Origin of the sequence: Kitasatospora sp. NPDC127121, assembly GCF_042677305.1 — a bacterium.
Classification (GTDB): domain Bacteria; phylum Actinomycetota; class Actinomycetes; order Streptomycetales; family Streptomycetaceae; genus Kitasatospora.
The window spans coordinates 1-57,405 of the sequence record NZ_JBHXTQ010000041.1 but is presented as its reverse complement, the minus strand read 5'-3'; the positions used below and the strand labels follow the sequence as shown (position 1 = coordinate 57,405).

46 protein-coding genes, 3 pseudogenes and 5 riboswitches (1 of these 54 only partly in view) are annotated in these 57,405 nt (G+C 73.0%); of the genes and pseudogenes, 27 read left to right on the top strand and 22 right to left on the bottom strand.

Annotation, left to right across the window (positions count from 1 at the left end):
• The 4 genes from ACFVHI_RS21105 to ACFVHI_RS21090 form a co-directional block, all read right to left on the bottom strand.
• A protein-coding gene (locus ACFVHI_RS21105; protein WP_380341564.1) for a cysteine synthase family protein crosses the window boundary here: on the bottom strand, positions 1-33 show its 5' portion. The gene continues 999 nt to the left of window position 1, outside the view; the window shows 33 of its 1,032 coding nt (coding positions 1-33); the start codon lies at positions 31-33; its stop codon lies off the left edge, out of view.
• Between the two features lie 38 nt (positions 34-71).
• Positions 72-1,415 carry a Y4yA family PLP-dependent enzyme gene (locus ACFVHI_RS21100; RefSeq protein WP_380341561.1) on the bottom strand — a complete coding sequence of 448 codons (1,344 nt, stop codon included), beginning with the start codon at positions 1,413-1,415 and terminating at the stop codon, positions 72-74.
• Positions 1,406-2,395: an ornithine cyclodeaminase family protein gene (locus ACFVHI_RS21095; RefSeq protein ID WP_380341558.1), complete on the bottom strand. Its 990-nt coding sequence runs from the start codon at positions 2,393-2,395 to the stop codon at positions 1,406-1,408. Before ACFVHI_RS21095 ends, ACFVHI_RS21100 begins: the two co-directional genes overlap by 10 nt.
• Positions 2,396-2,471: 76 nt before the next feature.
• A complete protein-coding gene (locus tag ACFVHI_RS21090; protein ID WP_380341555.1) occupies positions 2,472-3,452 on the bottom strand; it encodes a TauD/TfdA family dioxygenase in 981 nt (326 codons plus the stop codon).
• Between the two features lie 381 nt (positions 3,453-3,833).
• Between ACFVHI_RS21090 and ACFVHI_RS21085 the strand changes: the two genes are divergently transcribed.
• The 4 genes from ACFVHI_RS21085 to ACFVHI_RS21070 are packed head-to-tail and all read left to right on the top strand — an operon-like array spanning position 3,834 to position 8,720.
• Complete coding sequence (locus tag ACFVHI_RS21085; RefSeq protein WP_380341552.1) at positions 3,834-5,390, top strand: ABC transporter substrate-binding protein; 1,557 nt, start codon at positions 3,834-3,836, stop codon at positions 5,388-5,390.
• Positions 5,387-6,385 (top strand): ABC transporter permease, encoded by a 999-nt coding sequence (locus tag ACFVHI_RS21080; RefSeq protein WP_380341550.1) that lies wholly within the window; start codon positions 5,387-5,389, stop codon positions 6,383-6,385. The genes ACFVHI_RS21085 and ACFVHI_RS21080 overlap by 4 nt, the downstream gene beginning before the upstream one ends.
• A complete protein-coding gene (locus ACFVHI_RS21075; RefSeq protein ID WP_063352237.1) occupies positions 6,382-7,233 on the top strand; it encodes an ABC transporter permease in 852 nt (283 codons plus the stop codon). Before ACFVHI_RS21080 ends, ACFVHI_RS21075 begins: the two co-directional genes overlap by 4 nt.
• Complete coding sequence (locus ACFVHI_RS21070) at positions 7,230-8,720, top strand: ABC transporter ATP-binding protein (RefSeq protein ID WP_380341548.1); 1,491 nt, start codon at positions 7,230-7,232, stop codon at positions 8,718-8,720. Before ACFVHI_RS21075 ends, ACFVHI_RS21070 begins: the two co-directional genes overlap by 4 nt.
• Positions 8,721-8,723: 3 nt before the next feature.
• Here ACFVHI_RS21070 and ACFVHI_RS21065 read toward each other — a convergent pair whose 3' ends face one another.
• The 3 genes from ACFVHI_RS21065 to ACFVHI_RS21055 all read right to left on the bottom strand — a co-directional run bounded on the left by ACFVHI_RS21065 (position 8,724) and on the right by ACFVHI_RS21055 (position 10,862).
• Positions 8,724-9,266, bottom strand: a complete 543-nt coding sequence (locus ACFVHI_RS21065; RefSeq protein WP_380341545.1) for a MarR family winged helix-turn-helix transcriptional regulator — start codon at positions 9,264-9,266, stop codon at positions 8,724-8,726.
• A 199-nt stretch (positions 9,267-9,465) separates the two neighbouring features.
• Positions 9,466-10,413, bottom strand: coding sequence for a M48 family metalloprotease (locus tag ACFVHI_RS21060; protein ID WP_380341542.1), 948 nt, complete (start codon positions 10,411-10,413; stop codon positions 9,466-9,468).
• On the bottom strand, positions 10,404-10,862 hold the full coding sequence (locus tag ACFVHI_RS21055) for a BlaI/MecI/CopY family transcriptional regulator (RefSeq protein ID WP_380341539.1): 459 nt from the start codon (positions 10,860-10,862) through the stop codon (positions 10,404-10,406). The genes ACFVHI_RS21060 and ACFVHI_RS21055 overlap by 10 nt, the downstream gene beginning before the upstream one ends.
• Before the next feature lie 265 nt (positions 10,863-11,127).
• A riboswitch (cobalamin riboswitch) is annotated at positions 11,128-11,319 on the top strand.
• 214 nt (positions 11,320-11,533) lie between these two features.
• Between ACFVHI_RS21055 and ACFVHI_RS21050 the strand changes: the two genes are divergently transcribed.
• The 5 genes from ACFVHI_RS21050 to ACFVHI_RS21030 are packed head-to-tail and all read left to right on the top strand — an operon-like array spanning position 11,534 to position 16,955.
• The gene (locus ACFVHI_RS21050; RefSeq protein WP_380341536.1) at positions 11,534-13,033 is read left to right on the top strand and encodes a CoA-acylating methylmalonate-semialdehyde dehydrogenase; all 1,500 of its coding nucleotides are present in this window, start codon (positions 11,534-11,536) and stop codon (positions 13,031-13,033) included.
• A gap of 7 nt (positions 13,034-13,040) precedes the next feature.
• Complete coding sequence (locus tag ACFVHI_RS21045; RefSeq protein WP_380341533.1) at positions 13,041-14,180, top strand: acyl-CoA dehydrogenase family protein; 1,140 nt, start codon at positions 13,041-13,043, stop codon at positions 14,178-14,180.
• Positions 14,180-15,253, top strand: a complete 1,074-nt coding sequence (locus ACFVHI_RS21040; RefSeq protein ID WP_380341530.1) for an enoyl-CoA hydratase/isomerase family protein — start codon at positions 14,180-14,182, stop codon at positions 15,251-15,253. Before ACFVHI_RS21045 ends, ACFVHI_RS21040 begins: the two co-directional genes overlap by 1 nt.
• Positions 15,250-16,182, top strand: a complete 933-nt coding sequence (mmsB, locus tag ACFVHI_RS21035) for a 3-hydroxyisobutyrate dehydrogenase (RefSeq protein ID WP_380341527.1) — start codon at positions 15,250-15,252, stop codon at positions 16,180-16,182. Before ACFVHI_RS21040 ends, mmsB begins: the two co-directional genes overlap by 4 nt.
• Complete coding sequence (locus tag ACFVHI_RS21030; protein WP_380341524.1) at positions 16,179-16,955, top strand: enoyl-CoA hydratase; 777 nt, start codon at positions 16,179-16,181, stop codon at positions 16,953-16,955. The genes mmsB and ACFVHI_RS21030 overlap by 4 nt, the downstream gene beginning before the upstream one ends.
• A 57-nt stretch (positions 16,956-17,012) precedes the next feature.
• Here the strand turns inward: ACFVHI_RS21030 and ACFVHI_RS21025 are convergent, their stop codons facing one another.
• Positions 17,013-17,939 (bottom strand): NmrA family NAD(P)-binding protein, encoded by a 927-nt coding sequence (locus ACFVHI_RS21025; protein WP_380341521.1) that lies wholly within the window; start codon positions 17,937-17,939, stop codon positions 17,013-17,015.
• Positions 17,936-18,760: a polysaccharide deacetylase family protein gene (locus ACFVHI_RS21020; protein ID WP_380341518.1), complete on the bottom strand. Its 825-nt coding sequence runs from the start codon at positions 18,758-18,760 to the stop codon at positions 17,936-17,938. The genes ACFVHI_RS21025 and ACFVHI_RS21020 overlap by 4 nt, the downstream gene beginning before the upstream one ends.
• Positions 18,761-18,872: 112 nt before the next feature.
• Here ACFVHI_RS21020 and ACFVHI_RS21015 point away from each other — a divergent pair, with 112 nt between their 5' ends.
• The 3 genes from ACFVHI_RS21015 (at position 18,873) to ACFVHI_RS21005 (ending at position 21,153) form a co-directional block, all read left to right on the top strand.
• A complete protein-coding gene (locus ACFVHI_RS21015) occupies positions 18,873-19,223 on the top strand; it encodes a winged helix-turn-helix transcriptional regulator (protein ID WP_380341514.1) in 351 nt (116 codons plus the stop codon).
• A gap of 95 nt (positions 19,224-19,318) precedes the next feature.
• Positions 19,319-19,459: riboswitch (cobalamin riboswitch) on the top strand.
• Positions 19,460-19,558: 99 nt separating this feature from the next.
• Positions 19,559-20,632 carry a peptidase gene (locus tag ACFVHI_RS21010; protein ID WP_380341511.1) on the top strand — a complete coding sequence of 358 codons (1,074 nt, stop codon included), beginning with the start codon at positions 19,559-19,561 and terminating at the stop codon, positions 20,630-20,632.
• 41 nt (positions 20,633-20,673) lie between these two features.
• The gene (locus ACFVHI_RS21005; protein WP_380341508.1) at positions 20,674-21,153 is read left to right on the top strand and encodes a flagellar hook-length control protein FliK; all 480 of its coding nucleotides are present in this window, start codon (positions 20,674-20,676) and stop codon (positions 21,151-21,153) included.
• A 127-nt stretch (positions 21,154-21,280) separates the two neighbouring features.
• Here the strand turns inward: ACFVHI_RS21005 and ACFVHI_RS21000 are convergent, their stop codons facing one another.
• Together ACFVHI_RS21000 and ACFVHI_RS20995 are read right to left on the bottom strand one after the other, a co-directional pair.
• Positions 21,281-21,955 carry an SMI1/KNR4 family protein gene (locus ACFVHI_RS21000; RefSeq protein ID WP_380341506.1) on the bottom strand — a complete coding sequence of 225 codons (675 nt, stop codon included), beginning with the start codon at positions 21,953-21,955 and terminating at the stop codon, positions 21,281-21,283.
• Positions 21,956-22,116: 161 nt separating this feature from the next.
• Complete coding sequence (locus tag ACFVHI_RS20995) at positions 22,117-23,493, bottom strand: hypothetical protein (RefSeq protein WP_380341601.1); 1,377 nt, start codon at positions 23,491-23,493, stop codon at positions 22,117-22,119.
• 208 nt (positions 23,494-23,701) lie between these two features.
• Positions 23,702-23,778: riboswitch (cobalamin riboswitch) on the bottom strand.
• Positions 23,779-23,855: 77 nt separating this feature from the next.
• A riboswitch (cobalamin riboswitch) is annotated at positions 23,856-23,999 on the top strand.
• A 103-nt stretch (positions 24,000-24,102) separates the two neighbouring features.
• Between ACFVHI_RS20995 and ACFVHI_RS20990 the strand changes: the two genes are divergently transcribed.
• The 6 genes from ACFVHI_RS20990 (at position 24,103) to metE (ending at position 34,911) form a co-directional block, all read left to right on the top strand.
• Complete coding sequence (locus tag ACFVHI_RS20990; protein ID WP_380341503.1) at positions 24,103-27,102, top strand: prenyltransferase/squalene oxidase repeat-containing protein; 3,000 nt, start codon at positions 24,103-24,105, stop codon at positions 27,100-27,102.
• Positions 27,099-28,319: a hypothetical protein gene (locus tag ACFVHI_RS20985; protein WP_380341501.1), complete on the top strand. Its 1,221-nt coding sequence runs from the start codon at positions 27,099-27,101 to the stop codon at positions 28,317-28,319. Before ACFVHI_RS20990 ends, ACFVHI_RS20985 begins: the two co-directional genes overlap by 4 nt.
• 4 nt (positions 28,320-28,323) lie before the next feature.
• Positions 28,324-29,577, top strand: a complete 1,254-nt coding sequence (locus ACFVHI_RS20980; RefSeq protein ID WP_380341498.1) for a CbiQ family ECF transporter T component — start codon at positions 28,324-28,326, stop codon at positions 29,575-29,577.
• Positions 29,574-31,277: an ABC transporter ATP-binding protein gene (locus ACFVHI_RS20975; RefSeq protein ID WP_380341495.1), complete on the top strand. Its 1,704-nt coding sequence runs from the start codon at positions 29,574-29,576 to the stop codon at positions 31,275-31,277. Before ACFVHI_RS20980 ends, ACFVHI_RS20975 begins: the two co-directional genes overlap by 4 nt.
• A complete protein-coding gene (locus ACFVHI_RS20970; protein WP_380341492.1) occupies positions 31,274-32,179 on the top strand; it encodes an ECF transporter S component in 906 nt (301 codons plus the stop codon). Before ACFVHI_RS20975 ends, ACFVHI_RS20970 begins: the two co-directional genes overlap by 4 nt.
• Before the next feature lie 29 nt (positions 32,180-32,208).
• Positions 32,209-32,431: riboswitch (cobalamin riboswitch) on the top strand.
• 164 nt (positions 32,432-32,595) lie between these two features.
• Positions 32,596-34,911: a 5-methyltetrahydropteroyltriglutamate--homocysteine S-methyltransferase gene (gene metE / locus ACFVHI_RS20965; RefSeq protein ID WP_380341489.1), complete on the top strand. Its 2,316-nt coding sequence runs from the start codon at positions 32,596-32,598 to the stop codon at positions 34,909-34,911.
• An 89-nt stretch (positions 34,912-35,000) separates the two neighbouring features.
• Here metE and metF read toward each other — a convergent pair whose 3' ends face one another.
• Entirely contained in the window at positions 35,001-35,918 is a 918-nt protein-coding gene (metF, locus tag ACFVHI_RS20960) for a methylenetetrahydrofolate reductase [NAD(P)H] (RefSeq protein WP_380341486.1), read from the bottom strand.
• 114 nt (positions 35,919-36,032) lie between these two features.
• On the opposite strand from metF, the gene folP reads away from it, so the two are divergent.
• Positions 36,033-36,893, top strand: coding sequence for a dihydropteroate synthase (folP, locus tag ACFVHI_RS20955; RefSeq protein WP_380341484.1), 861 nt, complete (start codon positions 36,033-36,035; stop codon positions 36,891-36,893).
• Between the two features lie 17 nt (positions 36,894-36,910).
• Positions 36,911-37,027, top strand: a pseudogene (locus ACFVHI_RS20950) (helix-turn-helix domain-containing protein); the annotation flags it as partial.
• Between the two features lie 92 nt (positions 37,028-37,119).
• Here the strand turns inward: ACFVHI_RS20950 and tnpA are convergent.
• Complete coding sequence (tnpA, locus tag ACFVHI_RS20945) at positions 37,120-37,536, bottom strand: IS200/IS605 family transposase (protein WP_380341481.1); 417 nt, start codon at positions 37,534-37,536, stop codon at positions 37,120-37,122.
• A gap of 26 nt (positions 37,537-37,562) precedes the next feature.
• Between tnpA and ACFVHI_RS20940 the strand changes: the two genes are divergently transcribed.
• Together ACFVHI_RS20940 and ACFVHI_RS20935 are read left to right on the top strand one after the other, a co-directional pair.
• Complete coding sequence (locus tag ACFVHI_RS20940) at positions 37,563-38,801, top strand: RNA-guided endonuclease InsQ/TnpB family protein (protein ID WP_380341479.1); 1,239 nt, start codon at positions 37,563-37,565, stop codon at positions 38,799-38,801.
• 9 nt (positions 38,802-38,810) lie between these two features.
• Positions 38,811-39,125 (top strand): annotated as a pseudogene (locus ACFVHI_RS20935) (short-chain fatty acyl-CoA regulator family protein); the annotation flags it as partial.
• Here ACFVHI_RS20935 and ACFVHI_RS20930 read toward each other — a convergent pair.
• The 6 genes from ACFVHI_RS20930 to aceA form a co-directional block, all read right to left on the bottom strand.
• A complete protein-coding gene (locus tag ACFVHI_RS20930) occupies positions 39,071-40,219 on the bottom strand; it encodes a bifunctional 2-methylcitrate synthase/citrate synthase (RefSeq protein WP_380341476.1) in 1,149 nt (382 codons plus the stop codon). The pseudogene ACFVHI_RS20935 and the gene ACFVHI_RS20930 overlap by 55 nt on opposite strands.
• A 20-nt stretch (positions 40,220-40,239) precedes the next feature.
• Complete coding sequence (gene prpB, locus ACFVHI_RS20925) at positions 40,240-41,145, bottom strand: methylisocitrate lyase (RefSeq protein ID WP_380341473.1); 906 nt, start codon at positions 41,143-41,145, stop codon at positions 40,240-40,242.
• Positions 41,145-42,674, bottom strand: a complete 1,530-nt coding sequence (locus ACFVHI_RS20920) for an MmgE/PrpD family protein (protein ID WP_380341470.1) — start codon at positions 42,672-42,674, stop codon at positions 41,145-41,147. Before ACFVHI_RS20920 ends, prpB begins: the two co-directional genes overlap by 1 nt.
• A gap of 245 nt (positions 42,675-42,919) precedes the next feature.
• Positions 42,920-43,786: a 3-hydroxybutyryl-CoA dehydrogenase gene (locus tag ACFVHI_RS20915; protein WP_063352214.1), complete on the bottom strand. Its 867-nt coding sequence runs from the start codon at positions 43,784-43,786 to the stop codon at positions 42,920-42,922.
• Between the two features lie 25 nt (positions 43,787-43,811).
• Positions 43,812-45,422 carry a malate synthase A gene (aceB, locus tag ACFVHI_RS20910; RefSeq protein ID WP_380341467.1) on the bottom strand — a complete coding sequence of 537 codons (1,611 nt, stop codon included), beginning with the start codon at positions 45,420-45,422 and terminating at the stop codon, positions 43,812-43,814.
• Between the two features lie 110 nt (positions 45,423-45,532).
• Positions 45,533-46,828: an isocitrate lyase gene (aceA, locus tag ACFVHI_RS20905; protein ID WP_063352213.1), complete on the bottom strand. Its 1,296-nt coding sequence runs from the start codon at positions 46,826-46,828 to the stop codon at positions 45,533-45,535.
• 347 nt (positions 46,829-47,175) lie between these two features.
• Between aceA and ACFVHI_RS20900 the strand changes: the two genes are divergently transcribed.
• Positions 47,176-48,579: a short-chain fatty acyl-CoA regulator family protein gene (locus ACFVHI_RS20900; RefSeq protein ID WP_380341464.1), complete on the top strand. Its 1,404-nt coding sequence runs from the start codon at positions 47,176-47,178 to the stop codon at positions 48,577-48,579.
• Between the two features lie 291 nt (positions 48,580-48,870).
• Positions 48,871-50,730: an asparagine synthase (glutamine-hydrolyzing) gene (asnB, locus tag ACFVHI_RS20895; protein ID WP_380341461.1), complete on the top strand. Its 1,860-nt coding sequence runs from the start codon at positions 48,871-48,873 to the stop codon at positions 50,728-50,730.
• A 75-nt stretch (positions 50,731-50,805) separates the two neighbouring features.
• On the opposite strand, the gene ACFVHI_RS20890 is transcribed toward asnB, so the two are convergent.
• Positions 50,806-51,747, bottom strand: coding sequence for a nitrilase-related carbon-nitrogen hydrolase (locus tag ACFVHI_RS20890; protein ID WP_380341458.1), 942 nt, complete (start codon positions 51,745-51,747; stop codon positions 50,806-50,808).
• 179 nt (positions 51,748-51,926) lie between these two features.
• On the opposite strand from ACFVHI_RS20890, the gene ACFVHI_RS20885 reads away from it, so the two are divergent.
• Positions 51,927-52,928, top strand: a complete 1,002-nt coding sequence (locus ACFVHI_RS20885) for a LacI family DNA-binding transcriptional regulator (RefSeq protein WP_380341455.1) — start codon at positions 51,927-51,929, stop codon at positions 52,926-52,928.
• A gap of 58 nt (positions 52,929-52,986) precedes the next feature.
• Here ACFVHI_RS20885 and ACFVHI_RS20880 read toward each other — a convergent pair whose 3' ends face one another.
• Entirely contained in the window at positions 52,987-53,559 is a 573-nt protein-coding gene (locus ACFVHI_RS20880; RefSeq protein WP_063352208.1) for a hypothetical protein, read from the bottom strand.
• A 359-nt stretch (positions 53,560-53,918) separates the two neighbouring features.
• Positions 53,919-54,956, bottom strand: a complete 1,038-nt coding sequence (locus tag ACFVHI_RS20875) for a hypothetical protein (RefSeq protein WP_380341452.1) — start codon at positions 54,954-54,956, stop codon at positions 53,919-53,921.
• Positions 54,957-55,416: 460 nt separating this feature from the next.
• On the opposite strand from ACFVHI_RS20875, the gene ACFVHI_RS20870 reads away from it, so the two are divergent.
• Positions 55,417-56,709: a cytochrome P450 gene (locus ACFVHI_RS20870; protein WP_380341449.1), complete on the top strand. Its 1,293-nt coding sequence runs from the start codon at positions 55,417-55,419 to the stop codon at positions 56,707-56,709.
• Between the two features lie 36 nt (positions 56,710-56,745).
• Positions 56,746-57,405 (top strand): annotated as a pseudogene (locus ACFVHI_RS20865) (transposase); the annotation flags it as partial.

Genomic DNA, 57,405 nt, shown 5'->3' with positions numbered 1-57,405 from the left:
GACCACCGGGGGGCGGTGGAGGGCGTCGGTCATGGCGAGGGGTGCTTTCTCGGGAGCGGGGCGGTGTCGGGTCACAGGGCCGGGCGGCGGTCGAGACGCCAGCGCAGCCGGCCGTTCTCGTGGTGGATGACGACCTTGGCCGGCAGGGGGAGGTCGTGGAAGGGGGACTCGTTCGAGTCCATCTGGTAGCCGGCGGTGTTGGGATAGACGAGCAGGTCGCCGACCCGGGGGCGGCGGGGGAAGGCGATCTTGCGCCAGGTGAGCAGGTCGGAGTCGAGGCAGCTGGCCCCGCCCACGCACGCCCGGTACTCCGCGGCGTCCTGGTCGGGGTGCGGGGTGAGGAGCAGGGGGTCGGGCAGGTACTCGCTGTTGAACCACTGCTCGGACAGGCTCAGGCTGCTGCCGTCGACGGTGACGATCCCGTACCCGGGGCGGTCCTTGACGCCCTGGACGGCGAACACCGAGGAGCCGGCCCCGGCCAGCAGGGCGCGTCCGGGTTCCAGCAGCAGCATCACGCCCGCCTCCCGCAGCCGCCCGGCCAGCGGCTCACCCGTGCCGTGGGGGCGGGCGGAGAGGACGGCCCGCAGGGCGTCGGCCCCGGCGACGGGCGAGTGGTAGGGGTAGAAGTCGTCCGTGCTGAAGGACTTGCGGGCGTGGTAGTCGTCGGGGCCCTGTTCGGCGAGGAAGGCGTGCCAGGCCTCGGCGGGCACGTAGTCGACGGCGAAGCCGCCGCCGATGCTGATCCGGTCGGCCTGCAGCCCCAGGAGCCGTGCCTTGAGGCAGAGTTCGACGAGTTCTCCGGCGAGGTCGGCGCGGGGCTGCACGTCGTAGCCGGACAGGTGGAAGCTGAAGCCTTCCATCCGGACCCGCTCCTTCGCCGTGGCGCAGCGCAGCAGCGCGGTGTCGAGCTGGTCGTCGGTGAGGCCGAAGCGGCTCCCGGTTCGGGTGGGTGGGAAGCGGCGCAGCAGGATGCGGACGGGCCGGGGGACGTCCAGGTGCAGGATGCGGCTCAGTTCGTCGAGGGAGTCGACGGCTATCAGTGCGCCTTGGAGGGCCGCGACGCGCAGCAGCGGTTCGGCTTTGGCGGGCCCGGTGACGACGAGGTCCTCGCCGCGCACACCGTGGCCGAGGGCTTCGCGCAGCTCGCCGTGGCTGGCGACGTCCACGCCGGCTCCCGCGTGGGCGCAGCGTTCGACGAATGCGGCGGCCTTGTTGGCCTTCTTCGCGAAGTACACCGTGCCCTCCACCTCCGCTTCGTCGAGCGCGGCCCGGAAGGCTGCGAGGTTGGCGTCGAAGCGTTCGGGCAGCACGAAGTGGAACGGTCCGCCGAAGGCGTGGGAGAGGTCGTGCAGGAGGTCTCCGGCCGCGATCCTGTCGTGGAGGGGATCGGGGTGGGCGGGAAGGGTCAGCGCCACAGCGCGACCTCGGTGCCGAGGTTCTGGTCGGCGGCGAGCTGGGCGAAGCGGTGGCCCAGCGCGATGTCGGTGACGACCAGGCCGCTGTTGTAGGCGAAGATCCGCTGGCCGGGTGCGGTACGGGCCTGGGAGACGCCGGAGATGGCGGCGGGCAGCTCCAGGTCGACGGCGGGCAGGTTGCCGTCGGCGTCGGCCATGTCGGTGCCGGTGACGCGCATCTGGGCCTCGCTGGTGGCGATGATGCGGTCGGCTCGGTGCAGCGTGGACGGGGCGAGGCCGTGGCCGACGAGGATCGCGGTCGCGCCGGGCTTCAGCCAGTCGGCCTCGACGGCGGCGGAGGTGTGAGCGCCGGCGGTGGCGACGATGACGTCCGCGTCGTGCGCGGCGCGCTTGAGGTCGGTGACCAACTCCAGCTCGCGGCCGGGGAAGTGGCGTTCCAGCTCCTGGCGGACGGCGGCTATGCCGTCGGGGTGGGTGCCGGCCAGCAGCAGCCGTTCCAGCTTTGGCAGTGTGGTGAGCAGGAACGGCAGCGCGAGGCGGCCCTGCGTGCCCGTGCCGATCACCAGCGCCGTGGAGGCGTCGGGGGAGGCGCACTCGCGGGCCAGCAGGGCGGAGACGGCCGGGGTGCGGAGCGAGCCGATGCGCGAGCAGTCCATCATGGCGACCGGTAGGCCGGTGACGTCGTCGTAGACGGTCAGCGTCGTGTAGTAGTGCTGCTCCTCGCGGCCCTTGTCGAGGCCGTGCTTGTACGAGGTCTTGATGGCGACGACGTTGCGCGCCCCGTCGCGGCCGAGCATGGCGTAGGAGACGGAGTGTCCGTCGGCGGGCTTGACGGTGAGTTTGCGCGGGTTGTCGGACTGGCCCGCGGCCAGGGTGCGGTAGGCCTGTTCGACGGTGTCGACGACGTCGGTCAGGGTGATGTCCAGGCCGGCGAGGTCGCTGGTGGAGAGTACGCGCAGGGTGGTGTCGTCGCGGTCCACGGGGGTGCCCTTTCGGATGGGTGAGGTGGCATCTGGAAGGCGGTAAGTCGGTATGGCAGGAGAGCAGGAAGGCAGGTCAGGCGGTGAGCGCGGCCTGGCCGTAGCCGTGTTCGTCGTGTTCGGCGACCGGGCGGGTGGGGCGGCCCTCGACGCGCACGGAGGCGCGCTTGAGCCAGCGGTCGGTGCCGTCGTAGCGCGCCCGGAAGGGGACGCGGCCGTGGACGACGATGTCGTTGTCGACGACCAGCACGTCGCCCGGCTCCAGGCTCACTGCCACCGAGACGCGGGCGAGTTCGTCCTCCAGTCGCCGGTAGGCCGCGCGCCAGGTCTCGTCGGCGTCCTCGACCGGCGTGTAGGCGGGGTCGAAGCGCATGGTCAGGCCCTCGGGTGCCGAGAAGAGGGTGGGCACCGGTGCGGGTCGGCCGGCGAACTGCCGGGCCTGCTCGTAGGCGTCGTCGGGCAGGATCGGCACGATCGGACGCTTGAGCTGGGCGACGTCCTCGTCGGCGAGGTCGGTGAGGCGGATGCTGGCCGCGGTGGTGGCGATGTTGTCGTGGTTGCGCATGCAGCACAGCAGGAGCAGGTGGGCGCGGCCGGGGTGGAAGGCGTCCTCGGTGTGCGGGGTGAGCAGGACGGAGCTGGAGGCACCGGTCTGCTCGCTCTCGTGGCCGGGCGAGGGGACGATGTTGTGCACGAACCGGCCTTCCTGCTGGCCGTCCCAGGCGATCGGGGTCCCCATCAGCGTGGAGACGAGCAGCAGCACGACGTCCCACAGCGCGCCCGCGTCCCCGACGGTCGACCAGTGGCCGGGTGTCGGGCCCAGCTCCGTGTCGTCCGGGTGCAGTCCGCGCAGCACGAACAGGCCGTCGGCGGTGTCCACGGGCCGTAGTGCGTGCCGGAGTTCGCGGCTGAGCTGGGCGCACATCACGGGCAGGTCGGCCAGCAGGCGGGGACTGGTCGCGGAGCCGTGGAAGTCCAGCAGCTTGGCGGCGGTGGCGGTCAGTTCCGCGGTGGCGGCGGTGTCGAGACGGCGTACCGGGGCAGGGCAGGTGGGCACGGCGGGGCCTTCCGTGGGCAGGGGTGGGGAGAGGTGTTGCGGGCACGCGGCATCACCGCGCCGGTGCGGGACGGCGGGCGGGAGCAGCGCGTGAGGCTTGGGGTCCGGGTCGGCTCGGACGGCCGGACGACAGGAAACGTAACAACGACTTCGAGGTAAGGCAAGCCTTACCCGATCAGATGTCTACATTTACGTAGTCTCAGTTCGGGGTGGCGGCGCACCTGCCGCGCGGGGGCAACTCCGCTGCTCGGATTGCTGTTTGCGGCAGGGGGGCGCACGCCCGGTGGGCCGGTGCGCTCCGTCGGGCGGCTTGCGACCCGTCTCAAACTTAGGGTAGGTAAGCCTAAGCAAATCGAGCTCAACCCGAATCGAGGAACGAACGTGGGCGTCACCAGACGACAGCTGCTGTGGGCCGGTGCCGGTATCGGGGCGGCCGGCGCGCTCGCCGCCTGCGGCAGTGGCGCGGGCGGATCCAAGGACGCCGCGTCCGCGGGCGCGGTGTCCTCGCAGCCCCGCGCCGGGGGGACGCTGAAGGTCGGTGCTCTCGGCAAGGCCTCCGCGATCACCCGTGACCCGCACGGCACGCAGGCCAACGAGAGCGACTACCTGATCATCAGTCTGCTCTACGACACGCTGGCCGTTCCCGGATCCACCGCCAACACCGTCCCGCGCCTGGCCTCCTGGAAGCCGTCGGAGGACCTGAAGACCTGGCGCTTCACGATCGCCGACGGCGCGACGTTCCACGACGGCACCCCGGTCACCGCCGCCGACGTGGTCTGGTCGCTGCAGCGCCTGCGCAACACCCCGGCGGGCAAGAGCCGGCTGCCAGGCATCCAGCCCGAGGGCATCAGGGCCGAGGACGCGAAGACCGTCGTCCTGGTCTCCGACTACCCCAACGCGGATCTGCCGCTGCTGACCCGTCTGACCACCTTCGTCCTGAAGAAGGACACCAAGGACGACGCGATCGCCGGCGCCCCCGGCACCGGCCCGTTCAAGCTCGACTGGTACCGCGACGGCAACGCCCGGCTGGTGCGCAACGACAACTGGTACGGAGGCAAGGTGCTGCTCGACGCCGTCGAGGTGCGCCTGTTCGAGAGCCCGCAGGCCATGGCCAACGCCCTGCTCGCCGGGCAGATCGACCTCGCCTCCAACGTCGGCGCCGTCGCCGCCCGCACCGCCGAGGCCCGCAAGGACGTCCAGATCCTGCGCCGCCCCAACGACATGGCGATGCCCGTCGTCATGCGCACCGCCGACGGCCCGTTCGCCGACGCACGGGTGCGCGAGGCCCTGAAGCTGGCGGTCGACCGCGACGCCATGGTCAAGCAGGTCCTCTCCGGCTACGGCAGCGTCGCCAACGACATCCTCGGCACCGGCGACCCCGCCTTCGCCAAGGACATACCGCAGCGGGGGCGCGACCTCGCCAAGGCCAAGCAACTGCTCTCCGACGCCGGGTTCGACACCTCCCGGACCTACGACCTGATCACCACCGAGGACGTCTCCGGCCTCGCCGAATCCGCGACCCTGTTCGCCACCCAGGTCCGCGAGGCCGGCGTGAAGATCAACGTCGTGAAGCAGGACTCCAAGGTCTTCTGGGACGCCACCTGGCTCAAGGCGCCGCTCTACACGACGTACTGGGGCACCAACGACTCGGTCGTCTTCTTCGCCTCCAAGACGATGCTCTCCGACGCCGGCCAGAACGAGTCCGCCTTCAAGGACCCCGCATTCGACGAGGCCTACCGCACGGCCATGGGCACCGCCGACGCCGCCGCGCGCGACAAGCTGCTGTACCGGCTCCAGGAGATCGAGTTCGCCGAGTCCGGCTACCTGCTGTGGGGCATGGCCGACGGCATCGACCTCGCCGGAGCCGCCGTGCGCGACCTGCCCAGGCTTCCCGGCTACGGCCGCGTCCAGCTCGAGAAGACCTGGCTGGCGCGTTGACCACGCTTCAGCCGGCCGGCGCCCGCGCGCCGCAGGGCACCCCGGCCCGCATCCTCCCCGGTGCGGGCCGGGTCGCCCGGCAGGCGGCCCGGCGCCTGGCCCTGCTCGTCGTCCTGCTCGCCGGCGTCTTCGCCGCCGTCGAGCTGCTCCCGGGCGACGCCGCCGGCGCGACCGCCGAGCGCGGGGTCACCGCCGCCGACCTCGCCGCCCGCCGCAGCGCCCTCGGGCTCGACCGCCCGGTGGCCGAACGCTTCTGGGACTGGATGACCGGCCTGCCCACCGGCGACCTCGGCGTCACCGCGCGCGGCCAGCACGTCACCGACGTCCTCGCCGGCCCCTTCCCCAACACCCTGCTCCTGGGCACCCTCGCCCTCGCCCTGAGCACCATCGGCGCCCTCGCGCTGGGGAGCTGGGCCGCCCTGCGCCCCGGCGGACGCGCCGACCGCGCCATCGACGCCGCCTCCACCGCCGCGTTCGCCCTCCCGGAGTTCGTCGTCTCCGTCGCCCTCCTGCTCGTGCTGTCCCAGTGGACCGGCTGGCTGCCCGCCGTCACCCTCACCGGCCCCGACGGAGCCCCCGAGTCCTGGACCATGCTCGTCCTGCCGGTGCTCTCACTGGCCGTCCCCCAGATCGGCTGGAACACCCGCATCGTGCGCGGCGCGCTCGCCGACCAGGCCGCGCTGCCGCACGTCCAGGCCGCCGTCCTCGACGGCCTCGCGCGCCGACGCATCCTCAGCCACCACATGCTCCCCGGCGCCCTGTCCGCCATCGCCGTCGGCATCGCCACCTCCGCCGGCATGCTGCTGGGCGGCACCGTCGTCGTCGAGACCCTCTTCAACTACCCCGGCATCGGCGCCGTCCTGGCCGGGGCCATCGCCGACCGTGACACCCCGCTCGTCGCCGGAGTCGTGGCCGCGGCCGGCGCCGCCATCAGCCTGCTCCTGCTGCTGGCCGACCTCATCCGCACCACCGCCCTCGGAGAGGAGCGCCGATGACCGCCGATGCCCCGACCGCAGCGGCCCCCGCGCCCGCCACCCGGCGACGCAGGCACGTGCTCGTCCGCGCCGTCCCCGCGCTCCTGCTCGTCCTCCTCGCCCTCGCCGGACCGCTCCTCGCCCCTCACCCCATCGACACCCCCGTCACCTTCCCCTACGCCGAAGCCGGCGGCGACGCGCCGCTCGGCGGTGACCAGCTCGGCCGCGACGTCCTCAGCCGCCTGCTGACCGGCGGCGCACCCCTGATCGCCACAGCCGTGGCCATCGCCCTGGTCGTCACGGCGGCGGCCACCGTCCTCGGCATCCTCGCCGTCCTGCGGCCCCGGCTCGGCCGGTGGATCGAACGCGCCGCCGACCTGACGATCCTCCTGCCCTCCGTCCTCGCCATCATGCTCATCGCCCTGGCCTGGCCCGCCGGGGGACGCCTGGCCGTCGCAGCCGCCGCCACCCTCCTGGGCATTCCCTACGCCGTGCGCATCGTCGCCGCGGCAGCCGCCCCCATCGCCGCCACCGGCTACGTCGAGGCCGCGGCCGTCGGCGGCGAACGCCTGTGGCACCTGACGGTCCGCGAGGTGCTGCCCAACCTGCGCTCCACCCTCCTCGCCCTGTTCGGCCTGCGCTTCGTCGAAGGCGTCTACATCGTCTCGGTCGCCGCCTTCCTCCAGCTCGGCCCCCAACCCCCGGAAGCCGACTGGGCGTTGATGATCCGCGAGAACGCCGCCGGGATCACCCTCAACCCCTGGGCGGTCGGCGCGCCGTGCCTGGCCATCGGGCTGCTCGCCATCAGCGTCAACCTCGCCGCCGAAGCCCTCGCCCCCGCCCGGCCGACCCCGGAGACCCCGCTGTGAGTATCGCCGCCCCCGCCGCCCGCGCCACTGGCCTGTCCATCGCCCTCGCGGGTACGCCCCTGCTCACCGACGCCACTCTCGCCCTCACCCCGGGCCGGGTCACCGCCGTCACCGGCCCCTCCGGCGCCGGCAAGACCACCCTCCTGCGCGCCCTCGCCGGAGCCCTCCCGCCAGGCGCCCGCGTCACCACCGGCACCCTCGACGTCCTCGGCCACGACATCCTCGCCCTCCCGCCCGAGGACCTGCGCCGCCTTCGCCGCCACAAGCTCGCCTTCGTCGGCCAGGACCCGGGCTCAGACCTCAACCCGCGCATGCGCGTCGACCGCCTCCTGACCGAGACCGCCGCCGACCGCCGCCGAACCTCCGTACCCGACCTGCTGCGCGCCGTCCGCCTGCCGGTCGGCGAGCGCCTCGAACACCGCCGCCCCGCAGGCCTGTCCGGCGGTCAGCAGCGGCGTGTCGCCCTTGCCCGCGCCCTCGCCCGACGGCCCGAGATCCTCCTCCTCGACGAACCCACCGCCGGCCTCGACCCGGCCCTGCGCGACGACATCGCCGACCTGCTGCGCGAGATCGCCGACTCCGACGGCCTCGCCATCGCCCTCACCAGCCACGACCCGGACTTCGTCGCCCGCTGCGCCGACGACGTGCTGGCCCTGTGGCCCGACCGCCTTCCTGCGGCCCCGGCCCCGGCCCCGGCGGGGTCTGGGGCTGGGGTTGTGCCGGCAACGGCCGTGCAGGCCGCACGCGTTCGTACCAGGGCCGCCTCCGGAATGCCGCCCGTCGTGGAGGTGAAGGCGCTCAGCGCCGGCATCGGCACGGTCCGCACCCGCCACCGCGTCTTCGCCGCCGTCGACCTCGCCCTGATGCCCGGCACGCTGACCGGGATCACCGGCCCGTCCGGATGCGGCAAGAGCACGCTGCTGCGCACCCTGGCCGGCCTTCACCGGCCCGAGTCCGGCAGCGTCATCCTCCACGGCGAACACCTGGCCCCGTCCTACCGGCGCCGCAGCCGCGACCAGCGCCGCCGCATCCAGCTCGTCCCCCAGAACCCCCTCGGCGCCCTCAACCCGGCCCACACCGTCGGTGCCACCCTCACCCGGCCGCTGAAGCTGCACTTCGGCCTTCCCGCCGCCCGGTGCGAGGAGCGCGTCGCCGAACTGCTCACCGCCGTCGGCCTGCCCCCGCACTACGCGACCCGCCACCCCCACGAACTCTCCGGCGGCCAACGCCAGCGCGTCTCCCTCGCCCGCGCCCTGGCCGCCGAACCCGACGTCCTGCTCTGCGACGAGGTCACCTCCGCCCTCGACACCGACACCGCCGCCGCGCTCATGGACCTTCTCGACGACCTGCGCACCAGCCGGGGCCTGGCGGTGGTCCTCGTCAGCCACGACCTCCCCCTCGTCACGGGCCACGCCGACCACGTCCTGCCTCTCGCGGGCTCCCACTCCGCACCGCTCACCGCGCAGCAGCCCGCCGGCGTCCGCTGACTCCTACTCGGAGATCCACCGTCGGCGCTGCCCGCCGGTGAGCACCCAGCCGGGGCCCGAGGGCGGGGGTGTGCGGTGTCCCGCGCCGCGGGCGGCCGCCGTGCACACCCGCCGCAGCAGGGAGTTGAGTTCGGCGCGCTGGCCCTTCGTCAACGAGGCGAGCAGGTCGCCTTGGACGGCGGATGCGTCGTCGTGCAGCACGTCCAGCGCTGCCTGCCCGGCCGGGGTGATCGTCAGCACCTCCTGCCGCCCGCCGATCTGGACGACCATGGAGTGCACCAGGCCTGCCGACAGGAGGTCGTCCAGTGCCTGGGCGGAGTCGGCCCCGGTTGCGGCGGTTGCGGTTGCGGCGGCGTGCTCGGTGAGGTCGCGGCGCCCGTGCGGCCCCAGCTGGGCGAGTGCGGACAGCAGCGTCTGATGGGCCGGGCCCATTCCCCTCGCGTCGAGCCGGTCGGCCAGCAGCCGGTCGACCGCCCTGCCGGCCGTCGACAGGAGGTAGACGGTCTGTTCGAAGGGGCTCGTCGAGCCCGTCCTCCCGTCGTACACGCCAGGTCCCATCGTCCGGTGGCCGCCGTGTTCTCGGACCGGGGCCATGGTGGCGGCACCCGCGCGGGGACGCCGAGCCCGGAGGCCGGAGTGAACGCGGCCGCTGATCGCCGGCGGGCGGGCGGCTGCGCCAAGGCCCGCACGGGTAAGCCGAGCCTCACCATACCCGGACCCGCACGGTTGGTCTACATCGATGTCGTCAGACCGTGCCGTGGGCCCTCAGGGTCCGGGCCGCGTACTCGACGTACTCGTGCAGCCCGTAGGCCAAGGCCGCGCCGAGCAGGGCCGCGACCGTGACGGCGGCGACCAGGGCGACGGCGGCCCGCGCCCTGCGGCCGGTCGGGCGGGCGGGTGCGGGGCCCAGGAGGGCCTGGACGCGCTGGGGCACGGGGCCGGTGCTCACGGACAGCAGGGGCCCGGCGGTTCGGCGGGCGGACGGCGATCCGGCCAGGGCCGCCCGGGCGATGGCGGTCGCGGCGGTGCGCCGGTCGGCGACCGCGGCGGCGGCCTGCTCGTCGGCCCAGCGTTCCAGGTGGTAGTCGAGGTCGGCCCGCAGCCGGGCCAACGCCGGGTGTACGGCGGCGGCGAGGTCGACGGCGGCGGACAGCAGATGGTGGCGCCCGCGCAGGTGGGCGCGCTCGTGGGCGAGCAGCACCGCGCGCTCCGCCGGGCCCAGCGCGCTCAGCATGCCGGCCGAGACGACGACGCGGCCGGGGCGCCCCCGGTGGCCGGGCAGGGCGAAGGCCTCGGCGTCCTTGCCCGCGACCACGAGCAGGTCGCCGTCGCTCGTCGCATCAGCGGTCAGGCGCCAGGCACGGGCGAGGAGCACGCGGTGCCCGCGCCACCGCAGCGTCAGCCGTACGGCCTGGACGGCCAGCGCGGCCCCGGCAGCGCAGGACACCGGCACCACCGCCGGCCACCGGGCGACGACGCCGGACAGCGGCAGGTGCTCCAGGCCTGCCAGGAACGGGACGTGGAACAGCCCGGCGAGTGCCGCGACGGTACCGCCCGCCAGCAGGACGGCCGCGCCCGTGAGCGCGAGCGAGGCTTCGCGCGGAGGGAGCAGCAGGGCCAAGCGGCGTGCGGCGGGCGCCGCGGCCCAGGGGAGCAGCAGGGCCAGGGCGACGATCGTCAGGATCAGGCCCATGCGTCGTCCTCGGGCCCGGGCCTGCCGGAGTCCGCCGCGGTCGCGGCCCTGGCCCCGGTCTGGGCCTCGCTCTGGGCCTCGGTCTGGGCATCGAGGAGCAGGCGGCGCAGGACGTCCTCGTCGTCCTCGGACAGGGAGGAGACGAACCGCTTCAGCACGAGGTCGCGCTGGGGTTCCTTCTCCAACTCCCGGCGCATGCGCCCGGCCGCCAGTCCGGCGGCGTCCTCCACCGGGGCGTAGGCGAAGGACCGCGCGGGGCGGCTGCGGACCAGGGTCCCCTTCTCGTGCAGGCGCGTGAGGATCGTCGTCACGGTGGTGCGGGCCAGCCCGTGGTCCAGCGCCTCCTTGACCTGCTGGGCGGTCAGCGGCTCGCCGGCCGCCCACAACACCGCCAGCACGTCCGCGACCAGTTCCCCGTGCGGACGCCTGGCGTCCCGACCGACCCTCACATCGTTCTCCCTGTCCCGACACTCCCGGCAGGCACACTCCCGGCAGGCGCACCTCCGGCGCCGACAGCGGTCGGCGGCCGAGGCCTGCCCGCGCCGGTATGGCGAAGATGGGCCCGGCCTGTGTTGCTTAGGTGTGCCTCAGCTAACTTTACGGGCTCGTGGCCCCGCGCTGCCGGGTGCCTGATGGCGGACGCCGTCCGGTCACGTGCCGCTCGGCGCGGTGGAAAGCCGATGGCGCAACGCGCGTGCGGGCCTCTGGACTTACTAGGACGTCCAACTATATGGTCGACGGCAGGTCCGCGGTGTCAGGGAAGCCGGTGTGAGTCCGGCACGGTCCCGCCACTGTGACCGGGGAGTTCGTCCTCGCAGACGAAGGCCACTGGCAGCCAGCCGGGAAGGCCTGGGGGCGTGCGGTGATCCGGGAGTCAGGATACCGGCCGCGGGTGTTCCGTGTTTTCCACGAGGATGGAGACGACACGCATGACTCCGGGCTGCTCCCGCTCCACTGCCGCTCCTGGTCGTCCCGTGCCGACGGCCGCCGGGGCCCCGACGCCCTGACGTTCCGTTCCGCCGCCGCACGCCCGTGTCGCGGGGCGCACCACCGTGTGCCCGCCGACGGGCGGCGGCCTCCGATCCTCCTCCTCTCCCCACCTGTCGAGAGAAGGAACCCGATGGTCCGAGAACTGACCCACTTCGTCGCCGGCAAGCCCACCGCCGGCACCTCCGGTCGCTTCGGCGACGTGTACGACCCCAACACCGGCCGGGTGCAGGCCCGGGTGCCGCTGGCGAGCCGGGCCGAGGTCGAGGCGGTGATCGCCGACGCCGCGCAGGCCCAGCCCGCATGGGCCGCGTGGAACCCGCAGCGGCGCGCCCGCGTCCTGCTGCGCTTCCTCCAACTCGTCGAGCAGGAGAAGCAGGAGCTGGCCCGGCTGCTGTCCGCCGAGCACGGCAAGACCGTGGCCGACGCCCACGGGGACATCCAACGCGGCCTGGAGGTCGTGGAGTTCGCCGCCGGCATCCCGCACCTACTGAAGGGCGAGTTCAGCGACAACGCGGGCACCGGCATCGACGTGTACTCGATGCGCCAGCCGCTCGGCGTGGTCGCGGGCATCACGCCGTTCAACTTCCCCGCGATGATCCCGCTCTGGAAGGCCGCACCCGCCATCGCCTGCGGCAACGCCTTCGTCCTCAAGCCCTCGGAGCGCGACCCCTCGGTGCCGCTGCGCCTCGCCGAGCTGTTCCTGGAGGCCGGGCTGCCGCCGGGCGTGCTGAACGTGGTCAACGGCGGCAAGGAGGCCGTCGACACCCTGCTGGAGGACCCGCGGGTGCAGGCGGTCGGGTTCGTCGGCTCCACACCGATCGCCCAGTACGTGTACGCCACCGCCGCCGCGCACGGGAAGCGGGCGCAGTGCTTCGGCGGCGCCAAGAACCACCTGGTCGTGATGCCGGACGCCGACCTCGACCAGGCCGCGGACGCGCTGATCGGCGCCGGCTACGGCTCGGCCGGCGAGCGCTGCATGGCGATCTCGGTGGCCGTCCCGGTGGGGGAGGAGACCGCCGACGCCCTGGTGGCCAAACTGGTCGAGCGGATCGCCGCGCTGAAGGTCGGGCGCTCGGACGACCCGGCGGCGGACTTCGGCCCGCTGGTCGGCGCCGACGCGCTGGAGCGGGTCCGCGGCTACCTGGACCTCGGGGTCGAGGAGGGCGCCGAACTCGTCGTCGACGGGCGGGACTTCCGGCTGGAGGGGCACGAGGACGGCTACTTCCTCGGCGCCTCGCTGTTCGACCGCGTCACGCCGGACATGCGGATCTACCGGGAGGAGATCTTCGGCCCCGTCCTGACCGTGCTCCGCGCCGCCGACTACGAGGAGGCGCTGCGCCTGCCCGGCGAGCACGAGTTCGGCAACGGCGTGGCCATCTACACCCGGGACGGCGACACGGCGCGGGACTTCGCCCGCCGGGTGAACACCGGCATGGTCGGCGTCAACGTGCCGATCCCCGTGCCGGTCGCGTACCACACCTTCGGCGGCTGGAAGCGCTCCGGGTTCGGCGACCTCAACCAGCACGGGCCGGACTCGATCCGCTTCTACACCCGCACCCGGACCGTCACCTCGCGCTGGCCCTCCGGGGTCAAGGAGGGCGCGAGCTTCACCATCCCGACGATGGGCTGAGGGCGCCGTGCACGACCTCACAGAGGACCAGCTCGCCATCGCGGCGACCACCCGGGCCTTCGCCCACGAACACCTGGCGCCGAACGCGGTCGCGTGGGACCAGGCCAAGCACTTCCCGGTGGACGTGCTGCGCAAGGCGGCGGACGTCGGCCTGGCCGGTGTCTACGTCCGCGAGGAGTCCGGCGGCTCCGGACTCACCCGCGCCGACGGCGTGCTCGTGTTCGAGGCGCTGGCCACCGGCTGCCCGTCCATCGCCGCCTACCTGTCCATCCACAACATGGTCGCCTGGATGATCGACCGCTACGGCGACGACGCCCAGCGCGCCCGGTGGCTGCCGGGCCTCAGCGCCATGGCGACCCCCGCCAGCTACTGCCTCACCGAGCCCGGCGCGGGCTCGGACGCGGCGGCACTGACCACCCGAGCCCGCCGGGACGGCGACCACTGGGTCCTCGACGGCGTCAAGCAGTTCATCTCGGGCGCAGGGGCCTCCCGGGTCTACCTGGTGATGGCCCGCACCGGCGGACCGGGGGCCGGCGGGGTGTCCGCGTTCGTCGTCGAACGCGACGACGCCGGCGTCTCGTTCGGGCCCGACGAGAAGAAGATGGGCTGGAACGCCCAGCCCACCCGCCAGGTGCGGCTGGACGGCGTCCGGCTCCCGGCCGACCGCCTCCTCGGAGTCGAGGGCGAGGGCTTCCGGATCGCCATGAACGGGCTGAACGGAGGCCGGCTCGGCATCGCCGCCTGCTCCCTCGGCGGAGCGCAGGACGCCCTGGAGCGGGCCACCCGCTACCTGGCGGACCGCGAGGCGTTCGGCGCCCGGCTCCTGCACGCCCAGGCGCTGCAGTTCCGGCTCGCCGACATGGCCACGGAGCTGGAGGCGGCCAGGTCGCTGCTCTGGCGGGCCGCCTCGGCCCTGGACCGGGGGGACCCCAGAGCGCCGGAGCTGTGCGCGATGGCCAAGCGGCACGCCACCGACACCGGCTTCGAGGTCGCCAACCAGGCGCTCCAACTGCACGGCGGCTACGGCTACCTGGCCGAGTACGGCATCGAGAAGATCGTCCGCGACCTGCGGGTGCACCAGATCCTGGAAGGAACCAACGAGATCATGCGCGTCATCGTTGCCCGCGGCCTGACCGGGGCCGCGTGATGGCCGGGAACGACCTCGACGAGGTCCTGGTCCACCGCGAGGGCCGGGCCGGCCTGATCGTCCTCAACCGCCCCGCAGCCCTGAACGCCCTCACCCACGGCATGGTGCGAAGGATCTCCGAAGCCCTGGACGCGTGGGAGGAGGACGAGCGGGTCGAAACCGTGGTCATCACCGGCGCCGGTGAGCGGGCCTTCTGCGCCGGCGGCGACATCGTCGCCATCCACCGCGCCGCCACCGGCGCGGACCCGGGCGCCGTCGAGGAGTTCTGGCGCGACGAGTACCGCCTCAACGCCCGCATCGCCCGCTACCCCAAGCCCTACGTCGCGCTCATGAGCGGCATCGTGATGGGCGGCGGGGTCGGGGTCTCCGCCCACGGCAGCGTCCGGATCGTCACCGGGACCACACGCATCGCCATGCCCGAGGCCGGCATCGGCTTCGTCCCCGACGTCGGCGGCACCTACCTGCTCGCCCTCGCACCGGGAGAGCTGGGTACCCACCTCGCCCTGACCGCGGGTTCCGTCGGCGCCGGTGACGCGCTGCTCTGCGGCCTCGCCGACCACTTCGTCCCGGCCGAGCGGCTGCCCGCGCTGCTGGACGACCTGGCCGAACTCCCCGTGCACGACGCCCTCGAACGGAACGTCGGGCCCGCACCGGCCGGCGTGCTGGACGGCCGGCGGGCCTGGATCGACCACTGCTACGGGGCCGACACCGTGGAGGAGATCCTCGACCGCCTGCGGGACAGCGGCGAACCGGAGGCCAAGGAGGCCGCGGACCGGATCGCCGCCAACTCGCCCGCCGCCGTGAAGGCCACCCTCGCCGCCCTGCGCCGGGCCCGCACCCTCGGCCCGCTGGAGGCCGTCCTCGACCAGGAGTACCGGACCTCCTGCGCGGCGCTCTCCACGCCGGACCTGGCCGAGGGGATCCGCGCCCAGGTGATCGACAAGGACCGCTCCCCGCGGTGGAACCCGTCGACGCTGAGCGCCGTCGAGCCCGCCACGGTGGCCCGCTACTTCGCCCCGCTCGGCGACCGGGAACTCGGCCTGGCCCCCACCACACCCCTGGAGCGCTGGTGACCCACCGCAACGGATTCAACGGATTCAACGGATTCAACGGAGTCATCGGATTCATCGGACTCGGCAACATGGGCGGCCCGATGGCCGCCAACCTCGCCACGGCCGGACACACCGTGACCGGCTACGACCTGGCGCCGGAGGCGCTGCGGCGGGCGTCCCGGACGGAGAGCGGCGTCCGTCCGGCGCGGTCCGCGACCGAGGCGGTACGGGAGGCCGACGTCGTCATCAGCATGCTGCCGGCCGGCCGGCACGTGCTGGCCGCCTACGCGGACCTGCTGCCCGCCGCCCGCCCGGGAACGCTCTTCGTCGACTGCTCCACGATCGACGTCGCGGACGCCCGGGCGGCGCACGACCTCGCCGTGAACGCCGGGCACCGGGCCGTGGACGCGCCGGTCTCCGGCGGGGTGGTCGGCGCCACGGCCGCGAGCCTCACCTTCATGGTCGGAGCCGCCGAGCCGGACTTCGAGGCGGCCCGACCGGTGCTGGAGGCGATGGGCCGCAAGGTCGTGCACTGCGGACCCCCCGGTGCGGGGCAGGCCGCGAAGATCTGCAACAACATGATCCTGGGCATCTCGATGATCGCGGTCAGCGAGGCCTTCGTGCTCGGGGAGAGCCTCGGGCTCAGCCACCAGGCGCTCTACGACGTCGCCTCGACCGCCTCCGGCCAGTGCTGGGCGCTCACCACCAACTGCCCCGTCCCCGGGCCGGTGCCGGCCAGCCCGGCCAACCGCGACTACGCGGCCGGGTTCGCCGCCGCCCTGATGGCCAAGGACCTCGGCCTCGCCGCCGGGGCCGCCGAGGCCGCCGGCCTGCCCACCGAACTCGGACGCAGGGCGGCACAGCTGTACGCGGACTTCGCGCAGGCCGACGACGACGCCGGCCTGGACTTCTCGGCGATCATCACCACCCTGAGGGAGGACGGCAAGTGACCGGCTACGAGACGATCCTGGTCGAGCGCAAGGGCCGGGTGGGGCTGATCACGCTCGACCGGCCCAAGGCGCTCAACGCGCTCAACACCCTCCTGATGAACGAAGTCGTGCAGGCGGCAACGGAGTTCGACCGTGACCCGGAGATCGGCTGCCTGGTCATCACCGGCTCGGAGAAGGCGTTCGCGGCCGGCGCCGACATCAAGGAGATGCAGTCCCTCGACTTCGTCGACGCCTACCTCGGCGACTGGTTCGCCGCCTGGGACCGCTTCGCCGCGCTGCGCAAGCCCGTGGTGGCGGCGGTGGCGGGCTACGCGCTGGGCGGCGGCTGCGAGTTGGCGATGCTGTGCGACGTCCTGCTGGCGGCGGACACCGCGAAGTTCGGGCAGCCGGAGATCAAGCTCGGTGTCATCCCCGGCATCGGCGGCTCGCAGCGGCTGACCCGGGCGGTCGGCAAGGCGAAGGCGATGGAACTGTGCCTGACCGGCCGGATGATGGGCGCCGAGGAGGCCGAGCGGGCCGGCCTGGTCTCCCGGATCGTCCCGGCGGACCAGCTGCTGGCCGAGGCCCTGACGGTGGCCGAGACCGTCGCGGCGATGTCCACCCCGGCTGCGGTCATGCTCAAGGAGAGCGTCAACCGCTCGTACGAGACCACGCTCGCCGAGGGCGTGCGCTTCGAACGGCGCCTGTTCCACGCCACGTTCGCCACGGCGGACCAGAAGGAGGGTATGGCGGCCTTCGCCGAGAAGCGCCCGCCGGAGTTCCTCAACCGCTGACAGCCCGCCCGGTGCGCCGCCCCTCGCCCGGGGGGTGGCGCACCGGGAAGGTCCTGGTCATCCCGTCCATCCGGTGTAGTGCAGCCAGTCCTCGAAGGTCATCACGTCGGGGTGCAGGCGGCGCAGGAGGCCGATGTCCCGGTCTCGGGCGTAGAGGTCACGGTCGGCGAAGAACCGGAACATCGCCGCGTAGTCGTGGCTGAAGCCGGGGACGGCGGTGCGCAGGTCGTCGTGCGGCATCGGGAGGTAGGTGCTGGGGGTGTCCGTGACCTGGGCGAAGGTGGCGGCGATCTCGTCGCCGGTGAGGCTGTCGCCGATCACCGCGAGGTCGCGGGCGCCCCAGGACTGCCAGTTGTCGAACATGTGGCAGGCGAACCAGGCGATGTCGTCGAGGGCGACGAGCGGGTAGTGGGCGGCGCCGAGGGGGAGCCTGAAGACCAGGCCGCCCCTGCCGTCCGGCCGGGGGGCGAGTCGGTCCCGCAGGTTCTCGAAGTACGGCGCCGTGGTCAGCACCGAGACGTGGTCCGTGTACCAGCCGTCGGTCTCCTTGCGGAGCATCTCCTCCGACCGCATCAGGCCGATGTGGGCGGCGACGGCGGCCTTGCTGTCGAAATGCGGGACGGGGTGGCCGGTCAGGGACACCGCGCTGTCCAACGAGGACCAGATGAAGCGCTCCACGCCGGCCCGCTCGGCGGCGGCCAGCAAGTGCAGCCCCTGCCGGTACTCACCCACCGCGCTGCCCGTCGCGAAGAAGTCGGTGTTGGCGAACACGTGGTCCGCCTGCCCGATCAGGACCTCGAGCGCCGCCGGGTCGGAGCGGACCAGTCGCACGCGGTCGGGCGCGGTGGCGGCGAGTCCGGTGGCGCGGGCGGACTCCGGGTGGCGGGTGGGGACGGTGACGGTGGCGTCGGTGGTGGCCAGCAGGTGGCGGACCACGTGGCTGCCCATGGCTCCGGTGCCGCCGACGACGAGGACGTGGGTCATGGCGTTCCTCCCTGGTGTGTCAGGACGTGTTCGGCCAGCTGGGCGTGGGTGGCGACCCAGACGTCGCCGGACTCGCGGATGTGGTCGAGGACCTGGCCGACCATGCCCGCGAGGAGCGGTCGGCCTCCGACGTGGGCGTGGACGGTCAGGTGGAAGACGCCCGGGCCGGGGGCGGCGAGCAGCTGGTTCAGCAGCTCACGGTGAAGGTCGCGGTAGGCGTACGGGCCGGCCGCGGCGTCGCGGACGTCGGAGTGGTCGCTGTGCATGAGGGAGACCAGAGGACCGTGAACGGTGGACAGGACCTGCGGGAGGTCGTGGTCGCCGTGGTCCCCGGTCCAGCGGTAGCCGGCCTCGGCGAGCAGGTCGACCGTGTGCCGCGAACCGGTGGCGCGCGGGCTCATCCACCCCGCCGGGCGAACACCGGTGACCCGGCGAAGGATGTCGGTGCAGCGAAGGACGTTGGCCCGCTCGGCATCGACGTCGAGCAGCGCGGGCACCACGTCCTGGGCCCAGGAGTGTGCGGCGATCTCGTGACCCGCCTCGTGCACGGCCTCGACGGTCTCGGGGTGCCGCTCGGCCACCAGTCCACTGACGCCGACGGTGGCGGGCAGGTCACCCAGGACGTCGAGCAGCCGCCAGATGCCGGTGGTGACGCCGTAGTCCGCCCAGGAGGTGCTGTGTGTGTCGTCGATGCCGGACAGCGGCCACGCCGCGGCCATCGGCGCGTAGGCGGGCCAGTGCCCTGGTGACCACAGCTCCAGCGCGACGGTGACCAGTGCGACGACTTTCCGCCCGCCCGGCCATTCGGTCTCTGCCCTCATACGGCTCCCCTGCTCCCCTGATCGATGGCTCGATGGCTCGATGGCTTCCGCAGTGGACGCTAGTGAGGCGGTAGGTACCTCCGGGTTCCCGGCGGCGGGCTACCGTCGGGTCATGCGTGAGTACTCCGGCAGTGTCTTCCTCGCCGACTGCCCGGCTCGGCTGGCGATCGAGATCATCGCCGACAAGTGGGCGGTGGCCGTGCTGTTCGCGTTGAGCCGGGAACCGTGCAGACACGGCGAGCTGGTCGACCTGATCGGCGGCATCTCGCGGAAGGTGCTGACCCAGACGCTGCGCCGCCTGCAGGGGTACGGCCTGGTCGACCGCCACGCCGAGTCCGGGAAGGTCGAGTACGTGCTGACGGACCTGGGCCGGACGCTGGTGAAGCCGATCGCCGTGCTGACTCAGTGGGCTCACGAGCACGGCGCGGCCGTGATGGAATTCCAGGAGTCCCGAGCGGACTGAGCGCACTGACGGTGTCTCGGCCGGGAGGGGCGGGTCGCGAAGCCGGGTGTGGACCACCGTGATGTGACGTACGAACCCTTGACCGGATCTTTTCCGTATCGCCATGATGGGCCGTCAAGTTGTGACTCCGCCGCTGGGGGAAGTCCGGTTCGAATCCGGCGCTGACCCGCAACGGTAGGCCGCCGGCTCCACGCCGGCGGCGAGCCCGAGTACCCGGCGGCGGAGGTGTGTCGTCCCCTCCTCCCGTCGTGGTCTGCGGGCCGGAGCTCCGAGGGCTGCCCCGGCTGTGGCCGATGTCCTCCGGGCCCCTGCGTGCGGGCCCGGAAAGGCCCACCGTGTCCCTGGTCCGACGCCCCCTGCGCCTCTTCGCGATACCCGCGCTCGCCCTCGCCACCGTCCTCCCGGCGGCCGCTGCCGCCCAGGCCGCGCCTGCTGGCGCGACCTCGTCCTCGACGATCCGCCCCGACGCCGCCGCCGGCGGCTGGCTGGCCCGCCAGCTCGTCGACGGCGACCACTTCGAGTCCGTCTTCAACGGCACCGCCTACCCCGACCAGGGCCTGACCATCGACGCCGTGCTGGCCTTCGCCGCCTCGCACAGCTCCGACCAGGCCGCCACGAAGGCCACCGCCTGGCTGGCCAAGCCCGAGATCATCACCGGCTACCTCGGCGACGGCACCACCGAGGCCTACGCGGGCGCGACCGCCAAGCTGCTGCTCGCCGTCGAGGTGCGCGGCGGGAACCCGACGGCCTTCGGCGGCGTCGACCTGCCCGCCCGGCTGCGCTCCCTCCAGACCGCCGACGGCCGGTTCTCCGACCGCTCCCAGTGGGGCGACTACAGCAACGCCTTCGGCCAGTCCCTCGCCCTGATCGCCCTGCACCGCACGGCCGGCGGCGCCCCGGCGGCCGCCGTCGACTTCCTCGCCGACAGCCAGTGCGCGGACGGCGGTTACCCGGTCTCCTTCGGCCAGGCCACCTGCGCCAGCGACCCGGACGCCACCGCGCTCGCCGCCCAGGCCCTCGCCGCGACCGGCCGCACCGCCAAGGCCGACGCCGGGCTCGGCTGGCTGGCCGCCCACCAGAACGCCGACGGCGGCTTCTCCGCCGCCGGGGCCGCCGCGTCCAACGCCAACACCACCGGCCTCGCCACGCAGGCACTGCTCGCCGGCGGACGCTTCGGGGCCGGCCTCAAGGGCTGGAGCAGCCTGGTCAAGCTCCAGCAGGGCTGCGCCACGGACCCGGGCGTGCGCGGGGCGGTCGCCTACGACGCGACCGGCTTCAACCCGGCCACCGGCGCCCGGGCCACCGCGCAGGCCGTCCTCGGCCTGGCCGGCACCCCGCTGGCCACCCTCTCCGCCGCCGGTGCCCGCCCGGACGCGCCCGTGCCGGCCTGCCCGGCGACCACCCACTGACCACCCGCTGACCACCCGCTGACCCCGCGAGGAGAGCTCCGATGACTGACACCCTGGCGCCCGCGCGCCCGACCCGCCGCACCCTCGGCTCGATCGCCGCCGCCGCTGCCCTCACCGCCGGCCTGCTCGGCGCCTCCGCCGTCCAAGCCCCGCAGGCACAGGCCGCCGCCTGCGACGGCACCACCGGCGTCACCGTCGTGGTCGACTCCACCGCCGTCGGCGGCGGCATCCAGACCGGCTGCGCACCCGGCGATCCGGCCAGCGGCCTGGCCGCGCTGACCGGTGCCGGGTTCGCGTACACCTTCCACCCGCGCTACCCGGGCTTCGTCTGCACCATCAACGCCCTGCCGACGACCTGCACCAACCCCACCGGCAGCGCCTACTGGTCGTACTGGCACGCCCAGCACGGCGGCCCCTGGTCGTACAGCAACCTCGGCGCGGGCAGCTACAACCCGGCACCCGGCGACGTCGAGGGCTGGTCCTTCGGCGCCGGCGCCCAGCCGGGCGTCACCGCGCTCTGACCCCCGGCGGCACCCCGGTGCCCCGGCCCCTCCGGAAGGGGGGGCCGGGGCACCGGCGGTACGGCTGTTGCGTGATGTTCGGCGCCGCCGGGCGAGGGAAGGCGAATGCCAGGTCGGCGGATCACCGCTACCTGGTCCAGGGCATTTCCGTCGACCCGGTGGGCCGGTACCAGGTGATGCCCCACTCCGCGCCCCAGTCCTTGCCGGTCCAGTCGTAGGCGGGTGTCCAGAGCGGCCGGGCCGGTTGAGGTCCCCACTCCTCCGGGTCCGGGCGCACCAGCAACTCGTCCTCATGGGCGTAGCCGCCGGTGAGTACGGTCGCCACGAACTCCGCGAAGCCGCCGTCGAAACGGTCGAGCGCACCGTCGTCGACGCCACCGAAGTCGCAGAAGACGGCCACCGGCCACTGCTCCGGGTCCGGGCCGTCGGTCAGCCAGCAGCAGTAGTTGTGGTTGCTGTTCATGCCCCAGGGCAGCAGCCCGCCCGGGTCCGGGAACACAGGGGTGCGCTCCTGGTCCCAGAACTCGTCCTCGCCCTCGACCTGCCCCCGGAACTCGGTGTCGCTCTCGAAACGCCACCCCGCCAGGCCGCCCGGCGAACCGACTCCGTGGGAGCGCTCCGTCGGCGACCGCACACCCCACTCGCCGTTCAGGTTCACCGCACCGTACAGATCGACGAACGCCCGGTAGTCCGACGGCAGTTGGACCCCGAGCTCGGCCGGTGCCAGCTCCCACGGCACCCGCGCCGGGGTGTACACCGGCTCGCCCATGATCGCCCGCAGTCGGTCCCATGCCTCGGTCATTACCTGACCCCTCTCCGGCCGCCCGTCGTCAGAAGCTGCACTTTAGGCGACGGCTCCGACAAGCCACTGACCCGACCGGAAGACCGCCGGCTGACGGGCCCCGCTCGATCTCAACGGTTCGAAGCTCGTCCCCGGCGTCCAGGACGACCGGGACCTTCGGATCAGTTGCCGTAGCGGAGCGAGACGGTGTCGCCGAGGTGGACGGTGGTGGCCCGGGTGGCGGTGGTGGCGGTGGCGCCGTCCAGGCTGACCTTCCAGGTGGAGGAGCCGCTGTTGGCGGTGCCGTTGATCGCGGTGACGGCGCCGGTGCCGGAGGACGGGGTGACGGCGGTGACGCAGCCGGCGGGGGTCGCGGATGCGGCGGAGTCGAGGACGTCGCCGAGGGTCGCGGTGGTGCCGGTCGGGGTGAGGGTGACGGCGCAGACCTTGAGCGCGCCGGTGCCGTCGTCGATGACCAGCGCGAGCTTGGCGGCGGTGCCGGGGACGAAGGTGGTGGCGGCGGCCCAGGCGGGCTCGCCGGCGGTGGTCGGGGCCGGCGGGGTGGCGGTGAAGCCGGCGCCGGCGACGGCGCGCAGGCCGTCGACGGAGGCGTAGGGGGAGGGGGTGGTGTCGGTGGGCAGGTACTTGAAGCCGCCGCCGGGCTTGAACTGCTGGGCGATCAGGAAGTCGACGGGGCTCTTGCCGGTGCCGCTGGTGAAGTCGGCGCCCTGGGGGTTGATGCCGCAGGCGTTGAGGCCGGAGACGGCCCAGCCGTTGGAGTCGGTGTTGACGCCGAACATGGCGTTGAAGGCGCCGGAGGCGGTGAGCTTGCCCTTGAGGAAGTTCTTGGCGGCGACGATCGCCGGGTCGGTGGCGGGGACGCCCCCGGTGCAGAGCGAGGCCATGGCGGCACCGGTCATGTCGATGTCGCTGCCCTGGGCGAGGGCGTTCGGGTCGCCCGCGGCCTTGCTGAAGTTCCAGCCGCCGTCGTTGTGCTGGTTGGCGCGCACCGCCGTGACGGAGGCGTCGAGCAGCGGCTGCGGGACGCGGGGGCTGCCGGCCTGGGTCTTGGCGCCCGCGAGGGCGAGGAGGCCGAAGACGGTGCCGTTGAAGTTGGCGGACGGGCCGTAGTAGCCGGGTTCGGCGGTCTGCCAGTAGGCGGCGAGGTCGGCGACGAGGTTGCGGCCCGGGCCGACCCGGGCGGGGTCGATGCCGGCGGCGTAGGCGTTGAGGATGCCGCGCTCGTAGTCCGTGACGACCGGCGAGGCGCTCGGCCAGCCGGGGGCGGCGAGCTGGTTGCGGTACACCAGGCGGGCGTTCTTGGTGGGGTCGCCGCCGGGGGTGACGTCGGCGGCGGCCGTGCCGGCGGCCGCGAGTGCGCTGAACGCCCACTCGTTGGAGAGCCCGCCGCCGGTGACGTAGCTGCCGTCGGCGGCCTGGAGCGACTTCAGGTAGGTGACGCCGGTGCTCTTCGAGGTGGCTATCTGGGTCGGGCTGGCCGTCGCGTGGGCGGGGACGGCGGAGAGCAGGAGTGCGCCGGCCGTCAGGGCGACGGTGATGGCGGAGGCGGCGGAGGCGGCGCGGGAGGGGGTGGTCCGAGAGGGGGTGGTCCGCGAGGGGGCGAGGAGGGACACGGGACAGGCTCCTTGGGGTGGCGGGCGCCGACCCTGCCCCGGAGTTCCGGCGTCCGTTGGAGGGCGCGCGACTGCCGGAGCGGTCGCCGCCCGGATCGCGTGGGCCGGCTTTCGCCATGGTGCGTGGCCGGGCGGGCATTCGGGCTCAGGGCGGCACGATGGCCACCCCACACCGCTGCGCGTCAGCCCCGGATTCGCACCGGGTTCCCCCGCTCGGCCACCGCGGACGCTACCGCACGGCGCACCGGCCGACGAGGTGATGTGATCGATATGACGACCCGTTGACTCCCGTTCGACCGCCGTGGTCTGATGAACCGATTTTTTGCCCTCGGCATTCAGGGGAAGCCGGTCCAACTCCGGCGCTGACCCGCAACCGTGGACCCACCTGTGGTGGGTGAGCCGGAATGCCTGGACCGGGGGCCTGTTCACAGAGCACTTGCGTCGTCGCGGACTACGACGCGGTCCGGACGGTCCCTGCCCAGGAGACCGTCGGCTGCGCCGTTGCGTCCTGCGTCGACCGACCAGGGAGTCGTCGTGAGGGTCAGCAGCAGTCGCACACGTCACAGGAACCGGGACCTCGCGTCCGTGGTGGTCGCCGGTGCTGTCGCGGTCGCCGCCTGCGGAAGCGTCCTGTTCGGGCGCCCCGGCACCGCGGCCGCCGACCCGATCGAGCAGTGCACGGCGACGACGGGCGCGATCGTCGCCGTCGACTTCACCCACTGGGGCGGCGGCGTCGTCCGGGGCTGCGACGCCCACCCCACGACCGGGATGAACCTGCTGCGCGCCGCCGGCTTCACCACCGCCGGAACCGAGCACGACGGGCCCGCCTTCATCTGCCGACTCGGAACCGGGACCTTCAACAGCGGCACCCAGTACCCGACGCCGGCCGAGGAACCCTGCGTCAACACCCCGCAGGCCACCGCGTACTGGTCGTACTGGATCGCCGAACCCGGCCAACAGGCCTGGTCCTACAGCCGGTTCGGCGCCGGGACGCAGAAGCCCAAGCCCGGCGAGGTCGAGGCCTGGGTGTACGGCGGCACCGACATCGGCGGTACCAGCGGGGCACCGGGCTTCACCCCGGACTCCGTGAGAGCGAAGAGCGGCGGTTCGTCGGCTTCGCCGTCCGCCTCGCCATCCGCCTCGCCGTCGCCCTCGGCGACCCCGACACCGACCGGGCCGTCCACCGCCGGTGACCCGGCGGCCGCTGTGGCCTGGCTGGCCCGCCAACTCGTCGGCGGCGACCACATGGAGAACTGGGCCGTCGAGGGGCCGGACTACCCCCGGACCGCCCTCACCGCCATCGCCCTCGCCGCCGCCGGCACGCAGGACCCGGCGCTGCGCAGGACGACCGCCTTCCTCGCCGCCCACACCGACGCCTTCCTGTACCCCGACGGACCGGCCGGCCGGCCCGATGCGAGGGCCGCCGCACTGCTGGCCCTCGTCGCCGAGAGCACCGGCGGCGATCCCCGGGCCTTCGGCGGCCGGGACCTGATCGCCGCGCTCACCGGCCACGTCTGCACGGCGGCGGGGGAGAACGGCAAGTGCACCGCCGCCGGGGACTTCCTCGGCGCGGCCTCGCCCTGGGTCCAGTCCCTCGGCGTCATCGCCCTCCAACGCGCCGGCGTCACGCCACCCGCCCCGGCGCTCGCCCGCTTCACGGCGCTCCAGTGCGCCGACGGCGGGGTGGCCGGATCGATGATCGTCGCCGGCGAGCACTGCGAGTCCGACCCGCTCACCACCGGCCTCGCAGTCCTCGCCCTGCGTACGGCCCCCGGGTACGAGACGGCGGCGAAGAAGGCTTCGGACCAGCTCGCGGCCGGACAGCAGGCCGACGGATCCCTGCTCCCGTACCTCGGCGCCCCCGGCGACACCATCAGCACCGCGAGCGCGGCCCAGGCGTTCAAGGCCACCGGACAGGACACCCGCCGGGCCGCCGCCACGGCCTGGCTCGCCGCCCGGCAGGGTACGGACGGCGGCTTCGGCCCCGACGCGTCGACCACCGACCCGGACCCGGCCGCCACCGAGCAGGCGATCCTGGCCCTGACCGGCACCGACCTCACCAGCGTTCGGCACAACCCGGACGCCGGCACGCCGCCGACGACGCCCGCCACCACGAAGCCTGCCGGAAGAACCCCCGACGCCGCCAAGGGCAGCGTCTACCTCACCGACCCGTCCCGCCTGATCAACGGCCGCTACTACGAGGGCTTCCCGGCCTTCGCCGACTTCGGCCTCACCATCGACGGCGCCTACGCCCTCGCGGCCACCGGCACCGACGACGCCGCGCTGCGCAGGATCGTCGACTTCCTGGACCAGCCGGGCAAGGACGCCAGTGAGCGCACCGTCAACGACTGGACCGGCATCGGCACCGAGTACGCAGGCGGCGGCTCGATCGGAAAGGAGGCGCTGCTCGCCGAGGCGGTCGGCCGCAACCCGCGCGCCTTCGGCGGCCACGACCTGATCGCCGCCCTGGCCGCCCTCGTGTGCACCAAGGCCGACCAGAGCACCGGCTGCGCGGCGCCCGGCAACTACACCTACGCCACCTCGGTGTTCTCCCAGGCGCTCGGCATCATGGCCCAGCTCCGGGCCGGGGACTCGACGAACGCCGCTCCCGCGATCGCCTACCTGAAGGGCCTCCAACACCAGGACGGCTCCTGGCCCAGCCTGATCCCCGCCACCGGGGACTCCGACGTGGACAGCACGGCGATGGCCGTCATGGCCCTCGCCCTCGTGCCGGGGGACGAGGCCGCGCGGGCCGTCGACCAGGGCCTCGGCTGGCTCGCCGCGCGGCAGTTGCCCGACGGCGGCTTCCCGGGAGCGGCCGGCGACTCGACCAACTCGGCCGCGCTCGCCATCCAGGGCATGACGCTGCGCCAGGCCTCGTACGGCGCCCAGATCGCCAAGGCGCGCGACTTCCTGGCGGGTCAGCAGAACGGCGACGGCGGGTTCAACGTCGCCTCCGCCGGGCAGCCGGGATCGGACGTCCGCGCGTCCACGCAGGTGCTCGGCGGTGCCACCGGGATCTCGTTCGGCACGCTGTTCCGGGACCTCGGGGGAACGTCGACGCCGACGCCGACTCCGACTTCCACCGGGACGGCGACCCCGACGGGTACGCCGACCGGCACGCCGACGGGCACGCCCACTGGTACTCCCACGGGCACGCCGACCGATACCCCGACCGGCACGCCCACGAACACGTCCACGAACACGCCCACGGGCACGCCGAGCCCGACGGGCTCTCCCGCCACGGCTGGTCCCTCGGACACCGCCGTTCCCTCGACCGGCGACGGTTCGGCCACCTGGTCGGCCGGTGGCGTCGACGCTCCGGCCGGTGGCGGTGGCGGTGGCGGTGGCGCACCCGTCGCCGTCGCCCCCGCCGGTGGCGTGCCGGCGCAGACCGGTTCCGGCAGCCTGGCCGGGACCGGAACCCAGGCCCTGACGCTGACGGCGGGCGCGGGTGTGCTGACCGCGCTCGGCGCGGCGGCCGTCCTCGTCGCCCGGCGCCGCGCCGCGGCCGCCCCGGGGCGTCACCGGTGAGCCGGGGACTCGGCGGTCGGCTCGGCGGTCGGCTCGGCAGGCTGTCCGGGGCGGCGGCCCTGACCTTCGCCCTCGCGTTCGGCGGCGTCGCCGTGGGCACCGCCCCGGCGTCCGCGGCGCCGCTGCCGATCGACCAGTGCACCACCACCTCCGGCGTGGTGCTCGCCGTGGACTTCAGCAAGTGGGGCGGCCCGTTGCTGCGCTCCTGCGGGACCACGCCGACCACCGGCTTCACCCTGCTCAACCAGGGCGGCTGGAAGACCACCGGGACCGGGCACGACGGTCCGGCGTTCATCTGCCGGATCGGCTACAGCGGCTTCCAGGGCGGCAAGCAGTTCCCGGCCCCGGACCAGGAGAAGTGCGTCCTGACGCCCCCGGCCACGGCCTACTGGTCGTACTGGCACGCCGATCCGGGCCAGAACGAGTGGTCCTACAGCCAGCTCGGGGCGATGAGCTACCAGCCGAAGCCCGGCAGCGTCGACCTCTGGATCTTCGGTGGTACCAACATCGAGGGCACCGAGGGGCGGCCGGGCTTCTCGCCGGACAGCGTGCGCGCGAACAACTCCAGTCCCGGCGGGCAGCCCGCCGACCCCGGCCAGGGCACCACGGGCGGCTCGGGCGGCGGCTCCAGCGGTTCCGGCGGCGGGTCGACGGGCGGCACGGGTACGACCGGCGGCAGCGGCAGCGGCAACGGCTCCGGTTCGAGCGGCGCCACCGGCACCACCGGCGCCACCGGAAACGCAGGCAGCACCGGCAGCAGCGGCGGAACCGCCGGCACCAGCGGCGCCGGCACGACCGGTGGCACCGGATCGGGCCGGCCCCCGGCCCCCGCCAAGCCCCCGACGGGCGGAGCCCGTCCGCCCGCGCCCGCCACCACCCCGGGGCCCGGCGCCGACGCCACCCCCGAGGACGGCATCACTCCGCCCGGAGCGCCCGAGCCGACGCCCGTGCCCGCCACGCCGGTGCCGGTCGAGCCGTCCACCGCGCCGCCGACGGACGCCCCGAGCGATCAGCCGACCCCGCAGACGGTCGAGGCCGCGGCCGCGCCGACGTCCACCCCCGCCGTGCCCGGCGGCGTGGTGGACGCCAATCCGGTGGCCGATGCCCCGCACGACTCCGGGTCGATGGTTCCCGCCGTCATCGCGACCGCCCTCGTGGGGGCGCTGGGCGCGGCCACCGTGGTCGTCGCGCGACGCCGCCGCCGACGGGCCGAGTGATCAGGTGACCAAGCCCGACGAACCCGACGCCGTCCCCCCGAAGCCCGACCCGAAGCCGAAGCCCAACCCGAAGCCCAACCCCAACCCGAAGCCCACCCCCCGACGGGACGCCGGGAGCCGGCGCAGCCCCCGGAACCTGCACCCGCTGGCCTGGTGGACCTGGGCGCTCGCCCTGGCGACGGCGGCCAGCCGCACCACCAACCCGCTGCTGCTCCTGCTGGTCCTCGCCGTGCTCGGCTACGTGGTCACCGCCCGCCGGACCGAGGCCCCGTGGGCCCGCGGGTTCACCTACTACCTGTGGCTGGCCCTGACCGTGGTGGCGATCCGGGTGGTGTTCCGGTGCGTCTTCGCCACCGGCATCACCCCGCACGACCACCTGCTCTTCTCCCTCCCGCACCTCCCCACCCCCGCCTGGTACGCGGGCATCCGGATCGGCGGGCCGGTCTCCCTGGAGGCGACCCTCTCCGCCGCCTTCGACGGGCTGCGCCTGGCCTGCCTGATCTGCTGCATCGGCGCCGCCAACACGCTCGCCAACCCCAAGCGCGCCCTGCGCGTCCTGCCCGGCGCCCTGTACGAGCTGGGCGTCGCCGTGACGGTGTCGCTGAGCGTCGCCCCGCAGCTGGTGCAGAGCGTCCAACGCGTCGCCCGGGCAAGGCGGTTGCGGGCCGGGCAGCGGAAGGGCGTCCGCGCGCTGCGCAGCATCGTCGTCCCGGTGCTGGAGGACGCGCTGGAGCGTTCGCTGCACCTGGCCGCCGCGATGGACTCGCGCGGTTACGGCCGCTCCGGCACCGCGACCCGCCGCTCCCGCCGCGTCACCGGCGCCCTGATGCTGCTCGGCATGTGCGGCCTGTGCGCCGGGGTGTACGGGCTCCTGGACGGAACCGCCCCCGCTGCCCTGGGGCTTCCGGCCTTCCTCGCGGGCGCCCTGCTCTGCGTGGCGGGGCTGATCCTCGGCGGCCGGCGCGTGCGGCGCACCACCTACCGGCCGGACCGCTGGCGGGCCGCCGAGTGGGGCGTCGCGGGCTGCGGGGTGATTGCCGCCGTCCTGCTGTTCGCCACCGTCGGCTACGCCGCCACCGACCTCAACCCCTCGCTCTACCCGCTCAGTTGGCCGAGCCTGCCGCTCGTCCCGGTGCTCGCCCTGCTGCTGGCCGGCGCCGCCGGGGTGATCGCGCCGCCGCCGGGCCGTACCCCGGAGCCCGCCACCGGGGCCCGCCGCACCGGCACCGACCGCACGACCCCCGAGGTGAGCACGTGATCCGATTCGACCAGGTCGGCGTGGTGTACGACGGCGAGACCACCCCCGTCCTGCGCGACGTCGACCTGCACATCCCGGAGGGCGAGCTCTGCCTGGTGGTCGGCCGCACCGGCGTCGGCAAGTCGACCCTGCTCGGCGCCGTCAACGGCCTCGTGCCGCACTTCACCGGCGGCACCCTGCGAGGCAGGGTCACCGTGGACGGCCGGGACACCGCGCACCACCCGCCGCGCGAACTCGCCGACGTGGTGGGCGTGGTGGGGCAGGACCCGCTGGCCGGCTTCACCACCGACACGGTGGAGGAGGAACTCGCCTACGTCATGGAGCAGTTGGCCGTCCCGCCGGAGGTGATGCGCAAGCGCGTCGAGGAGACCCTCGACCTGCTCGGCCTCGCCGACCTGCGCCACCGCGCCCTGCACGAGCTCTCCGGCGGCCAGCAGCAGCGCGTCGCCATCGGCTCGGTGCTCACCGCGCACCCGCGCGTCCTGGTCCTGGACGAACCGACCTCGGCGCTCGACCCGACCGCCGCCGAGGAGGTGCTCGCGGCCATCACCCGCCTGGTCCACGACCTCGGCGTCACCGTCCTGCTCGCCGAACACCGCCTGGAGCGGGTCGTCCAGTACGCCGACCGCGTCGCCTACCTGCCCGGCGACGGCACGGTCGTGCACGGGCCGCCCGCCGAGGTCTTCCGGCACACCGCGATCGCGCCGCCCGTCGTCGACCTCGGCCGGCTGGCCGGGTGGCGGCCGCTGCCGCTCTCCGTCCGGGACGCCCGCCGCGCCGCCGCCCCGCTGCGGGAGCGGCTCACCGACGTGCCCGTTCCTCCGCCGCGCCGGGCAGCGGTGGCGGGGGAGCGGGTGCTCGACGCCCGGGGGGTGGTCGTCCGGTACGGGCCGGTGACCGCCGTCCGGGAGGTCGGGCTGGAGCTGCGGGCCGGCGAGGTCACGGCGCTGATGGGGCGCAACGGCTCGGGCAAGTCCTCGCTCCTGTGGGCGCTCCAGGGCTCCGGCCCGCGGCAGGGCGGCAGCGTGCAGGTCCTCGGAGCCGGCGGCGGGCCGGCCGCGGACCCCAAGCGGCTCTCCGCGACCAGGGCCCGGCAGCTCGTCGGGCTCGTCCCGCAGACCCCGACCGACCTGCTGTACCTGGAGACGGTCGCCCAGGAACTCGCCCAGAGCGACCTGGAGGCCCGCAGCGCAGCAGGCCCGACCACAGCCGGGCCGACCGCCGCAGGTCCGACCACAGTCGGCCCGACCGCAGCAAGCCCGACCGCGCGGCAGATCCTCGACCGGCTCGCCCCCGGGATCCCCGACGGCACCCACCCCCGGGACCTCTCCGAGGGCCAGAAGCTGGCCCTGGTCCTGGCGATCCAACTGGCCGCCGCGTCAAGGGTGGTGCTGCTGGACGAACCCACCCGAGGGCTCGACTACCACGCGAAGGAAGCGCTCACCGGCATCGTCGACGCCCTCGCCGCCGAAGGCCGTACGGTCGTCGTCTCCACCCACGACGTCGAGTTCGTCGCCGCCGCCGCCGACCGGGTGGTGGTGATGGCCGAGGGCGAGGTCGTCGCCGACGGTCCCACCGCCGAGGTCATCGTCGCCTCGCCCACCTTCGCCCCCCAGACCGCCAAGATCCTCGCGCCGCTGCCCTACCTGACGACCCGACAGGTGGCCGAGGCCCTGGAACCCGCAGAGGCCGCCCGGTGAGCGCCGTCCGGATCCCCGGCCGGGCCCGCGTCGTCGCGGCCCTGGCCGCCTTCATCGGCCTGGTCGCCTTCACCTGGCCGTTCGTCGTCGCCCCCGGGAAGTTCGGCTCCTCCTACGCCCCGCCGCTGATCTTCGGCGCCCTGCTGATCCTGGTGCTCGCCGTCGTCATCGCCGAGATCGCGGCCGGCGGCATCGACGCCAAGGCCCTCGCCATGCTCGGCGTCCTGTCCGCCGTCAACGCCGGGCTGCGCCCGCTCGGCGCCGGCACCGCCGGGGTGGAGACGGTCTTCTTCCTCCTCGTCCTGGCCGGCCGGGTCTTCGGCCCGGGCTTCGGGTTCACCCTCGGCTGCACCTCGCTGTTCGCCTCCGCGCTGCTCACCGGCGGCGTCGGCCCCTGGATGCCGTACCAGATGTTCGGCTGCGCGTTCGTCGGCATGCTCGCCGGGCTCCTGCCGAGAACCCGACGGCGGCGCTGGGAGGTGTCGATGCTGGCCGCGTACGGGGCGTTCTCCGGGTACCTCTTCGGCTTCCTCCTCAACCTCTCCTTCTGGCCGTTCTCCACCGACCCGAACAGTTCCATCGCCTACCTGCCGGGCCTGCCCTTCACCGAGCAGTGGCACCGCTACCTGCTCTTCGACCTCGCCACCTCGCTCGGCTGGGACACCGGTCGGGCCGTCACCACCTTCACCGCCGTGCTCGTCGTCGGCCCGGCCGTCCTCACCGTCTTCCGCCGCGCGGCCCGCCGCGCCAACTTCGAGCCCACGGTGCGCTTCGAAGCCCCGGACGGTCGACGAGTCGCGGCGACCGGCACGGCCATCGGCTCCGCGAACGGCACCGCCAGGGGCTCCGCGAACGGCTCCGCGAGCGGCGAGGGAGTCTCACCATGTGGACGGCTTCCGTGAATTCCGCGTCGGCCCCGGCGGTTTGCCCCTAAGCTGGCGGCGCAGCTGGTTCGTCCTGCCCGCCAGGCAGGACGTCGCAAGAGGGAACCCGGTGGGAATCCGGGACTGCCCCGCAGCGGTGAGTGGGAACGACCGCCGTCATACGCACTGGACCCGGGACGGGTCTGGGAAGCGATGGCCAGTAGGTACCGGACGCCAACAGGCCCGGTGCGCCCACGAGTCCGAAGACCTGCCCGTTGCCCGCCCGCGGACCGTTCCGCGTGCGGATATCCCGGTGACCTCGTGGGCGGGTCGGCGACCATACCAGGCGGGTCCGGCACGCGCATCGACGTGAGCCGCCGCCCGGTTCGTCATCCCTTCGCGCTCTCGTCCCGTCCCCGGGCACTTGAGGAGCCAGACTCGCGAAGGAGAGTCCCTTGACCACGAAGTCCGCAGCCGCGGCAACCAGGGCCACCGTGTACGGCTACCCCCGGCAGGGCCAGGGCCGGGAGCTGAAGAAGGCCGTCGAGGGCTACTGGAAGGGCACGGTCACCGCCGACGCCCTGCAGGAGACGGCGGTCGGCCTGCGCCGGAAGAACTGGGCGCAGCTCGCCGGGGCCGGTGTCCTGGAAGTGCCCACCGGCGACTTCTCGCTCTACGACCACGTACTGGACACCACGGTCGCCGTCGGCGCGATCCCGCCCCGGCACCGGGATGCGGTCGAAATCGACGCGCTGGACGGCTACTTCGCCATGGCGCGCGGCACCCAGGAGGTCGCGCCGCTGGAGATGACCAAGTGGTTCGACACCAACTACCACTACCTGGTGCCCGAACTCGGCCCGGACACCGTCTTCACCGCGAACCCGGCCAAGGCCGTCGGGGAGTTTCGGGAGGCGCTGGCGCTCGGCCACACCGCGCGCCCCGTGCTCGTCGGCCCCCTCACCTACCTGCTGCTCGCCAAGCCCGCCCCCGGTGTCGCCGAGGACTTCCAGCCGATCACCCTGCTGGACCGGCTGCTGCCCGTCTACGCGCAGCTGCTGGCGGACCTGAAGGCGGCCGGCGCCGCGTGGGTGCAGCTGGACGAGCCCGCGCTGGTGCAGGACCGCACCCCGGCCGAGCTGAACGCCGTCGCCCGCGCCTACCGTGAGCTGGGCGGCCTGGCGGACCGTCCGAAGCTGCTGGTCGCGAGCTACTTCGACCGCCTGGGCGAGGCCCTTCCGGTGCTGGCCAAGGCCCCGGTCGAGGGCCTGGCGCTGGACTTCACGGGGCCCGCCGCGGCGAACCTGGACGACCTGGCCGCCGTCGGCGGGCTGCCCGGCAAGCGGCTGGTCGCCGGGGTGGTCGACGGCCGCAACATCTGGATCAACGACCTGGAGAAGTCGCTGGCCACCCTGGCGACCCTGCTGGGCCTCGCCGAGCGGGTCGACGTCGCGCCGTCCTGCTCCCTGCTGCACGTGCCGCTGGACGCCGCCGCCGAACGCGACGTCGACCCGCAGATCCTGCGCTGGCTCGCCTTCGCCCAGCAGAAGGCCAGGGAGGTGGCGCTGCTGGCCCGGGGCCTGCGCGAGGGCACGGGGGCGATCGCCGCCGACCTGGCCGCCAACCGCGCCGACCTCGCCTCGCGCGCCAACTCGCCGATCACCCACGACCCGGCGGTGCGCGCCCGCACCGCCGCCGTCACCGACGCGGATGCACGCCGCGCCCAGGCCTACCCGCAGCGGGCCGAGGCCCAGCGCGCCCGGCTCGGCCTGCCGCTGCTGCCGACCACCACCATCGGCTCGTTCCCGCAGACCTCCGAACTGCGGGTCGCCCGGGCCGACCTCACGGCGGGCCGGATCGACGCGGCGGCCTACCGGGAGCGGATGGAGACCGAGGTCCGGGAGGTCATCGCCTTCCAGGAGAAGGCCGGACTGGACGTCCTGGTGCACGGCGAGCCCGAGCGCAACGACATGGTCCAGTACTTCGCCGAACAGCTCACCGGCTACCTCGCCACCCGGCACGGCTGGGTCCAGTCCTACGGCACCCGGTACGTGCGCCCGCCGGTCCTGGCCGGGGACATCTCCCGCCCGCACCCGATGACCGTCGACTGGTTCCGCTACGCGCAGGGCCTCACCGACCGCCCGGTCAAGGGCATGCTCACCGGCCCCGTCACGATGCTCGCCTGGTCCTTCGTCCGAGACGACCAGCCGCTCGGCGACACCGCGCGGCAAGTCGCCCTCGCCCTGCGGGACGAGGTCACCGACCTGGAGGCCGCGGGCGCGGCCGTCGTCCAGGTCGACGAGCCGGCCCTGCGCGAGACCCTGCCGCTGCGCGCCGCCGACCGCCCGGCGTACCTGGCGTGGGCCACCGAGTCCTTCCGCCTGGCCACCTCGGGCGTCCGCGCCGACACCCAGGTCCACACCCACATGTGCTACGCCGAGTTCGGCGCGATCATGACGGCGATCGACGAACTCGACGCGGACGTCATCTCGCTGGAGGCCACCCGCTCGCACATGGAGGTCGCCGGAGAGCTCGCCGGGGCCGGCTACCCGCGCGAGGTCGGGCCGGGCGTCTGGGACATCCACTCCCCGCGCGTCCCCAGCACCGAGGAGGCCGTGGAACTGCTGCGCGCAGGCCTGGCCGCCATCCCCGCCGAGCGGCTCTGGGTCAACCCCGACTGCGGCCTGAAGACCCGCGGCTGGACGGAGACCCGCGCCTCGCTCGACAGCCTCGTCGGCGCCGCCCGCCACCTGCGCGCGGAACTCGCCGGCTGACCCGCCGACGACACGCCCCGGCCGGGCCCCGCACGCCGTGCGGCGCCCGGCCGGGTCGGGCCGCTTCCCCGACGGCGGCCCGGCCGGTTTCACCCGGACCCGGGAAGCCCGAGGTTCTGGTAGATCTCCGTCGTCACCGTGGAGAAGTTCATGGTCATGAAATGCAGCCCGGGAACCCCCTCGGACAGCAGGCGCCGGCACATTCCGGTGGCGTGATCGATACCGATCGCCCGGACGGCCTTCGGGTTGTCCTGCTGCTTCAGCATGCTTTCGGAAAGCTCATCGGGAATGGCGGCGGTGGTCAGTGTCGGAATCCTCCGAAGTGACCGGATGCTGGTCACTGGCATGATCTCCGGAATGACCGGAACGGTGCAGCCGGCCGATTCCAATCGATCCCGGAAACGGAGGTAGCTGTCCACGTCGAAGAACATCTGGGTGATGGCGTAGTCGGCTCCGGCCCGGCACTTCTCGATGAAGTGCCTGATCTCGGAATCCCAGTCGGGGGACCTCGGGTGCAGGTCGGGGAACGCGGCCACGCCGACGCAGAAGTCGCCGGACTCCTTGATCAGCCGCACCAGGTCGGCGGCGTACTCCACCCCGTCGGGGTGGCGGTGCCAGGTGCCCAGCGGATCGCCCGGCGGGTCGCCGCGCAGCGCCAGGATGTTGCGAACGCCCTGGTCGGCGTAGTGGCCGAGAATGTTCCGCAGTTCGGCGACGCTGTGGCCGACCGCGGTCAGGTGGGCGGTCGGCGTGAGGGTGGTCTCCTGCGCGATGCGGCCGGTGACGTTCACCGTCCGCTCCCGTGTCGACCCGCCGGCGCCGTAGGTCACCGAGACGAAGGTGGGGGACAGCGCTTCCAAGCGCCGGATCGCATTCCACAGGCCGACCTCCGCTTCGGCGCTCCGGGGCGGCATGAATTCGAAGGAAGAGGAAAGCCTGCCGGTCGCGAGGAGTTCGCGGATGGAGGTCGCCCGATCCGTGCGCGTGGAGGGAATTCCGAGTGTCATGGCAGGAGGTTAACCAGCCGGGCTATCGGTAGTCCTCAGGTGTCCACTCTGTGATACGAATTTTCTCGGGGGTGCGAGTTGGGGGACAGGTGGGGCGGGCGGCACAATGGGGGCATGAAAAGACCTTCGCAGGTATTGTCGGGGCTGCCCGAATGGGACCGGTGCGCGGTGATGGGAGTCGTGAACGTGACCCCCGACTCGTTCTCGGACGGCGGCCGCTGGCTGGACCCGGGGCGCGCGGTGGACCGAGGACTGCTGCTGGCCGAGCAGGGCGCCGACATCGTGGACGTCGGCGGGGAGTCGACCCGGCCGGGAGCGACCAGGGTGTCCGAGGAGGAGGAACTGCGCCGGGTCCTGCCGGTGGTGCGCTCGCTCACCGACAAGGGCGTCCTGGTCAGCATCGACACGATGCGGGCCCGGGTCGCCGAAGCGGCGGTGGAATCCGGCGCCCGGATCATCAACGACGTCAGCGGGGGCCGGGCCGACGCGGGCATGATCGGCGCCGCGGCCAGATCCGGAGTGCCCTTCGTCGTCATGCACTGGCGCGGGCAGTCCGCCCGCATGGACGAACTGGCCGCGTACGAGGACGTCGCGGCCGAGGTGATCCGTGAGGTCGCACGGCAGATGGACACGGTGGTGGCGGCCGGGGTCGACCCCTCCCAGGTCATCGTGGACCCGGGCCTCGGCTTCGCCAAACGCCGGCAGGACGACTGGGCGCTGCTGGCATCGCTCGACGCCTGGCGCGTGCTGGGGCGCCCGCTCCTGGTGGCGGCCTCGCGCAAGCGCTTCCTGGGCGAGCTGCTGGCCGACCCGCGGACGGGCGAGGCCCGTCCGGCCCGTGAACGCGACGCGGCCACCGCGGCGGCCAGCGTCCTGGCCGCCGCGCAGGGCGCGTGGGCGGTGCGGGTGCACGAGGTCCGGGACACGGCCGACGCCGTCCGGGTCGAGGCCGCGATCCGAACCAACCGGGCCTGAGAGAGGAAGTACGCGCCATGCCACGTCCGACCGGGCGGAAGGTCTACGCCCACGCCAAGCTGCGCCGACTGCGCCGCGAGCACGGCATGAACCAGGTCGAGCTGGCGCGCGAGCTCGGCATCTCGACCAGCTACCGAGACTATTCGCAGTGCGTCGGGCTTTAGCCCGGTGGTGAAGCGAATCCTTGGCCTGTAGGCGCGGAGCGCCGGAGTGCTCCGTGCAGGTTCTAGGCCGGGCGGTTCTGCTGCTCGATGTACTGGCGGAGCACGCTGATCGGTGCTCCGCCGACCGACCCCGCGAAGTACGAGCCGGACCACAGCTTCTGTGCGCGCCAGTAGTGGCGGACCAGTTCGGGATACTCCTGGCGCATCCGGCGTGAGCTGACGCCCTTGAGGCTGTTGACCAGCTTGGACAGGGCGACCTTCGGGGGGAAGTTCACCAGCAGGTGGACGTGGTTGTTCTCACCGTTGAACTCCACGATCTCGCACTCGAAGTCTTCGGCGACCGTCCGCATGATCTCCTCCACCCGTCGAAGATGGGCGTCGTTGAACACCTTGTGCCGGAATTTCGTCACGAAAACCAAGTGCGCGTGAAGCGCGAATGTGCAGTGCCTGCCTGTACGGATCTCCTGATGCTCAGCCATAAACCAACTGCAGTACTGTGTCGATTGTGCAGCTTCGGTACAGCTTCCGCCTGTACCCGACGGTTGGTCAGCGTTCCTCTCTGGCCCAGGCGTTCGGGTGTGCCCGCGTCGTCTTCAACGATGCCCTTCGGGAACGTGAGGACGCGCGAGCTGCCGGGCTGCCGTTTCCGAAGGCCGCCGAGCTGTCCAAGCGGCTGACGGAGGCGAAGAAGACCCCGGAACGCGCCTGGTTGGGCGAGGTGTCCGCCGTGGTGCTGCAACAGTCCCTGCGGGATCTGGAGACCGCGTACGGAAACTTCTTCGCCTCCCTCAAGGGCACCCGCAAGGGTCCGAAGATCAGACCGCCCCGGTTCAAGTCCCGCAAGGACAACCGGCAGGCGGTGCGGTTCACCGCGAACGCCCGATGGTCGATCACACCGGGCGGCAGGCTGAACCTGCCGAAGATCGGCCCCGTGCCGGTCCGCTGGTCCCGTGTGCTGCCGTCCACCCCGTCCACCGTGACCGTGATCAAGGACGCCGCCGGAAGGTACTTCGCGAGCTTCGTCGTGGAGACCGGCCCCGACCTGCTGCCGGAGACAGGCCAGGCGGTGGGTGTCGACCTCGGGCTGACGCACTTCGCGGTCCTGTCCGACGGCCGGAAGATCGAATCACCGAAGTTCCTGCGCCGTGCCGAGAGGAAACTCAAGCGCGCGCAGCAGGCCCTGTCCCGCAAGGCCGAGGGCAGCAACAACCGCGACAAGCAGCGGGTCAAGGTCGCACGGGCACATGCCCGCGTGGCTGACGCCCGGCGCGAGTTCCACCACCAGCTCTCGACTTCCCTCGTGCGCGAGAACCAAGCGCTCGCGGTCGAGACACTGTCGGTCAAGGGACTCGCGCGTACGCGCCTCGCCAAGTCGGTGCACGACGCCGGATGGTCCGCGTTCCTGAACATGCTGGGATACAAGGCCGGCCGGGCGGGGCGCGAGTTCATCCGCATCGGACGGTTCGAGCCGACCTCTCAGGTCTGCTCGCACTGCGGGATCAAGGACGGCCCCAAGCTCCTGCACGTCCGTGAGTGGACATGCGGGGACTGCGGGACCGTCCACGACAGGGACGTGAACGCCGCCCGGAACATAGCCAAGGCCGCAGGACTTGCGGTCTCAGCCTGTGGAGCGCAGATAAGACCGGGACTCGTCCCGGCACCGCGCGGTGAAGCAGGAACCCACCCGGACGCCGCGTGTTCCACGCGTAGCGTGGAGGGAATCACCGGCCTTCAGGCCGGTTGAGGATGTCAATTCTGGATCGCCCGCACCGTCTCCCACGGCGGTTTCGGCCACCGCGCGCCGCGCAGCGAGTTCGCCGTCGCGCTCGGCTGCGAGCTGCGCCACGCGCACCGCCTCGTCTACGCCGAGGGCGTCGCGCTCGACGCTGCGGGAGCGGCCGCCCCGATCGGGCTGGGCTGCCGGATCTGTGAGCGCCGCGACTGCGCCCAGCGCGCCCGCCCGCCGGCGGGCGGGCGCCTGGCGGTCGAGCCGGACCGCCGCAGCCGCGTTCCCTACGCCGTGCTCGGTGACAGCCCCGGCACCGGGCGCTGGCCGGGGCCGTCGTAGCGGGCGAGCGGGCGGATCAGGGAGTTGTGGGCGAGTTGTTCGGTGATGTGGGCGGTCCAGCCGGTGATGCGGCTCAGCACGAAGAGGGGTGTGAAGACGGGGGTGTCGAAGCCCATCAGGTGGTAGGCGAGGCCGGCGGGGTAGTCGAGGTTGGGGTGGATGCCCTTGCGTTCCAGCATCGCCTCGCGCAGTGCGGCGTGCAGGGCGGCCAGTCGGGCCGTCCCGGGGTCGGCGCTGCGGGCCACCAGGTCGTCCAGGGCGGCCTGCATGATCGGGACGCGGGAGTCGCCGTGCCGGTAGACGCGGTGGCCGAAGCCCATGATCTTCCGCTTGGCGGCGAGTGCCTCGTCGAGCCACTGCGCGGCCCGGGCGGGGTCGCCGATCTCCTCCAGCATGTGCATCACGGCCTCGTTGGCGCCGCCGTGCAGGGGGCCCTTGAGTGCGCCGATCGCGGCGGTGACGGCGCTGTAGAGGTCGGAGAGGGTGGAGGTGACGACGCGCGCGGTGAAGGTGGAGGCGTTGAAGCTGTGCTCGGCGTACAGCACGAGGGAGATCTCGAAGCAGCGGACCACCTCGGGGGCGGGCACCGCGCCGAAGCACATGTGGAAGAAGTTCTCCGCACAGCCGAGCCCGGGGTCCGGCGGGATGGGCGCCAGGCCCCGGCGGCGGCGCTGGTCGGCGGCGACGACGGTGGGCAGTTTCGCCAGCAGGGTGAGGGACTTGACGAGGTTGGGCGCGGGGCGGCCGTCGTCCTCGGTGGGGTCCTCGGCGCCGAAGAAGCTCACGGCGGTGCGCAGCACGTCCATCGGGTGGCAGGTCTCGGGCAGTTTGGCGAGCAGTTCGGCGGTGGTGCGGTCGAGCGGGCGCAGGGCGGCCTCGCGGGCCCGGAACTCCCGCAGCTGTCCGGGGTCGGGCAGTTCGCCGTGCCGCAGCAGGTACGCGACCTCCTCGAAGGAGCGCTGGGCGGCGAGGTCCTGGACGGGGTAGCCGCGGTAGGTGAGGGAGTTGGTCTCCTGGATGACGGTGGAGATCCCGGTGGTGTCGACGACGACCCCGGCGAGGCCGCGGTGGATCCCGGGTGCGGTGGTGGGCATGGCTGGTCTCCGATGCGGGGTCAGGCGCCGGGTGGGAGGGTGAAGTCGAAGACGGAGGTGTCGAAGGCCGCGTACTGCTCGTAGCCGAGGAGTTCGTACAGCCGGGAGCGGGTCTGCATGCGCGGCAGCAGCGACTCCTGGGTGCCCTCGGCGGCGAGGGTGCGCAGGCCGTCCTCGACCGCGCCCATGGCCAGGCGCAGCAGGGTGACGGGGTAGAGCGCGATCTCGTACCCGAGGTCCTGGAGGGTGCGGGCGTCGAGCAGCGGGGACTTGCCGAACTCGGTCATGTTGGCGAGCAGCGGGACGTCGACGGCCTTGCGGAAGGCCTCGAACTCGGCCTCGTCGGCGAGGGCTTCGGGGAAGATCGCGTCGGCTCCGGCGTCGACGTAGGCCTTGGCCCGGTCGATCGCGGCGCGCAGGCCTTCGACGGAGCGGGCGTCGGTGCGGGCCATCAGCAGGAAGTCGGGGTCGCGCCGGGCGTCGACGGCGGCGCGCAGGCGGCGGGTCATGTCCTCGCGGGGGACGACCGCCTTGCCGTCGAGGTGGCCGCAGCGCTTGGGGTTGACCTGGTCCTCCAGGTGCAGGCCGGCGAGGCCGGCGTCCTCCATCAGCTGGACGGTGCGGGCGGCGTTCATGGGTTCGCCGAAGCCGGTGTCGGCGTCGATCAGGACGGGCAGGTCGGTGGCCCGGGCGGTCTGCTGGGCGCGGGTGGCGACCTCGGTGGCGGTGGTCAGGCCGATGTCGGGCAGGCCCAGGTCGGCGGCGAGGACGGCGCCGGAGAGGTAGGCGGCCTCGTAGCCGAGGTCCTGGATGAGCCGGGCGGAGAGCGGGTTGAGCGCGCCGGGCATCGTCAACAGCCGCCCGGTGGCGAGGCGTTCGCGCAGGGCGCGGCGGCGCTGGGCGGGGGTGGTGCGGGTGTGCAGCATCAGAACAGGCCCTTCGGGAGGAGTGCGTCGAACGCGCGCACGGCCTCGGTGTCGACGGCCGGGAACAGGTCGTCCAGGTCCGCGGCCTTCAGCTCGGCGAGATCGGCGGCGGCTGACAGGAAGCGGTCCTGGTCGGCGGGGGAGACGACGCCCTCGGCCAGGGTGCGGAACTTCCGCTCGTACGCGGGGCGGTCGAAGGGGCGCGTGCCGGCGGGGTGGGCGTCCGCCACGCCCAGTTCGTCCTGGATCATGGTGCCGTCGTCCAGGGTGATCACCACGCGCCCGCCGAAGGCCCGCCGGGCCGGGTCGGGGTCGTGGTAGCGGGCGGTCCACTCCGGGTCCTCGACCGTGGTGATCTTCTGCCAGAGCGTCACGGTCTCCGGGCGTTGGGCCCGTTCGGGGGCGTAGGAGCGCTCGTGGTGCCAGGCGCCGTCCTCCAGCGCGACGGCGAGGATGTACGGGATGGAGTGGTCGAGGGTCTCCCGGCTCGCGGTCGGGTCGTACTTCTGCGGGTCGCCCGAGCCGGAGCCGATGACGTGGTGGGTGTGGTGGCTGGTGTGCAGGACGACCGAGCGCACCTTCTCCAGCGGGCCGGCCTTCTCGCGCAGCCGCCGGGCCAGGTCGATGATCGCCTGGGCCTGGTACTCGGCGGAGTGCTCCTTGGTGTAGGTGTCCAGGATCGCCCGCCGCGGCTCGCCGGGCCCGGGCAGCAGCACGGTGTAGTCGGACTGCGGGCCGTCGAGCAGCCAGGCGAGGAAGCCGTCCTCGCCCTCGTAGACGGGGGACGGGGAGGCCTCGCCGCGCATCGCCCGGTCCACGGCCTCGATCGCGGCCTTGCCGGCGAAGGCGGGGGCGAAGGCCTTCCAGCTGGAGATCTCGCCCTTGCGGGACTGCCGGGTGGCCGTCGTGGTGTGCACGGCCTGCTGCACCGCCTGGTACACGGTCGCGGTCGGCAGCCGCAGCAGCGCGCCGAGCCCGCAGGCGGTGGCCGCGCTCAGGTGCGCGACGTGGTCGATCCGGTGGGCGTGCAGGCAGATGCCCCGCACCAGCGCGACGTGGACCTCGTAGGCGGCGACGATGCCGCGCAGCAGGTCGGCCCCGCTGCGGCCGGTGTGCTGGGCGACGGCCAGCAGCGGCGGGATGTTGTCGCCGGGGTGGGAGTAGTCGGCGGCGAGGTACGTGTCGTGGAAGTCCAGTTCGCGCACCGCCGTGCCGTTGGCCCAGGCCGCCCACTCCGGCGAGACCCGGGTCGGGCTGCCGAACACCCGGGCGCCCGGCGCGCCGCGGTGGGCGAGCGCCTGGGCGCGGGCCACCGCCACGGGCCGACGCAACAGCGACGCGACGGCCACCGCCGCGTTGTCGATCACCCGGTTGACGGCCATGTTCACGCTGGCCGGGTCCAGCTCCTCGGTGCCGGTGCCGGTGCCGGTGCCAGTGCCGGTGGCGACGGCGGCGAGCTTCCAGGCGAGCTGCTCCTCACGCGGCAGCCGGTCGGCACTGGGGTGGACGCGGACGTGGTGCTCGATCACGGGACTCCTCGGGGGCGTTCGACGGCTCTCGGGCTTGCATGATCGAGCCTGCGCGTCGGACGGCCGATGATCCAGCATGCCAATCGGTGGAATCCGTACGGCGGATTCCTGTGAACCTGCGAAACCTGCGAACGTCGCTGGGGGGAACCGGTTCCCCGCAGCGGCCCGGGACAGCGCAGCGCCCCGGAGAGCGCGCGGGTGGCGCGTTCTCCGGGGCGCTGGGCGTAGCGGGCGCCGAGGGGCCGTCAGGTCGAGGGGTGTGCGTGGAACCCGCGTCCGCTCTTGCGGCCGAGCAGGCCCGCCTCGACCATGCGGGAGAGCAGGGGCGGCGGCGCGTAGAGCGGCTCCTTGTACTCGTCGTACATGGACTCGGCGATGGCCTGCACGGTGTCCAGGCCGATGAGGTCGGCGAGTTGGAGCGGGCCCATGGGGTGGGCGCAGCCGTGGACCATGCCGGCGTCGATGTCCTCGGGGCTGGCGTGGCCGGCCTCGGCCATCCGGACGGCGGAGAGCAGGTAGGGCACCAGCAGGGCGTTGACGACGAAGCCGGCCCGGTCGCGGGAGCGGATGACGTGTTTGCCGAGGGTGTCCCGGGTGAAGGCCTCCACCCGGTCGAGGACGGTCGGGGCGGTGTGCAGCGAGGCGACCAGTTCGACGAGCGGCATGACGGGGGCGGGGTTGAAGAAGTGCAGGCCGAGGACGTGGGAGGCGCGGTCGGTGGTGATGCCGAGTCGGGTGACCGGGATGGCGGAGGTGTTGGTGGCCAGGACGGCATCGTCGGCGACGAGCACCTTGTCCAGGGTGCCGAGCACCTCGGTCTTGACCCGTTCGTCCTCGACGACGGCCTCGACGACGAGCTGGCGGTCGGCGAGCGCTTCCAGGTCGTCGGCGAACAGCAGGTGGGCCCAGGCGTCCGTGCGCTGCTGCTCGTTGATCCGGCCACGGTCGACGGCGCGGTGCAGCGAGCGGTCGATCCGGGCCCGGGCGGCGCGCAGGGCGCCTCGGCCGGCCTCGCAGACGACGGTGTCCAGGCCGGCGCGGGCGAAGACCTCGGCGATGCCGGAGCCCATCTGCCCGGCGCCGACGACCGCGACGCGGCGAATGTCGTTCATGGTGTTGCCTCCGTGGTCGGGCGGCTCAGGCCGCGGTGCGGATCCGCACGAGGTGGCGGGCGTAGGCCTCGGTGGTGAGGAAGGCGGGCAGGTCGGCGCCGAGAGCGGTCTCCTCCAGGATCCGTACGGCGTCGTCCACCAGCGCCGGGTCGGCGCCCTCGGCGAGCAGGGCGGCGCGCTCGCGGTCGATCAGCCGCCGTACGAGGTCGGGGGTGGCGAGCGAGCCGCCGGTCAGCCGGGAGCAGTGGTGCTGCCACTGCCAGATCTGGCAGCGGGCGATCTCGGCGGTGGCGACGTCCTCCATCAGGCCGAAGACGGCGACGGCCCCGGAGCCGCCGAGCCAGGCCGTCAGGTAGCGCAGGGCGACGGCGACGTTGGAGCGCAGGCCCTGTTCGGTCGGCAGGCCGACGGACAGCCTGTGCACGCCGAGCAGGTCGGCGGCGGTGACCTCGACGTCCTCGCGGGTGCGGTCGAGCTGGTGCGGGCGGCCGTCGAGGACGGTGTCGAAGGCCGCCCGGCAGGTGGCGACGAGGCCGGGGTGGGCGACCCAGGAGCCGTCGAAGCCGTCGCCGGCCTCGCGCTCCTTGTCGGCGCGGACCTTGGTCAGGGCCGCCTCGTTGGCGGCGGGGTCGCGCTGCGGGACGGCGGCGGCCATGCCGCCGATGGCGTGGGCGCCGCGGCGGTGGCAGGTGCGCACCAGCAGGTCGGTGTAGGCGCGCAGGAAGGGCTGGGTCATGGTGAGGGTGGCGCGGTCCGGCAGGACGTAGCGGGGGCCGTGCGTGGCGAAGTTCTTGATCAGGCTGAACAGGTAGTCCCAGCGCCCGGCGTTGAGGCCGGCCGCGTGCTCGCGCAGCTCGTACAGGATCTCGTCCATCTCGAACGCGGCGGTGATGGTCTCGATCAGCACGGTGGCGCGGATCGTTCCGTGCGGGATGCCCAACTCGTGCTGGGCGAAGGTGAAGACGTCGTTCCACAGCCGGGCTTCGAGGTGGTTCTCCAGCTTGGGCAGGTAGAAGTACGGGCCGCTGCCGCGCTCGATCTGCCGCCGGCCGCAGTGGAAGAGGTGGAGGCCGAAGTCGACGAGGGCGCCGATCGCCGGGCGGCCGTCGATCAGCAGGTGCTGCTCGTCGAGGTGCCAGCCGCGCGGGCGCACGACGATGGTGGCGGGCGTGTCGCCGATCCGGTACCGCTTGCCCTCCGGGGTGGTGTCGTCGATCCGGCGTTCGATGGCGTCGAGCAGGTTCAGCTGGCCGGTGAGCAGGTTGTGCCAGGTGGGGGAGGTGGCGTCCTCGAAGTCCGCCAGCCACACCTTCGCGCCGGAGTTGAGCGCGTTGACGGCCATCCGGCGCTCGGGCGGGCCGGTGATCTCCACCCGGCGGTCCGCCAGGCCGGGGCCGGCGCCAGCCACCCGCCAGGTGGTGTCCTCGCGGACGGCGCGGGTCTCGGGCAGGAAGTCCAGGGTGGCGCCTGCGGCGAGGAGCGCACTGCGGCGGCGGCGCTCGGCGAGGAGTTCGGCGCGGCGGCAGGCGAAGGCCCCGTGCAGGCGTGCCAGGAAGTCCAGGGCGTCAGGGGTGAGGATCTCGTCGAAGCGGTCCTCGTGTTCGCCGAGGACGTCGATGCGGCTGGGCTGGCTCATCCGGTTCTCCAGGTGGCGGGCGGGAGGGCGCCCGGGGCATCGTCCCTCAACGAGGCCCCGGGCGGCGGGGTGAAAGGCGGTCTCTCCTCGAAGAGGCCGCCGGGGATGGCTCAGTGGAACTGCTCGGCCTCGGTGGAGCCGGTCAGGGCGAGCGTCTCGGCGTTCGGGTTGAGCGCGGTGGAGACCAGGTCGAAGTACCCGGTGCCGACCTCGCGCTGGTGCTTCACCGCGGTGTAGCCCTGCGGCACGGCCGCGAACTCGGCCTCCTGGAGGTCGACGTAGGCCGTCATCCCGTGCTCGGCGTAGCCGCGGGCGAGCTGGAACATCGAGTGGTTCAGCGCGTGGAAGCCGGCCAGCGTGATGAACTGGAAGCGGTAGCCCATCGCGCCCAACTCCCGCTGGAACTTTGCGATCTGGTCGTCGTCCAGGGCCGCCTTCCAGTTGAAGGACGGCGAGCAGTTGTAGGCGAGCATCTTGTCCGGGTACTCGGCCTTGAGCGCCTCGGCGAACTCGCGGGCCTGGGCGAGGTCGGGGGTGCCGGTCTCCACCCAGATCAGGTCCGCGTACGGGGCGAACGCGAGGCCGCGCGAGATCACCGGGGCCATGCCCGGCTCGACCCGGTAGAAGCCCTCGGCGGTGCGCTCGCCGGTGCAGAACCGGGCGTCGCGCTCGTCGACGTCGCTGGTCAGCAGGTTGGCGGCGAGCGCGTCCGTGCGGGCCACGATCAGGGTCGGCACATCCGCGAGGTCGGCGGCCAGGCGGGCGGAGTTGAGGGTGCGGACGTGCTGGGCGGTGGGGACGAGCACCTTGCCGCCCAGGTGCCCGCACTTCTTCTCGGAGGCGAGCTGGTCCTCGTAGTGGATGCCCGCCGCGCCGGCCGCGATCATGCCCTTGGTGAGCTCGAAGGCGTTCAGCGGACCGCCGAACCCGGCCTCCGCGTCGGCGACGATCGGCACCAGCCAGTCCGGCCCGCCGTCCGTCCCTTCCGCCGCGTCGATCTCGTCGGCGCGCAGCAGCGCGTTGTTGATCCGACGCACCACCTGGGGAACGGAGTTGGCCGGGTAGAGGCTCTGGTCCGGGTAGGTCTGCCCGGCCTGGTTGGCGTCGGCCGCGACCTGCCACCCGGACAGGTAGATCGCCTGCAGCCCGGCCCTCACCATCTGCACGGCCTGGCCGCCCGTCAGCGCGCCGAGGGCGTGCACGTAGTCCTGCTCGTGCAACTGCCGCCACAGGCGCTCGGCGCCCCGGCGGGCCAGCGTGTGCTCCTCGCGGACGGTGCCGGACAGCCGCACGACCTCGGCCGCCGAGTACGTGCGCTCGATGCCCGCCCACCGCGGGTCGGACGCCCACCGCGCGGCCAGCGCCGCCGCCTGCTGCTCCTGCTGCTGCCGGACCGACTGAGTCATGGGTCTGCTCCCCAGGGGTGCTCGTTGCGAAGGTTGTGAGGTGTCTCACCGCAAGGGCGAGTGGGCGGCCGGGCGGTGCCGGGCGGCGGCGGAACACCGCAGGACGTGGACGCCCGGACAGCCTGCCCGGCCGCGACCGACCTGGTGTTTCGCCGCTGTCCTGCGCACCTCCCGGCCGCACCACCGACTCTGGCACCCCGCGAGGCCGCCGTCACCGATGGACCACTGCCAACTTCTGCGAACGTTCCTCGGCAAATCTGCGAAGGTTGCGACGACTTGGCGCCTCGCGGTGCGGCTAGGCTTCCCGCACCGGATCGGCCGACGCCCGGTGAGGGGAGAGCGACACGATGGGAAAGGCCTTCGCCGGCGCCCGGCTGCGCCGCCTGCGCGAGGAACGCGGACTCAGCCAGGCCGCCCTCGCCCGGCTGATCGACCTCTCACCCAGCTACCTCAACCAGCTGGAGCACGACGCCCGCCCGCTCACCGTGCCCGTCCTGCTGCGCCTCACCGAGGCCTTCGGCGTCGAGGCCGGGTACTTCGCCCCGCCCGACAGCGCCCGGCTCACCGCCGAACTGCGCGACGCGCTCGGCGAGGAGCTCGCGGCCGGGCGGGTCACCGCCGGGGACCTCGACGAGGTGGCCGCCCGCCTGCCCGCCGTGGCGCGGCTGCTCATGGACCTCGGTCGCAGCCGACGGGCGGTCGCCGAACAGCTCGCCGTCCTCGTGGGGGACCGCGGCCCGGCGCCCGACACCCTCACCCCGCACGAACAGGTCCGCGAGTTCTTCTACCGCCGCCAGAACTACCTCCACGAACTCGACACCGCAGCCGAGGAGTTGGCCGCAGTCATCGGCCTGCGGCGCGGCGAGGTCAGGGCGGTGCTGGCCGACCGGCTCGCCTCCGGCCACGGCGTACGGACCGTCGCCGGAGGCGAGCACCTGCACCGGTACGACCCGCGCAGTAAGGTCCTGAGCCTGTCGGACCGGCTGCGCCCGGGCCAGCAGGCCTTCCGGATGGCCACCCAACTCGCCTACCTGGAACACGATCCGCTGCTGTCCGAACTCGCGGCCCAGGACAGCCCGGAAGGCTCCACCGCCTGGTCGCTCACCCGGATCGGCCTGGCCAACTACTTCGCCGCCGCCCTCGTGCTGCCGTACGCCGCCTTCCACGCCGAGGCCGAATCGGCGCGCTACGACATCGAGCACCTCGCCGACCACTTCGGCGTCGGCTACGAGACGGTCTGCCACCGGCTCAGCACCCTCCAACGGCCCCGGCTGCGCGGCGTACCGTTCTCCTTCGTCCGGGTCGACCGGGCCGGCAACGTCTCCAAGCGCCAGTCCGCGACCGACTTCCACTTCTCCCGCACCGGCGGCACCTGCCCGCTGTGGAACGTCTACGAATCCTTCGCCGCCCCCGGCCGGGTCCACGTCCAGGTCGCCGCCATGCCCGACGGCCGGCGCTACCTCTGGACCGCCCGCGCCGTCACCCGCTCACCCGGCGGCTGGGGCCGCCCCGGCAAGACCTTCGCCATCGGCCTCGGCTGCGAACTCCGCCACGCCACAAGGCTCGTGTACTCGGCGGGACTGGACCTCGGCGACGAGACGGCCGCCACCCCGATCGGGCTCGGCTGCAAGGTGTGCGAACGCCCGGCGTGCCCCCAGCGCGCCGCACCCGCCATCGGCCGGCCGCTCGCGCTCGACGAGCACACCAGCACCTTCATCCCGTACCCCGCGCTGCCCGACCCCCGGAACTGAAGGCCGCCACCCGGCGTACCGGCACCTCCGTCCGAGCCCGACGCCCGGCGGTTCGAGCCCGACGTCCGTCCGTCCGAGCCCGACGCCCGGCGGTTCGAGCCCGACGTCCGTCCGTCCGAGCCCGACGCCCGGCGGTTCGCGCTCGGCGGGCTTCGCGCGGGCACCGCCCGACCCGCTCCGGGAATCATGCAGGTGCTCGGAACTTCCCCGACGTCCGGTCCGACTTCTGTGCCGGACGCCGTCGCCGACAGCGTCCGGCAGAGCACACCCCTTCACCCCAGGAGCGCGAGCATGTGCGGGATCACCGGCTGGGTGTCCTTCCACCAGGACATCGGCCAGTCCTTCCACCAGGACACCGGCCACGGCGCCGCCTCCGTCATCCAGGCCATGACCGACACCATGGCCCTGCGCGGACCCGACGCCGGCGGGGTCTGGCTCGGCCGCCACGCCGCGCTCGGCCACCGCCGCCTCGCCGTCATCGACATCGAGGGCGGCACCCAGCCCATGCCCGACCGCCCCGAACACCCGCAGGTGGTGCTCACCTACAGCGGCGAGGTCTACAACCACCACCGGCTGAGATCCGAACTCGCCGCCAAGGGCCACCGGTTCGAGACCCGGAGCGACACCGAGGTGGTCCTGCGCGCCTACCAGGAGTGGGGAGACGCCCTGGTCGACCACCTGGAGGGCATGTACGCCTTCGCCGTCTGGGACGACCGCGAGCAGCGCCTGCTGCTGGTCCGCGACCGGCTCGGGGTCAAGCCGCTGTTCTGGGCCGAAACCGACGGCGGCCTCGTCTTCGGCTCCGAACCCAAGGCCCTGTTCGCCCACCGCGAGGTGACCCCCACCGTGGACGCCGACGGCCTGCGCGAGGCCTACAGCCTGCTGTTCAACACCGGCCCCACCGTCTGGGCCGGTGTCCGCGAGGTGCACCCCGGCAGCCTGCTCGTCCTCGACCGCGACGGCATCCGCGAACGGCGCTACTGGGAGCTGACCGCCCGCCCGCACACCGACGACCCGCAGACCACCACCGAGCTGATCGGCGGCCTGGTCGACCGCGCCGCCCGTACCCAGCTGGAGGCCGACGTCCCGCTGTGCAGCCTGCTCTCGGGCGGCCTCGACTCCACCGTCGTCACCGCCCTGATCGCCGACGAACTCCGGCTCCGCGAAGGGCCGCAGGCCACGCTGCGCTCCTACGCCGTCGACTACAGCGACCAGGCCGAACGGTTCACCGGCGACGTGCTGCGCACCGGCCACGACACCCCGTTCGCCGCCGAGGCCGGCGCGTTCATCGGCACCGAGCACTCCACCGTCGTCCTCGACCCCCGTGCCCTGCTCGACCCGGACAACCGGCGCGCCGTGGTCGTCGCCCGGGACTCGCCGATCGGCGTCGGCGACATGGACACCTCGCTCTACCTGCTGTTCGGGGAGATCCGCAAGCACTCCACCGTCGCCCTCTCCGGCGAGGCCGCCGACGAGGTCTTCGGAGGCTACCCGTGGTTCCACAACCCGAAGGCGCTCGCCGCTCGCGCCTTCCCCTGGCTCCTGGTCACCGGGGACCAGGCCGCCATGCCCCTGCACCCCGACCTCGCCGCCCAGCTGCGCATCCCCGAGTTCCGCGCCGACACCTACCGCACCGCCGTGGCCGCCGTCCCCCGCCTCGACTCCGAGAGCGCCGCCGAACACCGCCTGCGCGAGATGCAGCACCTCTCGCTCACCCGCTGGCTGCGCCAACTCCTGCACCGCAAGGACCGCCTCTCCATGGCCCAGGGCCTGGAGGTGCGGGTGCCCTACTGCGACCACCGCCTCGTCGAGTACGCCTTCAACACTCCCTGGGCGATGAAGAACCACGACGGCCGGGAGAAGAGCCTGCTGCGCGACCTCGGCCGGGGCATCGCGCCCGACTCGGTGCTGTGGCGGCCGAAGAACCACTACCCGGCCACCCACCACCCCGACTACAACGCAGGCCTGCAGCGGCTGGCCCGCGAGGCGCTGGACGCACCGCACGTACGGGACATCGCCGACGAGACGGTCGTCGGGGCCGCCCTCGACACCCCTGCCGAGCAGTTGCCGTGGGGCCACCGGCTCCGCCTGGAGCGGGTCGTCGACCTCGCGCTGTGGCTCGACCACCACCGCCCCGCCCTGGCCCTCTGACCTCACCACCTCGCCGACTCGCCGCCGGGCCTCCCCGTCTCCCGGCCGGAGCCGGGCCGGGGAGGCCGGGTGGCGTCAGCGCTGGGCGGTCAGGGGCGCGTAGGCGTCGGGGCGGCGGGTGGCGTTGAAGGGGAAGAGTTCGAGCCAGTCGTGGCGCTGGTCGAGGTCGAGGTCGGCGACTAGGACGGCGGCCTCGTCGCGCGGTGCCCGGGCGAGTACGCGGCCGTACGGGTCGACGATGAACGAGCTGCCGTAGAAGGTGAGTTCGCCTTCGGTGCCGATGCGGTTGGGGACGACCATGAAGGTGGCGTTGGCGATGGCGTTGCCGGTGATGACCTGCTGCCACAGCGGCTGGGTGTCGAAGCCGGGGTGGCCCGGCTCGGAGCCGATGGCGGTCGGGTAGACGAGGACGTCGGCGCCGGCGAGGGAGTAGGCGCGGGCGAGCTCGGGGAACCACTGGTCCCAGCAGGTCGGCAGGCCGATGGCGGCGTCGCCCACCTCGGCGAGGGGGAAGGCGTCCTCGCCGGCCGGGCCCTGACGGAACCAGGTGTCCTCGTAGTAGCCCTCGGTCACGGGGATGTGCAGCTTGCGGGTGCGCTGCACCAGGGTGCCGTCGGGGGCGACGAGGATCGCGGTGTTGTAGCCGAGGCCGTCGGGGCCGTCCGGCCCGTCGGCCTTCTCGAAGAGCGAGGCGTGCACGTGGAGGCCGTGCTCGCGGGCGGCGGCCGCGGCGAACGTGAAGGTCGGGCCGGTGCGCAGGTCCTCGGGCTCGACGGCCTGCGGGTGGTCGGCCTGGCGCAGCACGGCGAAGTACGGGGAGAGCGTGAGCTCCTGGAGGGCGACGAGGGTGGCGCCCTGTTCGGCGGCGAGCCGGATCCCCTCCAGCAGGCCGGCCCGGTGCTGCTCGGGGTCCGCGTGCCAGCGCTGCTGGACGAGGGCGACCCGCAGGGCGGCGCGCCGGGGTGCGCGGGTGCGGGCCGGGGACGCGGGCGGGTTCAGGGCGGTGATCAGGCGCATGGCGGGTCCTCGGGTCGTCTCGGGTGATGGTGTCGGGAGCAGCGGCCGAAGCCGTGCCGGAACGTTCCGGCACGGGTGACCCTAAGCTGTGCCGGAACGTTCCGGCAAGGGGGTGCGAGCAGCACCGCAGGCGCCCGGACGACGGGTGGCTCCCGGTACTGCGTCTAGACTTCCGGGCTGTGACCAGCCGATCCGTGACCCTGTTCGACGTGGCCCGGGCGGCCGGGGTGTCCAAGAGCACCGCCTCCGATGCCCTCCTCGGATCCGGCCGGGTGGCCGAGGCGACGCGCGAACGCGTCCAGGCCGCGGCCCGAGAGCTCGGCTACCGGCCGAACTCGGCGGCGCGCAGCCTGCGCCGCTCCAGCACCGGGGCGGTGGGCCTGTACCTGCCGCGCACGGCGACCCGCCTCGACTACTACATGAAGCTGGCGTTCGGCGCCGTCGAGCGGGCCCGTGAGGACGGCCTCGACGTGGTGCTGCTGGCCCCCGGGAAGGCGGCGGAGGGCGGGCTGGCCGCCCGGGTCGACGGACTGATGGTCATCGATCCCGAGGTCGACGACCCGGCCGTGCCCGGCCTGCTGGCCGCCGGCGTACCCGTGGTCACCGGGGAGCGCTACCTCGGCGGCGGGGCCGCGCCCAGCGGGTCGGTGGTGTGCGACAACGCCACCTCGCTCGCCGCCCTGCTGGACCACCTCGCGCAGCGCGGGGCACGCCGCCCGGCGCTGCTGGCCCCCGGCCCGGGATCCGACTGGGCGGCCGCCCTGCGGGCCGCCGCCGCCGACTGGACCGGGCGCCACGGCGTCGAGGTCGCCGTGCGGACGGTCCCGTTCGCGGCCACGCCGACCGAGGCCGAGGCCGCCACCACGGACCTGCTCGCCGGCACCCCGGGCCTGGACGCCGTGGTCTGCGCCCCCGACGGCGCGGTGCCCGGCGTGCTCGCAGCCGTGGCCCGGGCAGGCCTGCGGGCCGGATCCGAGGTGCTGGTGGCCGCCTGCGTCGACGGCGCCGCGGCACGCGGGTCGAGCCCGCAGGTGACGGCGGTGGACCTGCGCGCGGCGGAGTACGGCCGCGAATGCGCCGCCCTGCTCAGCGACCTGCTGTCGGGCGCGGCGGACCCGGGCGTGGTACGGACCCACGCGTGGGAACTCCACGTCCGTTCATCCACCGCCGGGCGCGGCTGACACCGACCCGAACGGACACCGGCCGTGCCCCTGGACGACGACCGGGCGTCCGCGCAGTTCACTCCAGGGCCCGGGCCCTGACAGGGGCCGGTGCCGGGCCGCCTACCGCCCGCAGCCAACTGCGCGCCGCGCGCGCCGAAGTCAGGTGGACCAGCGTCAGCTCGGGGTGGGCCGCGAGCCGGTCCAGCGTGCGCCGGCGGTGGGCGGAGTGCCTGGCCCAGGCCCAGCGGATCGGGTGTTCCGGGTCGAGCCAGTCGCGGAAGCGCTCGCGGTTGCCGTTCCAGAGTTCGCGGCGGCTGAGCGCGCGGGCGAACGAGCGGCGCAGGACGCGGTACATGACGGTGGCCCGGGGCAGGTCGAGCCAGACGTAGGTGTCGGCCCGAGCAGTCAGCAGGTCACCGAGCAGCCGGGTGTACTGGTCCTCGACGACCCAGCGCGAGGTGCTCGCGAACGCCTCGACGTCGGAGCGGAACTCCGGGCGCGGAGTCCAGTTCGGGCCGTGGTGCAGGGCGTCCAGCTCGTACCGCGGCAGACCGAGCCGCTCGGCCAGCCGCCCGGCCATCGTCGTCTTGCCGGCCCCTGAGATCCCCGCGATCAGCACCCGTTCCACGACCGCCACCTTAGAGGACATCTCATTTGGGTGGCTGAGCAGGCTGCAGGTGTCACGATCGTGGAGCGCCTCGTCCCGGACGAGTTGTGGGAGCTGTTCCAGTTGGTGGTGCCGGAGGCGCCGACTCGGTGGCTGGCGGCGCTACGGGGACTTTGTAGGAGAAATTCCTGAAACGGATCTACGTTTCTGGCTATGGGAACCAAACCCGTCCTCGCTCCTCGGAAGTCAACAAGAAAGGGCCGGGTCGGCTCTGCAGCGCGACTCCGACCACAGGGCGAGGCGCATCTCGGTGCCGTATCCGCTGGGCTATCCCCGGTCAGGCGCCGGCCCGCTGCTGGTCGACGATACCGATCAGCAGCGGGCCATGCAGAGACCAGACCTCACGAGAAGTCGTTCGTGATTGCTTTGATCATGGCATCCGCTCGCATGGATCCGTACTCGGTGGCCAGAACCTGTTTGAAGTACCCCCACTGTTGGCGAACTTCATCCGTGACTTGACCGATAACCTGATCATAGTTCGTTGTTCCGGACGCGAATTCCACCATCGAGCGCCGCCTCCACGTGTCGTCCTTGGAAAGACCTATGCCGTTGCCACAGTACGAATCGGTGCAGTCATCCTGATGGGTGACGCGCGGGGCCACTCCCGGATGATCGCTATGCCTTACGCAGTCGTTGTTGTCTTTCTGTTTGTGCTGCGCGTCGGACTCGTTGTGGAAGCAGCCGGTGGTCAGTTCGTCTGGCACCATCTTGCCGAACTGGTCGAGATCGGCCAGCTCATTCCCGTGTGCGTAGAATTCCTTCATATTGAAGAACGGCGCTGGCGCCTTCAGGGCGAGGCCGGGTACGTTGTCGAATCCGAGAGATTGGCCGGGAGCTGCCTTGTCGGCGTAGTTGCTGTGCGCATAGAAGTCCTCGACCACGTGCCACCAGCGGCCGAGCCCCTCCAGAACGACACACTTCTTCTGTCCGCCGGTCCCCAGGTCATACTTGCATTCCTTGGTTCGAACCTGGTCCTGATAGGGCTTTCCGCTGCCGTCGACGAGGCCGTCTGCGGCTTTCACCGCATTTTTGAACTGGGTGAACGCGAATTGTGCGCACGCCTGCAGATTTTCGGTGGCCTGTTTTCTGGTTCGGGGGTAGACCTTGTTCCCGTAGTACTTGGAGGGCAGGTAGTCGGCATTGTCGCAATGCGCCTCGGACATGTCATGCGTGGAGCCCGAGTCGTTTGCCGTCACGGCCCTCTTGATCTGCTCCGCCGTTTTCGGCGAAAAATTCACGGCAGCAAGGGTGACCTGTTCGTGAATCGGGCCACGGTAAGTGACCACATGCGCCAAACTGGAAGAATTACCAATCGACAGGAGCGTTATTGTGGCGATGGCCACGACCGAGAGACGAAGCGGTGAGTGGTTGTGGAACATGGCACTACTCCCCAATGGTCGGCGCTATTGCGCAGGGGGGTGAGGCGCACCTTCTCGGGCTCTTTGCCCGGTTGGACAGCGGGATGGGCGGTACGGCGTGCCACCACCCCATCTCGCTTATCTTATTATCGCTCTCGTCCACCATGGTCGCCACCGGAATGATTCGAGTGCGATCGGAGAATTGCTCCGAACGGGCCGATGGTCAGGATCTGATGGTCGGACTTCCACCGTGGGCTGCTGGCCAAACTCGGTGAGGCTCGCAAGATGGCTCGGAATGGTGAAGAGGGCCTGATCGTTCTATAGCGAGACGGCGGCGGCCCCGGAGGACGGCCGTCCTCGTCTCCGGGGTCGAGGGCGAATACGTTCGTTCGGGTGGATTGGTGCCGACGACGACAGGTGGGGCGCGGTCCGGCCGCCATGATGCCGTCACGGAACGACCACCCGTAGGGAGCGCCTCACCATGACGACGCAAGGCCAGGCCACCACCGAGACCGGCGACGAACCACTGGACCTGGCCGACCAGGAGCTGGTCCGCGATCCGTTCACCTCCTACGCGCACATCCGCGAACGCGAGCACCTGGTGCGGGGCCGCGTACCAGGCGTCGATCCCATGTGGGTGGCCACCCGCCACGACGACATCCGCACGATCATGAGCGATCCCGACTTCACCATCGACGCCGCGACCGTACCCGGCGCGAAGGTGGCCCACCGCACCGAACAGACCTGGCAGGCCCGCGGCATGTACGCGGGCCACGAGAAGTACCTGCGCGCCGGGATCTTCGACTCGGACGGCTCCGACCACCGCCGTCTGCGCGGCCTGGTCACCGCCGCGTTCTCCCCGCGCCGCGTGGCCGCGCTGCGCCCCCGGATCGAAGCCATCGCCGCCGACCTGCTCGACCGCCTGCCGGACCACGCCGAGGACGGCGTCGTCGACCTGATCGAACACTTCGCCCGACCGCTGCCCATCACCGTCATCTGCGAACTCATCGCCGTCCCCGAAGCCGACCGCGACCGCTGGCGGAGCCGCAGCGCCACCCTGGCCGCCGGCACCTGCGGGGAGGAACTGGGCGACGCGCTCGCCGGCATGGTCGCCGACGCCCACCTCCTCATCGGCCTCCACACCGCCGACCCCGGCGACGACCTCATCTCCGAACTGCTCGCGCCCCACCACGACGACCGCCTGAGCACCGACGAGCTCGTCTCACTCATCACCAACCTGGTCGTCGCCGGGCACATCACCACCGTCAACCTCATCGCCAACAGCACCGAAGCGCTCCTCGCCCACCCCGACCAGCTCGCCCTGCTGCGCGCGGACCCCGCCCTCATGCCGCACGCCGTCGACGAACTCATGCGCTACTGCGGACCCGTCGTGCGCGCGCTGCCCCGCTACGCCACCCGCGACACCACCGTCGGCGCCACCCCGGTGTGCGCCGGAGAAGCCGTCCTCCCGATCGTGTCCGCGGCCAACCGCGACCCTGCCGCCTTCGCCGACTCCGACCGCCTCGACCTCGGCCGCACCCGCCACAGCAAGGAGCCCCACCTCGGCTTCGGGCACGGCGCACACCGCTGCCTGGGCGCGCACCTCGCCCAGGAGGAGACCGCCGTCGCCCTGGCCGCCCTGTTCAACCGGGTACCCGACCTGCAACTCGCCGTCGACCCGGAGCACCTGCAACGCGGCACCAACCCGCTCAACTGGCACCTGAAGACCCTCCCCGTACGCCTCCAACCCCCGAGCCACACGCCGCTGGTCTAGAAGGCTGATGAAGATGTTGGGTTCTGGCCCCGCCGCGTGAGCGGCGGGGCCAGACTCGTGTTGTGGCGATGGGGGAATGGTCCGGAGAGACTGTCGGGCCGGATGTCTGGGAGACCTGCCGGGACCTGATTCCGGCAGGGAGTGTGTTCGCGTTCCTGGCCGAGCATCGCGGCCGGCTGTTTCCTGCGGTGATGTTCACGGACATGTACCCGTCGGCGAACGGCCGCCCGAGCATGCCGCCCCAGATCCTGGCAGCCGCGATCACTCTTCAGGCCCTGCACGGGCTATCGGACTTCGAGACGGTCCAGGAACTGCGCTGCGACCTGCGGTGGAAGGCAGCGTGCGGACTCGGCCTGCACGACACCGCGTTCGATTCCTCACTCCTGGCCTACTTCCGCCGCCGCCTGGCCCGCTCCGCCCAACCGAACCGCGTGTTCGAGGCCGTGCGGGAGGTGGTGAAGGCGACCGGGGCCCTCAAGGGCAAGCACCGCCGGGCGCTGGATTCGACCGTGCTGGACGACGCGGTCGCCACCCAGGACACCGTGACCCAGCTGATCGCCGCCGTGCGTGCGGTGATCCGCGAGGTCCCCGGCGCCGACGCGGTCGCCACCCGCCACTGCACCGCACACGACTACGCCGACCCGGGCAAGCCCCGCATCGCCTGGAACGACGCCCAGGCCCGCGCCGACCTCGTGG

What these genes read in the sequence shown, in the direction of transcription:
- ACFVHI_RS21075 (WP_063352237.1), top strand. Translation starts at nt 6,382, where the DNA reads ATGACCGCCGATGCCCCGACCGCAGCGGCCCCCGCGCCCGCCACCCGG.
- ACFVHI_RS21060 (WP_380341542.1), bottom strand. Translation starts at nt 10,413, where the DNA reads ATGGGCCTGATCCTGACGATCGTCGCCCTGGCCCTGCTGCTCCCCTGG.
- ACFVHI_RS21050 (WP_380341536.1), top strand. Translation starts at nt 11,534, where the DNA reads ATGGTCCGAGAACTGACCCACTTCGTCGCCGGCAAGCCCACCGCCGGC.
- ACFVHI_RS21040 (WP_380341530.1), top strand. Translation starts at nt 14,180, where the DNA reads ATGGCCGGGAACGACCTCGACGAGGTCCTGGTCCACCGCGAGGGCCGG.
- ACFVHI_RS21025 (WP_380341521.1), bottom strand. Translation starts at nt 17,939, where the DNA reads ATGACCCACGTCCTCGTCGTCGGCGGCACCGGAGCCATGGGCAGCCAC.
- ACFVHI_RS21020 (WP_380341518.1), bottom strand. Translation starts at nt 18,760, where the DNA reads ATGAGGGCAGAGACCGAATGGCCGGGCGGGCGGAAAGTCGTCGCACTG.
- ACFVHI_RS21015 (WP_380341514.1), top strand. Translation starts at nt 18,873, where the DNA reads ATGCGTGAGTACTCCGGCAGTGTCTTCCTCGCCGACTGCCCGGCTCGG.
- ACFVHI_RS21005 (WP_380341508.1), top strand. Translation starts at nt 20,674, where the DNA reads ATGACTGACACCCTGGCGCCCGCGCGCCCGACCCGCCGCACCCTCGGC.
- ACFVHI_RS21000 (WP_380341506.1), bottom strand. Translation starts at nt 21,955, where the DNA reads ATGACCGAGGCATGGGACCGACTGCGGGCGATCATGGGCGAGCCGGTG.
- metF (WP_380341486.1), bottom strand. Translation starts at nt 35,918, where the DNA reads ATGACACTCGGAATTCCCTCCACGCGCACGGATCGGGCGACCTCCATC.
- folP (WP_380341484.1), top strand. Translation starts at nt 36,033, where the DNA reads ATGAAAAGACCTTCGCAGGTATTGTCGGGGCTGCCCGAATGGGACCGG.
- tnpA (WP_380341481.1), bottom strand. Translation starts at nt 37,536, where the DNA reads ATGGCTGAGCATCAGGAGATCCGTACAGGCAGGCACTGCACATTCGCG.
- ACFVHI_RS20930 (WP_380341476.1), bottom strand. Translation starts at nt 40,219, where the DNA reads ATGCCCACCACCGCACCCGGGATCCACCGCGGCCTCGCCGGGGTCGTC.
- prpB (WP_380341473.1), bottom strand. Translation starts at nt 41,145, where the DNA reads ATGCTGCACACCCGCACCACCCCCGCCCAGCGCCGCCGCGCCCTGCGC.
- ACFVHI_RS20915 (WP_063352214.1), bottom strand. Translation starts at nt 43,786, where the DNA reads ATGAACGACATTCGCCGCGTCGCGGTCGTCGGCGCCGGGCAGATGGGC.
- aceB (WP_380341467.1), bottom strand. Translation starts at nt 45,422, where the DNA reads ATGAGCCAGCCCAGCCGCATCGACGTCCTCGGCGAACACGAGGACCGC.
- aceA (WP_063352213.1), bottom strand. Translation starts at nt 46,828, where the DNA reads ATGACTCAGTCGGTCCGGCAGCAGCAGGAGCAGCAGGCGGCGGCGCTG.
- ACFVHI_RS20900 (WP_380341464.1), top strand. Translation starts at nt 47,176, where the DNA reads ATGGGAAAGGCCTTCGCCGGCGCCCGGCTGCGCCGCCTGCGCGAGGAA.
- asnB (WP_380341461.1), top strand. Translation starts at nt 48,871, where the DNA reads ATGTGCGGGATCACCGGCTGGGTGTCCTTCCACCAGGACATCGGCCAG.
- ACFVHI_RS20890 (WP_380341458.1), bottom strand. Translation starts at nt 51,747, where the DNA reads ATGCGCCTGATCACCGCCCTGAACCCGCCCGCGTCCCCGGCCCGCACC.
- ACFVHI_RS20880 (WP_063352208.1), bottom strand. Translation starts at nt 53,559, where the DNA reads ATGTCCTCTAAGGTGGCGGTCGTGGAACGGGTGCTGATCGCGGGGATC.
- ACFVHI_RS20875 (WP_380341452.1), bottom strand. Translation starts at nt 54,956, where the DNA reads ATGTTCCACAACCACTCACCGCTTCGTCTCTCGGTCGTGGCCATCGCC.
- ACFVHI_RS20870 (WP_380341449.1), top strand. Translation starts at nt 55,417, where the DNA reads ATGACGACGCAAGGCCAGGCCACCACCGAGACCGGCGACGAACCACTG.